This is a genomic window from Tenacibaculum sp. AHE14PA (assembly GCF_019278465.1).
Taxonomy (GTDB): Bacteria; Bacteroidota; Bacteroidia; order Flavobacteriales; family Flavobacteriaceae; genus Polaribacter; species Polaribacter bernardetii.
Genome location: NZ_CP058983.1, coordinates 2,388,604 through 2,446,274, shown reverse-complemented (window position 1 = coordinate 2,446,274; position 57,671 = coordinate 2,388,604). Strand labels below are relative to the sequence as shown.

At 31.5% G+C, this 57,671-nt stretch carries 62 protein-coding genes and 1 tRNA gene (2 of these 63 only partly in view); 24 read left to right on the top strand and 39 right to left on the bottom strand.

What is annotated here, in order from left to right:
• On the top strand, nucleotides 1-398 hold the 3' portion of the coding sequence (locus H0I30_RS11250; protein ID WP_218771956.1) for a hypothetical protein. It extends 298 nt beyond the left edge of the window; 398 of the gene's 696 nt are visible here — the last part of the coding sequence; its start codon lies off the left edge, out of view; the stop codon is at nucleotides 396-398.
• Nucleotides 399-1,097 (top strand): hypothetical protein, encoded by a 699-nt coding sequence (locus tag H0I30_RS11245; protein ID WP_218771955.1) that lies wholly within the window; start codon nucleotides 399-401, stop codon nucleotides 1,095-1,097.
• Nucleotides 1,098-1,221: 124 nt separating this feature from the next.
• Here H0I30_RS11245 and rsmI read toward each other — a convergent pair whose 3' ends face one another.
• Nucleotides 1,222-1,893 (bottom strand): 16S rRNA (cytidine(1402)-2'-O)-methyltransferase, encoded by a 672-nt coding sequence (gene rsmI, locus H0I30_RS11240; protein WP_218771954.1) that lies wholly within the window; start codon nucleotides 1,891-1,893, stop codon nucleotides 1,222-1,224.
• A 38-nt stretch (nucleotides 1,894-1,931) separates the two neighbouring features.
• Here rsmI and dxs point away from each other — a divergent pair, with 38 nt between their 5' ends.
• A complete protein-coding gene (dxs, locus tag H0I30_RS11235; RefSeq protein WP_218771953.1) occupies nucleotides 1,932-3,704 on the top strand; it encodes a 1-deoxy-D-xylulose-5-phosphate synthase in 1,773 nt (590 codons plus the stop codon).
• 94 nt (nucleotides 3,705-3,798) lie between these two features.
• Nucleotides 3,799-5,136 carry a cytochrome-c peroxidase gene (locus tag H0I30_RS11230; protein WP_218771952.1) on the top strand — a complete coding sequence of 446 codons (1,338 nt, stop codon included), beginning with the start codon at nucleotides 3,799-3,801 and terminating at the stop codon, nucleotides 5,134-5,136.
• A 63-nt stretch (nucleotides 5,137-5,199) separates the two neighbouring features.
• On the opposite strand, the gene atpG is transcribed toward H0I30_RS11230, so the two are convergent.
• The 10 genes from atpG to H0I30_RS13100 all read right to left on the bottom strand — a co-directional run bounded on the left by atpG (nucleotide 5,200) and on the right by H0I30_RS13100 (nucleotide 12,306).
• Entirely contained in the window at nucleotides 5,200-6,060 is an 861-nt protein-coding gene (gene atpG / locus H0I30_RS11225) for an ATP synthase F1 subunit gamma (protein ID WP_218771951.1), read from the bottom strand.
• Between the two features lie 72 nt (nucleotides 6,061-6,132).
• Nucleotides 6,133-7,713, bottom strand: a complete 1,581-nt coding sequence (atpA, locus tag H0I30_RS11220; RefSeq protein WP_218771950.1) for a F0F1 ATP synthase subunit alpha — start codon at nucleotides 7,711-7,713, stop codon at nucleotides 6,133-6,135.
• A gap of 19 nt (nucleotides 7,714-7,732) precedes the next feature.
• Complete coding sequence (gene atpH, locus H0I30_RS11215) at nucleotides 7,733-8,290, bottom strand: ATP synthase F1 subunit delta (RefSeq protein ID WP_218771949.1); 558 nt, start codon at nucleotides 8,288-8,290, stop codon at nucleotides 7,733-7,735.
• 7 nt (nucleotides 8,291-8,297) lie between these two features.
• The gene (locus H0I30_RS11210; RefSeq protein ID WP_218771948.1) at nucleotides 8,298-8,795 is read right to left on the bottom strand and encodes a F0F1 ATP synthase subunit B; all 498 of its coding nucleotides are present in this window, start codon (nucleotides 8,793-8,795) and stop codon (nucleotides 8,298-8,300) included.
• A gap of 87 nt (nucleotides 8,796-8,882) precedes the next feature.
• Nucleotides 8,883-9,071 (bottom strand): hypothetical protein, encoded by a 189-nt coding sequence (locus H0I30_RS11205; protein ID WP_218771947.1) that lies wholly within the window; start codon nucleotides 9,069-9,071, stop codon nucleotides 8,883-8,885.
• A 45-nt stretch (nucleotides 9,072-9,116) separates the two neighbouring features.
• On the bottom strand, nucleotides 9,117-10,238 hold the full coding sequence (atpB, locus tag H0I30_RS11200; protein WP_218771946.1) for a F0F1 ATP synthase subunit A: 1,122 nt from the start codon (nucleotides 10,236-10,238) through the stop codon (nucleotides 9,117-9,119).
• A 139-nt stretch (nucleotides 10,239-10,377) separates the two neighbouring features.
• Nucleotides 10,378-10,758: a DUF6168 family protein gene (locus H0I30_RS11195; RefSeq protein ID WP_218771945.1), complete on the bottom strand. Its 381-nt coding sequence runs from the start codon at nucleotides 10,756-10,758 to the stop codon at nucleotides 10,378-10,380.
• On the bottom strand, nucleotides 10,751-10,981 hold the full coding sequence (locus tag H0I30_RS11190; protein ID WP_218771944.1) for an AtpZ/AtpI family protein: 231 nt from the start codon (nucleotides 10,979-10,981) through the stop codon (nucleotides 10,751-10,753). The genes H0I30_RS11195 and H0I30_RS11190 overlap by 8 nt, the downstream gene beginning before the upstream one ends.
• Nucleotides 10,950-11,357: a polymer-forming cytoskeletal protein gene (locus H0I30_RS11185; RefSeq protein WP_218771943.1), complete on the bottom strand. Its 408-nt coding sequence runs from the start codon at nucleotides 11,355-11,357 to the stop codon at nucleotides 10,950-10,952. Before H0I30_RS11185 ends, H0I30_RS11190 begins: the two co-directional genes overlap by 32 nt.
• Nucleotides 11,358-11,376: 19 nt before the next feature.
• Nucleotides 11,377-12,306 carry a tol-pal system YbgF family protein gene (locus tag H0I30_RS13100; RefSeq protein WP_370624100.1) on the bottom strand — a complete coding sequence of 310 codons (930 nt, stop codon included), beginning with the start codon at nucleotides 12,304-12,306 and terminating at the stop codon, nucleotides 11,377-11,379.
• 640 nt (nucleotides 12,307-12,946) lie between these two features.
• On the opposite strand from H0I30_RS13100, the gene H0I30_RS13095 reads away from it, so the two are divergent.
• On the top strand, nucleotides 12,947-13,120 hold the full coding sequence (locus H0I30_RS13095) for a SipW-dependent-type signal peptide-containing protein (RefSeq protein WP_370624099.1): 174 nt from the start codon (nucleotides 12,947-12,949) through the stop codon (nucleotides 13,118-13,120).
• A 662-nt stretch (nucleotides 13,121-13,782) separates the two neighbouring features.
• Here the strand turns inward: H0I30_RS13095 and H0I30_RS11175 are convergent.
• The 22 genes from H0I30_RS11175 to H0I30_RS11070 form a co-directional block, all read right to left on the bottom strand.
• Nucleotides 13,783-14,478, bottom strand: a complete 696-nt coding sequence (locus H0I30_RS11175; protein WP_218771941.1) for an ABC transporter ATP-binding protein — start codon at nucleotides 14,476-14,478, stop codon at nucleotides 13,783-13,785.
• 26 nt (nucleotides 14,479-14,504) lie between these two features.
• Nucleotides 14,505-15,971, bottom strand: coding sequence for a DUF5687 family protein (locus H0I30_RS11170; protein ID WP_218771940.1), 1,467 nt, complete (start codon nucleotides 15,969-15,971; stop codon nucleotides 14,505-14,507).
• 115 nt (nucleotides 15,972-16,086) lie between these two features.
• Entirely contained in the window at nucleotides 16,087-16,584 is a 498-nt protein-coding gene (locus H0I30_RS11165; RefSeq protein ID WP_218771939.1) for a DUF1761 domain-containing protein, read from the bottom strand.
• 91 nt (nucleotides 16,585-16,675) lie between these two features.
• Complete coding sequence (locus H0I30_RS11160) at nucleotides 16,676-17,668, bottom strand: DUF4837 family protein (RefSeq protein ID WP_218771938.1); 993 nt, start codon at nucleotides 17,666-17,668, stop codon at nucleotides 16,676-16,678.
• Nucleotides 17,669-17,695: 27 nt separating this feature from the next.
• Nucleotides 17,696-19,222 carry a lytic transglycosylase domain-containing protein gene (locus H0I30_RS11155; protein WP_218771937.1) on the bottom strand — a complete coding sequence of 509 codons (1,527 nt, stop codon included), beginning with the start codon at nucleotides 19,220-19,222 and terminating at the stop codon, nucleotides 17,696-17,698.
• A gap of 9 nt (nucleotides 19,223-19,231) precedes the next feature.
• Complete coding sequence (locus tag H0I30_RS11150) at nucleotides 19,232-19,993, bottom strand: exodeoxyribonuclease III (RefSeq protein ID WP_218771936.1); 762 nt, start codon at nucleotides 19,991-19,993, stop codon at nucleotides 19,232-19,234.
• Nucleotides 19,993-20,223, bottom strand: a complete 231-nt coding sequence (locus H0I30_RS11145; RefSeq protein ID WP_218771935.1) for a hypothetical protein — start codon at nucleotides 20,221-20,223, stop codon at nucleotides 19,993-19,995. The genes H0I30_RS11150 and H0I30_RS11145 overlap by 1 nt, the downstream gene beginning before the upstream one ends.
• Entirely contained in the window at nucleotides 20,224-20,451 is a 228-nt protein-coding gene (locus tag H0I30_RS11140) for a hypothetical protein (protein WP_218771934.1), read from the bottom strand.
• Between the two features lie 15 nt (nucleotides 20,452-20,466).
• Nucleotides 20,467-21,123, bottom strand: coding sequence for a CoA transferase subunit B (locus H0I30_RS11135; RefSeq protein WP_218771933.1), 657 nt, complete (start codon nucleotides 21,121-21,123; stop codon nucleotides 20,467-20,469).
• Between the two features lie 4 nt (nucleotides 21,124-21,127).
• Complete coding sequence (locus H0I30_RS11130; protein ID WP_218771932.1) at nucleotides 21,128-21,829, bottom strand: CoA transferase subunit A; 702 nt, start codon at nucleotides 21,827-21,829, stop codon at nucleotides 21,128-21,130.
• A 60-nt stretch (nucleotides 21,830-21,889) separates the two neighbouring features.
• Nucleotides 21,890-24,187 (bottom strand): transglycosylase domain-containing protein, encoded by a 2,298-nt coding sequence (locus tag H0I30_RS11125; RefSeq protein ID WP_218771931.1) that lies wholly within the window; start codon nucleotides 24,185-24,187, stop codon nucleotides 21,890-21,892.
• Nucleotides 24,187-24,675 carry a gliding motility lipoprotein GldH gene (locus H0I30_RS11120; protein WP_218771930.1) on the bottom strand — a complete coding sequence of 163 codons (489 nt, stop codon included), beginning with the start codon at nucleotides 24,673-24,675 and terminating at the stop codon, nucleotides 24,187-24,189. The genes H0I30_RS11125 and H0I30_RS11120 overlap by 1 nt, the downstream gene beginning before the upstream one ends.
• Complete coding sequence (gene ricT / locus H0I30_RS11115) at nucleotides 24,662-26,227, bottom strand: regulatory iron-sulfur-containing complex subunit RicT (RefSeq protein ID WP_218771929.1); 1,566 nt, start codon at nucleotides 26,225-26,227, stop codon at nucleotides 24,662-24,664. The genes H0I30_RS11120 and ricT overlap by 14 nt, the downstream gene beginning before the upstream one ends.
• Nucleotides 26,228-26,451: 224 nt before the next feature.
• The gene (locus H0I30_RS11110; RefSeq protein ID WP_218771928.1) at nucleotides 26,452-28,140 is read right to left on the bottom strand and encodes a glutamine--tRNA ligase/YqeY domain fusion protein; all 1,689 of its coding nucleotides are present in this window, start codon (nucleotides 28,138-28,140) and stop codon (nucleotides 26,452-26,454) included.
• 325 nt (nucleotides 28,141-28,465) lie between these two features.
• Nucleotides 28,466-30,313, bottom strand: a complete 1,848-nt coding sequence (locus tag H0I30_RS11105; protein WP_218771927.1) for a M1 family metallopeptidase — start codon at nucleotides 30,311-30,313, stop codon at nucleotides 28,466-28,468.
• Nucleotide 30,314: 1 nt separating this feature from the next.
• Entirely contained in the window at nucleotides 30,315-30,719 is a 405-nt protein-coding gene (locus H0I30_RS11100; RefSeq protein ID WP_218771926.1) for a DUF2101 family protein, read from the bottom strand.
• Nucleotides 30,720-30,784: 65 nt separating this feature from the next.
• Nucleotides 30,785-32,428 (bottom strand): S8 family peptidase, encoded by a 1,644-nt coding sequence (locus tag H0I30_RS11095; protein ID WP_218771925.1) that lies wholly within the window; start codon nucleotides 32,426-32,428, stop codon nucleotides 30,785-30,787.
• Between the two features lie 10 nt (nucleotides 32,429-32,438).
• Entirely contained in the window at nucleotides 32,439-33,284 is an 846-nt protein-coding gene (locus H0I30_RS11090; protein WP_218771924.1) for an MBL fold metallo-hydrolase, read from the bottom strand.
• An 82-nt stretch (nucleotides 33,285-33,366) separates the two neighbouring features.
• Nucleotides 33,367-33,437: transfer RNA gene (locus tag H0I30_RS11085), tRNA-Cys, on the bottom strand.
• Between the two features lie 55 nt (nucleotides 33,438-33,492).
• Nucleotides 33,493-33,855, bottom strand: a complete 363-nt coding sequence (folB, locus tag H0I30_RS11080) for a dihydroneopterin aldolase (RefSeq protein WP_218771923.1) — start codon at nucleotides 33,853-33,855, stop codon at nucleotides 33,493-33,495.
• Between the two features lie 54 nt (nucleotides 33,856-33,909).
• Complete coding sequence (locus tag H0I30_RS11075; RefSeq protein ID WP_218771922.1) at nucleotides 33,910-34,122, bottom strand: zinc ribbon domain-containing protein; 213 nt, start codon at nucleotides 34,120-34,122, stop codon at nucleotides 33,910-33,912.
• A gap of 56 nt (nucleotides 34,123-34,178) precedes the next feature.
• On the bottom strand, nucleotides 34,179-36,995 hold the full coding sequence (locus tag H0I30_RS11070; RefSeq protein WP_218771921.1) for a glycosyl hydrolase: 2,817 nt from the start codon (nucleotides 36,993-36,995) through the stop codon (nucleotides 34,179-34,181).
• A 146-nt stretch (nucleotides 36,996-37,141) separates the two neighbouring features.
• Here H0I30_RS11070 and H0I30_RS11065 point away from each other — a divergent pair, with 146 nt between their 5' ends.
• The 10 genes from H0I30_RS11065 to H0I30_RS11020 all read left to right on the top strand — a co-directional run bounded on the left by H0I30_RS11065 (nucleotide 37,142) and on the right by H0I30_RS11020 (nucleotide 44,656).
• Nucleotides 37,142-38,053: a RimK family alpha-L-glutamate ligase gene (locus tag H0I30_RS11065; RefSeq protein WP_218771920.1), complete on the top strand. Its 912-nt coding sequence runs from the start codon at nucleotides 37,142-37,144 to the stop codon at nucleotides 38,051-38,053.
• A complete protein-coding gene (locus H0I30_RS11060) occupies nucleotides 38,034-38,315 on the top strand; it encodes a hypothetical protein (RefSeq protein WP_218771919.1) in 282 nt (93 codons plus the stop codon). Before H0I30_RS11065 ends, H0I30_RS11060 begins: the two co-directional genes overlap by 20 nt.
• Nucleotides 38,297-38,746, top strand: coding sequence for a succinylglutamate desuccinylase/aspartoacylase family protein (locus H0I30_RS11055; RefSeq protein ID WP_218771918.1), 450 nt, complete (start codon nucleotides 38,297-38,299; stop codon nucleotides 38,744-38,746). Before H0I30_RS11060 ends, H0I30_RS11055 begins: the two co-directional genes overlap by 19 nt.
• On the top strand, nucleotides 38,665-38,937 hold the full coding sequence (locus H0I30_RS11050; protein WP_218773522.1) for a succinylglutamate desuccinylase/aspartoacylase family protein: 273 nt from the start codon (nucleotides 38,665-38,667) through the stop codon (nucleotides 38,935-38,937). Before H0I30_RS11055 ends, H0I30_RS11050 begins: the two co-directional genes overlap by 82 nt.
• Before the next feature lie 265 nt (nucleotides 38,938-39,202).
• Nucleotides 39,203-39,910: a hypothetical protein gene (locus H0I30_RS11045; protein WP_218771917.1), complete on the top strand. Its 708-nt coding sequence runs from the start codon at nucleotides 39,203-39,205 to the stop codon at nucleotides 39,908-39,910.
• 28 nt (nucleotides 39,911-39,938) lie between these two features.
• Entirely contained in the window at nucleotides 39,939-40,529 is a 591-nt protein-coding gene (locus H0I30_RS11040; RefSeq protein ID WP_218771916.1) for a PorT family protein, read from the top strand.
• Nucleotides 40,489-41,133, top strand: coding sequence for a YiiX/YebB-like N1pC/P60 family cysteine hydrolase (locus H0I30_RS11035; RefSeq protein ID WP_218771915.1), 645 nt, complete (start codon nucleotides 40,489-40,491; stop codon nucleotides 41,131-41,133). The genes H0I30_RS11040 and H0I30_RS11035 overlap by 41 nt, the downstream gene beginning before the upstream one ends.
• 275 nt (nucleotides 41,134-41,408) lie before the next feature.
• Nucleotides 41,409-42,719, top strand: coding sequence for a DEAD/DEAH box helicase (locus tag H0I30_RS11030; RefSeq protein ID WP_218771914.1), 1,311 nt, complete (start codon nucleotides 41,409-41,411; stop codon nucleotides 42,717-42,719).
• Between the two features lie 7 nt (nucleotides 42,720-42,726).
• Nucleotides 42,727-43,296 (top strand): Crp/Fnr family transcriptional regulator, encoded by a 570-nt coding sequence (locus tag H0I30_RS11025; protein ID WP_218771913.1) that lies wholly within the window; start codon nucleotides 42,727-42,729, stop codon nucleotides 43,294-43,296.
• 67 nt (nucleotides 43,297-43,363) lie between these two features.
• A complete protein-coding gene (locus tag H0I30_RS11020) occupies nucleotides 43,364-44,656 on the top strand; it encodes an aminopeptidase P family protein (protein WP_218771912.1) in 1,293 nt (430 codons plus the stop codon).
• Nucleotides 44,657-44,730: 74 nt separating this feature from the next.
• Here the strand turns inward: H0I30_RS11020 and H0I30_RS11015 are convergent, their stop codons facing one another.
• From H0I30_RS11015 to H0I30_RS11005, 3 genes are all read right to left on the bottom strand, one after another.
• Nucleotides 44,731-45,093 (bottom strand): cupredoxin domain-containing protein, encoded by a 363-nt coding sequence (locus H0I30_RS11015; protein WP_218771911.1) that lies wholly within the window; start codon nucleotides 45,091-45,093, stop codon nucleotides 44,731-44,733.
• A gap of 38 nt (nucleotides 45,094-45,131) precedes the next feature.
• The gene (locus H0I30_RS11010) at nucleotides 45,132-45,689 is read right to left on the bottom strand and encodes a carboxymuconolactone decarboxylase family protein (RefSeq protein WP_218771910.1); all 558 of its coding nucleotides are present in this window, start codon (nucleotides 45,687-45,689) and stop codon (nucleotides 45,132-45,134) included.
• A 1,158-nt stretch (nucleotides 45,690-46,847) separates the two neighbouring features.
• Nucleotides 46,848-47,684 (bottom strand): helix-turn-helix domain-containing protein, encoded by an 837-nt coding sequence (locus H0I30_RS11005; RefSeq protein WP_218771909.1) that lies wholly within the window; start codon nucleotides 47,682-47,684, stop codon nucleotides 46,848-46,850.
• A 225-nt stretch (nucleotides 47,685-47,909) separates the two neighbouring features.
• Here H0I30_RS11005 and H0I30_RS11000 point away from each other — a divergent pair, with 225 nt between their 5' ends.
• The 7 genes from H0I30_RS11000 (at nucleotide 47,910) to H0I30_RS10970 (ending at nucleotide 54,294) form a co-directional block, all read left to right on the top strand.
• On the top strand, nucleotides 47,910-48,392 hold the full coding sequence (locus tag H0I30_RS11000) for a hypothetical protein (RefSeq protein ID WP_255554374.1): 483 nt from the start codon (nucleotides 47,910-47,912) through the stop codon (nucleotides 48,390-48,392).
• Nucleotides 48,392-49,078 carry an alpha/beta fold hydrolase gene (locus tag H0I30_RS10995; protein WP_218771907.1) on the top strand — a complete coding sequence of 229 codons (687 nt, stop codon included), beginning with the start codon at nucleotides 48,392-48,394 and terminating at the stop codon, nucleotides 49,076-49,078. The genes H0I30_RS11000 and H0I30_RS10995 overlap by 1 nt, the downstream gene beginning before the upstream one ends.
• A 105-nt stretch (nucleotides 49,079-49,183) precedes the next feature.
• Nucleotides 49,184-50,248 carry a magnesium/cobalt transporter CorA gene (corA, locus tag H0I30_RS10990; protein WP_218771906.1) on the top strand — a complete coding sequence of 355 codons (1,065 nt, stop codon included), beginning with the start codon at nucleotides 49,184-49,186 and terminating at the stop codon, nucleotides 50,246-50,248.
• A gap of 21 nt (nucleotides 50,249-50,269) precedes the next feature.
• On the top strand, nucleotides 50,270-50,677 hold the full coding sequence (locus H0I30_RS10985) for an NUDIX domain-containing protein (RefSeq protein WP_218771905.1): 408 nt from the start codon (nucleotides 50,270-50,272) through the stop codon (nucleotides 50,675-50,677).
• A gap of 143 nt (nucleotides 50,678-50,820) precedes the next feature.
• Nucleotides 50,821-51,513: a succinate dehydrogenase cytochrome b subunit gene (locus H0I30_RS10980; RefSeq protein WP_218773521.1), complete on the top strand. Its 693-nt coding sequence runs from the start codon at nucleotides 50,821-50,823 to the stop codon at nucleotides 51,511-51,513.
• A gap of 12 nt (nucleotides 51,514-51,525) precedes the next feature.
• Nucleotides 51,526-53,538, top strand: a complete 2,013-nt coding sequence (locus H0I30_RS10975; RefSeq protein ID WP_218771904.1) for a fumarate reductase/succinate dehydrogenase flavoprotein subunit — start codon at nucleotides 51,526-51,528, stop codon at nucleotides 53,536-53,538.
• Between the two features lie 9 nt (nucleotides 53,539-53,547).
• Nucleotides 53,548-54,294 carry a succinate dehydrogenase/fumarate reductase iron-sulfur subunit gene (locus tag H0I30_RS10970; protein WP_218771903.1) on the top strand — a complete coding sequence of 249 codons (747 nt, stop codon included), beginning with the start codon at nucleotides 53,548-53,550 and terminating at the stop codon, nucleotides 54,292-54,294.
• A gap of 146 nt (nucleotides 54,295-54,440) precedes the next feature.
• On the opposite strand, the gene H0I30_RS10965 is transcribed toward H0I30_RS10970, so the two are convergent.
• Complete coding sequence (locus H0I30_RS10965; protein ID WP_255554373.1) at nucleotides 54,441-54,725, bottom strand: DUF1573 domain-containing protein; 285 nt, start codon at nucleotides 54,723-54,725, stop codon at nucleotides 54,441-54,443.
• 110 nt (nucleotides 54,726-54,835) lie between these two features.
• Nucleotides 54,836-55,720 carry a thioredoxin domain-containing protein gene (locus H0I30_RS10960; protein WP_218771902.1) on the bottom strand — a complete coding sequence of 295 codons (885 nt, stop codon included), beginning with the start codon at nucleotides 55,718-55,720 and terminating at the stop codon, nucleotides 54,836-54,838.
• A 539-nt stretch (nucleotides 55,721-56,259) separates the two neighbouring features.
• Here H0I30_RS10960 and H0I30_RS13050 point away from each other — a divergent pair.
• A complete protein-coding gene (locus tag H0I30_RS13050; protein ID WP_255555833.1) occupies nucleotides 56,260-56,880 on the top strand; it encodes a sensor histidine kinase in 621 nt (206 codons plus the stop codon).
• Nucleotides 56,877-57,563, top strand: a complete 687-nt coding sequence (locus H0I30_RS10950) for a LytTR family DNA-binding domain-containing protein (protein ID WP_218771900.1) — start codon at nucleotides 56,877-56,879, stop codon at nucleotides 57,561-57,563. Before H0I30_RS13050 ends, H0I30_RS10950 begins: the two co-directional genes overlap by 4 nt.
• A 30-nt stretch (nucleotides 57,564-57,593) precedes the next feature.
• Here the strand turns inward: H0I30_RS10950 and H0I30_RS10945 are convergent, their stop codons facing one another.
• On the bottom strand, nucleotides 57,594-57,671 hold the final stretch of the coding sequence (locus H0I30_RS10945; RefSeq protein WP_218771899.1) for an endonuclease. The gene runs 1,281 nt beyond the window's last position; the window shows 78 of its 1,359 coding nt (coding positions 1,282-1,359); its start codon lies off the right edge, out of view; it ends in the stop codon at nucleotides 57,594-57,596.

The window sequence follows — 57,671 nt, the reverse complement described above, 5'->3', positions numbered from 1 at the left end:
CCGCAAGTATTTTTGCTTTCTATTTTTTCTGTTTACAATTTAAAGCTGGACTTTATTTATGTATTACTTCTGTAATTTGCCTTGCTATTATTGATTTATACATTGTACATAAACTACAAAAAGAAGTTAAAAATCGTTTTGCAAAAAATAATAAGAAATGGATGTTAGAAGACACTCTTTTTAATGTAGCTAGTTTTGGCGGTGTTATGGTTGGCTCGAACATACCGCACTTTATAAACCAAACAATAAATGATACACCTTCTAGTACAGCTGCATTTTTTATTGCGCTGTTTTTAACATCAACTATTATATACTCGTATGTAACGTTGATTGTTATTCCGCAAAAAGCAGAACAATTATTAGAAGAACATTATCCTGAATATAAAATCGCTCGATAAATGAAACTCACCGAACAAAACATAGATAATTTATACAAATTCACGCGTCAGCATTATGTTGAGCATTACGATGTGCAAACCGAATTGGTAGATCATTTAGCCAATGACATTGAAAAAATATTAGCAGAACAACCTACATTATCTTTTGAGCAAGCACGCGATGTTTCTTTTAAAAAGTTTGGAATTTTTGGGTTTATGGATGTTGTTGATCAAAAAATAGTGCAATTAAATAAAAAATACTTTAGGCTTATTTTAAGTTTTGTAAAACAATGGTTTCGATTGCCTAAAATTATACTTACTTTTTGTTTTATAGCACTGTTTTATGTACTGCAACAAGCACCCAGTGCCTATTATATTTATACTGGAGTTTTTTTTAGTGTTATCTTTTTAGAAACAATTAAAATGTTTCATTCAAAAAGAAAAATCAAAAAAAAAGGGGCATTAACGGGTAAAAAATGGCTATTAGAAGATATTTATTTAAGACAGAGTTTAGGAAACTTAGCTATAATTATGTTTTACACCTATGATTGGTTTTTACCACACGATACTGGTTTTATTGAAATGAATGAGTTTAGTCGTTGGTTTTCCGCAGCTTTAATCGTTTTAATAATTTTGATTGGTTATATCACCCTAATCGTGATTCCAAACAAATCAGAAGAATTACTAGCTAATCATTATCCAGAATATAAACTGACTTAATAAGTTCTCGATACAATTTTTCGTGCCTCAAAATCACTCGAACTGACATTTTTATTCATTCTTGTCAATTCGAGTGAATTTGAGGATTGAAATGAATAAAATTTGTATCGAGAATGAAGATTATTTACTTTTTACCATCCACAACAATAACAATCTCGCCTTTTGCAGGCTTCGCTGTATAATATGATAAAACTTCTACTACTGTTCCTCGCTTGGTTTCTTCAAACATTTTTGTCAATTCTCTAGAAACTGATACTTGTCTATCTGATCCAAAATATTCTGAAAAATGAGCTAAGGTTTTTAATAATTTATGCGGACTCTCATAAAAAATCATGGTACGGGTTTCTTCCGCTAACAAGTTTAAACGTGTTTGTCGTCCTTTTTTTACAGGTAAAAATCCTTCGAAAACAAATTTATCATTCGGTAAGCCCGAGTTTACCAATGCAGGTACAAAAGCGGTAGCACCAGGCAAACATTCCACTTCAATATTTTGTTGCACACAAGCTCTGGTTAATAAAAAACCAGGATCAGAAATTGCAGGCGTTCCAGCATCAGAAATTAAAGCACATGTTTCACCATTTTTTAATCGATTTAAAACACCATCTACCGATTTATGTTCGTTATGCATATGATGGCTGTACATTTGTGTAGCAATCTCAAAATGCTTTAATAACTTACCACTTGTACGCGTGTCTTCCGCTAAAATAAAATCAACTTCTTTTAAGATTCTAAGTGCTCTTAAGGTAATATCTTCTAAATTTCCAATAGGTGTTGGCACCAAATACAATTTGCTCATACGGCAAAGCTACAACAAAGTTTTAGTACATTTGTGCTATGCCAAAAAAGCTGTTAAAAAATATTTATTTTCCTTCGGATGTAAGGCGTTTGTCTGCTGATGATTTGCCGTTATTGGCAAAAGAATTGCGTGACTTTATTATTGATGTAATTGCAACTAAAGAAGGTCATTTAGGCGCAAGTTTAGGTGTAATAGAACTTACTATTGCCTTGCATTATTTGTTTGATACTCCAAACGATCAATTAGTTTGGGATGTTGGGCACCAGGCATACGGACATAAAATTTTAACAGGCCGAAAAGATATTTTTCATACCAACAGGCAGTTAGGTGGAATTTCAGGATTCCCAAAACGAAGCGAAAGTGAATACGACACTTTTGGTGTTGGGCATTCGTCTACATCAATTTCTGCAGCTTTGGGTATGGCAATTGCTTCTAAATTACAAGGAAGTAACAAACATCATATTGCTATTATCGGTGACGCTTCTATTGCTAGCGGAATGGCTTTTGAAGCCTTAAACCATGCTGGCGATACGAATGCCAATTTACTAGTCATTTTAAATGACAATGCTATTGGTATCGATCCTTCGGTAGGCGCTTTAAAAGATTATTTAACTCGGATAAAATCACCAAGGGCTGATATTGAGCAGCACAATATTTTTGAAGGATTAAATTTTAATTACTCCGGACCTATTGATGGCCATAATTTTGAAGAGCTCTTATCAGAATTAAATAGATTGAAGCAAATTGATGGTCCAAAATTATTACATGTAATTACCACCAAAGGAAAAGGACTGCGACAAGCAGAACTAGATCAAGTAAAATACCATGCGCCAGGTAAATTTGATAAAATATCGGGAGATGTTTTACCTAAAGAAGCAAGTAAATTTACAAAATTTCAGGATGTTTTCGGAAAAACAATTGTCGAGTTAGCACATAAAAATAAAAAAATAGTAGGTATTACACCTGCCATGTTAAGCGGAAGTTCTTTAAAACGAATGTTAGATGAATTTCCCGACCGTACTTTTGATGTTGGTATTGCCGAACAACATGCTATTACTTTGGCGGCTGGTATGACAACGCAAGGTATTATTCCGTTTTGTAATATTTATTCTACTTTTTTACAGCGCTCTTACGATCAAATAATTCACGATGTTGCCTTGCAAAACCTACCAGTAATATTTTGTTTAGACAGAGCTGGTTTGGTTGGTGAAGACGGTGCAACACATCACGGAGTATTCGATTTGGCCTATTTACGCTGTATCCCGAATTTAATCATATTTGCACCTCGAAACGAAATTGAACTGCGAAATATTTTATTTACAGCTCAATTGGGCTTAGAAAATCCGATTGCAATTCGGTATCCGAGAGGCTATGGAAAACTAGAAAAATGGCAACTTCCTTTTGAAAAAATTCTAACAGGAAAAAGCACCTGTTTAAAGCAAGGAAATAAAATAGCCATACTTTCTATCGGAACCATTGCTAACAATGTTTCAGACGCTATACATCAATTAGAAAACAGCAAAGAAGTGGCGCATTACGATATGCGATTTGTAAAACCTTTAGATAAAACGCTTTTAAATAGTATTTTTAATCAGTTTGATAAAATAATTACTGTAGAAGACGGAACTATAACTGGTGGATTTGGTACTGCTATTTTAGAATATGCTTCAGAACAAAACTACAAAGGCTTTATAAAACTTTTAGGTATTCCTGATAAATTTATAGATCATGGAACTGTTAATGAGCTGCAAAAAGCTTGTGGTATAGATTCAATTTCTATTCAAACCATGATAAAACAGTTATTAAACTAAGCTTTATCAGGGATTTTCCTTTTTTATTCTATTAGTTAGTAAGTAAATTTGAGCACACCTCATTACCCACTAACCTTTCCCCGTATATAAAATCATGAAAAAACTAATACAATTAGTTATATGCACATTCGTGATTGTGTCGTGTAACAACGAGGAAAATTATTTACCTGTTTCGAAAATTGATACTCAACTAAGTGAACTCCTCTTTAAGAGAGCTGGTAATTCTGAAAAATCCTATTTTATATTGCCATCAAGCAATGACTACTCCAAAATTCCGCAAGACCCTAAGAATCCAATTACAGAAGCGAAAGTTATTTTAGGTAAGTTATTGTTTCACGAAACTGCGTTGGCACAAAGCCCTAAACATACTGATGGTATTGGTACGTATTCATGCGCAAGCTGTCATCATGCTAAGGCAGGTTTTCAATCGTGTAAAAAACAAGCTATTGGTGATGGAGGTTTCGGATTTGGAGCTTCAGGTGAAATAAGAACAATGGCCGAAAATTATACCAATGAAATGGTAGATGTACAACCTATAAAATCGCCAACAATATTAAACAGTGCCTATCAAAAAGTAACTCTTTGGAATGGTCAGTTTGGTGCTACAGGGATGAATATAAACACTCAGGCACAATGGACAACAGGAACACCCAAAGAAACCAATAATTTAGGCTTTGAAGGCATAGAAACACAAGCCATTGCAGGTTTAACTGTTCATAGACTTGAAATAAATTCTTCTTTAATTGAAAATTTAGGTTATAAAACATTATTTGACGATGCTTTTGCTAATGTAAATGAAGAAAAGCGCTATACTTTTAAAAATGCCGGATTAGCAATTGCTGCTTATGAAAGAACAGTGATAGCAAATGAAGCTCCTTTTCAAGAATGGTTAAAAGGTGATCTAAATGCAATGACAAATACTGAAAAAAAAGGAGCTATTTTATTTTTTGACAAAGGAAAATGTTATCAATGTCATAGTGGACCGTCCTTAAACTCGATGGATTTTATCGCTTTAGGAATGAAAGATTTAGAAGGCGGAGACATTCTAGGAAGCCCTGTAGATGAAGCTACTAAAAAAGGACGTGGTGGCTTTACACAAAATACAAATGATAATTACAAATTTAAAGTGCCGCAGTTATATAGTGTTAGATACAACGGTTTTTATGGTCATGGATCATCATTTACATCAATAAAAGAAATTATAGCTTATAAAAACAACGGTATAAAAGAAAATCAAGATGTACCCGATACTAGTTTAGATATACGATTTAAACCTCTTAATTTATCTGAAGAAGAAGTAAATTTAATTACACTTTTTGTAGAAAAAAGCTTGGATGACAAAAACTTAAAAAGATATACACCAGAAAGGGTATTGTCGGACAATTGTATTCCTAATAACGATGTACAATCACAAGAAGATATTTGTAATTAAAAGAATATAATAAAAAAACCGAAACATAAATGTTTCGGTTTTTTTTAATAGAATACTATTTTCTTAATTATTTAAAGCTTCTGCACCACCAACAATCTCAAGGATTTCGTTAGTAATTGCTGCCTGACGCGCTTTGTTATATGTTAATAATAACTCATCACGTAATTCAGTTGCATTATCGGTTGCTTTATGCATTGCTGTCATACGAGCACCGTGCTCTGAAGCGAAAGAATCGCGAATTGCTTTATACAATTGTGTTTTTAATGATTTAGGAATCAACTCTAAAACAATTTCTTCTTTAGAAGGCTCAAAAAGATAATCTAAAGTTACGTTTTCATCACTTTCTACTGGTTCAATTGGTAAGAATTGCTCAACCTGTGGAATTTGTGTTGCTGCGTTTTTAAATTGATTATAAACAAGTTCTATTTTATCATAAGAACCAACTACATATAAATTCATCAACTTTTCAGCAATTTCAGCAACGTTATCAAAAGTTAAATCATCATAGATATCACTTCTGTTTTCAATAACATTGTGCTCTTTCGATAAAATATCGTTCCCTTTTTTACCAATCGTTAATAAATCAACAGTTACACCATTGTATTTATTATCGATAGTCTTAATTGTTTCTTTAACAATAGAAGAATTAAAACCACCACACAAACCTCTGTTTGAAGTAACTGCAACTAGTAATACATTCTGTACTTCTCTTTGTGTTGAATACTCTCCACTAGCATCACTATCTAAAGTAGCGCTTAAGCTTTGTAATAATTCAGTAAGCTTAGATGAATACGGGCGCATTGCTGTAATTGCATCTTGAGCTTTCTTTAACTTTGCAGCCGATACCATTTTCATGGCAGAGGTAATCTGCATTGTTGATTTAATCGAAGTAATTCTGTTACGTATTTCTTTTAAATTCGCCATACGAATAGTGTTGAGTATTAAATTTTAAGTATTGAGAAACAATTTCTCAATACTTAAAATTAAAGTCTTTTATTAAGCTGAAAATTTTGCTGAAACTTCTTTTGCAGCTGCTGTTAAAGTATCAATTACTTCATCAGTTAATTTACCTGCTTTTAAAGTATCTAAAGTATCTCTATGCTTTGCATTTAAATACTCGATATAATCTCTTTCAAATTCTTTTACCTTTTCTACTGGTACATCTCTTAACAAGTTCTTAGAACCTGCATAAATGATTGAAATTTGGTCTTCAACAGTATAAGGATCGTTTTGTGCTTGCTTTAAGATTTCAACATTACGTTGACCTTTAGAAATCACATTCATAGTAGCTGCATCTAAATCAGAACCAAACTTAGCGAATGCTTCTAATTCACGATATTGGGCTTGATCTAATTTTAACGTACCAGATACTTTTTTCATTGCTTTAATCTGAGCGTTACCACCAACACGAGATACAGAAATACCTACGTTAATTGCTGGACGAACACCAGAGTTAAATAAATCTCCATCTAAGAAAATTTGTCCATCAGTAATCGAAATTACGTTTGTTGGAATATATGCTGAAACGTCTCCTGCTTGTGTTTCAATAATTGGTAATGCCGTTAAAGAACCTCCACCTTTTACAATTCCTTTTAAAGAATCTGGTAAATCGTTCATTTCACTAGCAATCTTATCATCATTGATTAATTTTGCAGCACGCTCTAATAATCTTGAGTGTAAGTAAAATACATCTCCAGGATATGCCTCACGTCCCGGTGGTCTTCTTAATAATAAAGAAATCTCACGGTATGCTACTGCTTGTTTTGATAAATCATCAAATACAATTAAAGCTGGTCTACCTGTATCTCTAAAAAACTCTCCAATTGCAGCTCCAGCAAATGGTGCATATACTTGCATTGCTGCAGGATCTGATGCATTTGCTGCTACGATTGTAGTATAAGCCATTGCGCCTCTTTCTTCCAACATATTAGCAATAGCTGCTACTGTTGAAGCTTTCTGACCGATAGCTACGTATATACAATATACTGGTTGCCCAGCATCGTAAAATTCTTTTTGATTTAAAATGGTATCAATTGCAACTGTTGATTTACCAGTTTGACGGTCACCAATAATCAACTCACGTTGACCACGACCTACAGGAATCATTGCATCAATAGATTTAATACCAGTTTGCATTGGTTCAGTTACTGGCTCACGATAAATAACTCCAGGAGCTCTACGCTCTAAAGGCATTTCGTAAGTAGTACCTTCAATTGGTCCTTTACCATCAATAGGCTGACCTAATGTGTTAACAACACGACCAACAATACCTTCACCTGCTCTTAAAGAAGCAATACGTTTTGTACGCTTTACTGTAGAACCTTCTCTTACTGTTGTTGAAGTTCCTAATAATACAACACCTGCATTATCATCTTCTAAGTTTAATACGATACCTTCTAATCCGCCATCGAATTCTACTAATTCACCGTATTCTACATTAGATAAACCGTAAACACGAGCAATACCATCACCTACTTGTAATACTGTACCTACTTCGTTTAACGTTGCTTTCGCTTCGAAATTTGTTAATTGTTCCTTTAAAATTGCTGAAACTTCAGCTGGTTTAATTGCCGCCATCTTTTATAATTTGATGTAATTAAATTTGTGGAATATAATGACTATTGTCAAATTCTCTTCTTAACTCGTTGAATTGATTAGAAATACTTGCATCATACTGCACATCTCCAACACGTAAAATAAATCCTCCTATAATATTCGGATTTACTATATTTTCTATACCTGCGCTATTTCCTGTAATTTCTACAATCTTTGCTTGTATTTTATCTTCTAATTCTTTTGTTAAAACTACTGCTGTAGTAACTTTAGCTACTTGTATTTTATTATCCTGATCATAAATAAGAGCATATTGCTTTGCAATAGATTCTAACATGATCATACGTTTATTTTCTTCTAACAAGTTAAATAAACCCTTAACAATAGTATTTACTTTATCACCAAAAAGCGCTAGTAAAACCTTATGTTTCTCTGTAGCTTTAACCACAGGGCTTTTAAGCATTCTTTTTAAATCATTACTATCTGCAATAGTACCTGCGATAAACTTCATATTATCGTTTACTAAAGAATCACTATTAGTTTCTTTAGCAAGATTTAATATTGCTTTTGCGTAACGTAATGCTGGTCTTGCTCCTTTCATCGATTGCTTAGTTTAAAGTAACCTCTTTTAACATTCCTTCAACAAGCTTTAATTGCTCGTCATTAGAAGCTAATTCTTTTCTTACTAATTGCTGAGCGATATCTATAGACAAATTTGCTACATTTTTCTTTAATTCAGCGATTGCAGCTTGTTGTTCTTGTTTTATTGTTGCTTTAGCATTTTCTATCATGATAGAAGTTTGGCCTTCTGCTTCTTCTTTTGCTTCAGCAAGAATACTTTCTTTAATATCACGAGCATCTTTCATCATTGCATCTCTTTCTGCACGTGCTTCTTTGATCATTCTCTCATTATCTGCTTGCAAGTTTTGTATTTCCTTACGAGCATTGTCTGCTTGATCTAATGCAGTTTGAATACCTTCTTCTCTATCATTTAATGCAGATAGAATAGGTTTCCAAGCAAATTTCATCATCAAAAAAATCAAGATTAATAAGATAAAAGCTTGCATTGCAAACAACCCTATTGAAAAATCATTAAAAATTTCCATACTACTTAATTTTGTATTTTTTTATTGTTTAATAAAACACTTCTGCAACCAACCGTTGCAGAAAGTGTTTGTTTTTAATTTTTCGGATTATTTTCCTAAAAGTAAAGCACCAAATGCTAAACCTTCTAATAATGCTCCGATAATAATCATTGCAGTTTGAATTTTATTAGCTGCTTCAGGTTGACGAGCAATAGCTTCCATTGCGCTACCACCAATTTTTCCTAAACCTAAACCACCTCCAATTACGATTAAACCTGCTCCTATTAAATTGTACATACTAATTGATTTATATTAAATTAAACAAAATTTTTATTCTACTTCTTAATGGTGCTCATGCTCTTCTACAGCCATACCAATAAACAATGACGATAGCATTGTAAAAATATACGCTTGTAAGAACGCTACCAAAACTTCAATTAACGTTAAGAACAGTGTTAAGAATACAGAAACTCCTGTAGCTCCTGCTGTTCCAAACTGTGCTTTTAATGTAATCATTAAAGCTGCAATACCCATAACTACTGCATGCCCTGCGGTAATGTTCGCAAATAAACGAACAAATAACGAAAATGGTTTTGTTAACATACCTAATACTTCAATAGGTGCTAAAACAATTTTCATTAATACTGGTACACCTGGCATCCAAAAAATATGTTTCCAATAATCTTTATTTCCTGAAAACTGCACTATTATAAAGGTAAATAATGCTAAACATACTGTAACAGCTAATTGACCTGTAATATTAAAACCTAACGGAGTTAATCCTAATATGTTAGATACCCAGATAAAAAAGAAAACAGTAAGTAAAAAACTCATAAACTTACGATAATGCTTCTCACCTATATTTGGTCTTGCTATTTCATCTCTAACATATAAAACCAAAGGTTCTAAGACTCTAGAAAAACCAGTTGGTATTGCTCCTTTTTTATATCCTTTTGCTAATGACCTAAACCCGAAGATCATCAACAAACCTACTAGTAGCATTCCAAAAACACTTTTTGTTATAGAAAAATCTAATAACTTATGCGCTTTTACTGGATGATGCTCTTCATCAAAAGAAACTACGGTAGCTCCTTCTTCTAATTCGTAAATCTTACTATGTACTTTAGCTAATTTAACACCTCCTGCATCTACAACAACTTTTCCATCATCATTATGATGAAATGCTGAAGACATAAAAGTCTTTAACCCTTTACTTGTCCATACAATTACTGGCAAAGGAAAACCGATGTGTACTCTCTCATTTGCATCATTTGTATATGAAAACAATGAAAAATCATGCGAATCTGCTAAGTGATGCTTCTTATAAGCTTCTATCTCTTCCTTTGTATTTACACGACCACCATCTTGCGAAGGGTCATCTTTTTCATTACCAAAAATTGAAAAAGAAGTAAAAACTAAAACAAGTATTGTTAAAAAATTGATAGATTTTTTTGCTATCATCATATCTTTAATTTGAATATACGATTAAGGTCTGTAAATTTCCGTGCAAAGGTACATATTGTAATTAAAACTACAAACCGTTTTTTTATTTAGTTTTTCTATTCTTATTTCGTCTTGTTATTTCCATCAAAAAACGACGAAACTATTTACTAGTCAGCAGTTTCGAAACGGCAATAGCTTCTGAAATTAAAAATATAAACAACGGAATTACCAATGAAAACCTTTCTGGCTGTGTAAGTTCTTCGTTTGCAAAAACCGAAACCTTAAAAATCAAGACAAAAAATCCGATTTTTAAAAATACAGAGGCTAAATATGCATATCCTGCTTGATTAATTAATTTAGAGGCTACTAGCTCTACAATCGCATAAACAATCATTGTAGCTATAAGATGAAACAGGTATATTGAAAACAATGAATATGAGAGAGATATTTCTTTAGTCTGTAAAATATAATCGTGAGGAAAATAACTTACTGCGAATACTATAAAAATAGCAGTAAGGAAAAACAAAATTCTTTTAATCATTATCTTTTGAAATTTTTGTTACTTGACGTATTACCGAGAACATTGCTAAAAAGACTGCCGCAAGTGTGCATATTTTAGAATATAATTCTCCATTGTTAGGATATTGTACATCTAACCACTTACCTAGTAAATTACCTAAGTAAATCGTCAAACCCATTTGAAGAGCAATACTGGTAAACCGAATGTATTTATTAAGCGGTTTTACCTTTGGTTTTTTGCTCATCTTTATTTAGTTCTTTTACAGCTCCTTTCATAGCACATGTTGCATTAAATGAGGCACCTGGCTCTACAGAAAGCTTACCAATAACTACATCTCCATTAATATTTGCTGATGTTTTTACTGTTAATGTGTTCGAAACAACTAATTCTCCAGAAAACTTACCTTCTACATCAGCGTTTGCACATTCAATCTTTCCTTTTACAAAACCAGATTCACCAATAATAACTCTACCGTTGGTTTTAATTGTTCCTTCTAAAGTTCCATCAATTCTAAAATCTCCTTCAGAAATAATATCTCCTGTTATTTGCGTGTTTTTACCAACAATGTTTCTTTCTGAAACTTTATTGTCACTTGTTTTTTTATTTTCTTTACTAAACATGATTCGGGGAATTAGTGTATTATTTGTTTAATTGATCTAAAATTTCCTTTGCTTTTACACCTTCTTCTTTTGTTGCATAACTAATAGCTACAAATTCTAGTGCTTTCTTATAAACCTCCTTACTATTATACTTACCTATAGACAAGGCTTTTAAGAGCGCAAATTTAGGAATTAATTCTGAATTACTTATTGTTGGTAAAAAAGCGGTTACCTCTTTTACAACCTCTTCAAATTTATTCTCTTTAAAAATATAATAAATTTCTTTATACTTATCTAAAACAGCATCTTCTTTTTTACCTCCTTTTAATTTTTCCTCTGGATTTAATATTATTTGAGCAAATGTTGTTTCGGGATACTTATTTAAAATAACGTCTTTATATCGGTTTGATTTTTCTTGATCACCAATACTTTTATAAACTTGATATAAATGATAACTAATCGGCAACTCCAATTCTTTGTTTGTTTGCTCTTTTTGTACGCGTTCTAAATTTTTAATAGCAAGATCTGTGTTTTTAAATTGCTCTTTATAAATTAATCCTAATTTATACAAAGCATCATTACGATCTTCCGTTAAAGTGGTTATTACTTTTTTATCAGTAGGAATTTCGTTTAAATAAGTTGCTAATACATATCGCTTATTTACAATTGGTTCTGATGATGTTTCTTCAACATCATTCGTTGCAATGGTAGATTTATCAGACAAACGCCAGTTATCTTCTAAAGGACGCGTACCCCACACTCTCTGAAATTCTGATTCACCAAAGCCTAATGCCTGAGTATTATAAAAATACCATTTTCCTTTATTACTCGAATTGTTTACTGACGATCCTCCACCAAAAGAACTTCCGAAGTTTTGTGCATTTAACAGCTGTTGCTTGTTCTCTTCGTCTTCTTTTTTAATTTTTGCTATATAATTTTCAAAAAATACGGTTCTTTCATCTGTCGTCATTGCAACTAACTTAAGAATGCTATCGTTATTTTTTACAACCTCTTCATATTTTCTTAAAGTTGTTAGTCCTTTGTTTTTTCTTCGGATTCTTCTAATTCTCTTTTCTTGATCAAATTCTTTTGACGTTACCTGTAAAACACTATCGTAATACGAACCTGCTAATACATAGTTTTCTTTATCAAATGCAATATTTCCTAAACCTTCGTAGGCATATGTTTTTTGATAATTATTATTAGTCTTTGCTGCTATTGATTCTTTAAAATAGTCAATAGCATTTGCTGTTTTATTTCTTCCTACTTCTAAAACACCTGCCTGATAATACAGTGCATTTAAAAATTTACGGTTATCAGAATTTCTAATTAATTTTTTTAACCTCGCTAAAACAACTATCGATGCTGAATCGTTTTCAGTGTTTTTAGCCATTTCAATATTTGCGCGAATACGGTATTTGTAAGGTGCCTTTTTTGCTTCAGCTAGTTTATTAAACACCACTCGTGCTGAGTCTCTATGATTTAATTCGCTGTAAATTTGCCCTAAAACAAACATATTACGAGCAGATTGCTCTTTGTTTTTAAATATTTTAGAAGCTGCCGTTAAATGTTCTATAACTTTTTGAATCGTATCTGTTTTTTGATACGCCATTGCCATTGCAGTATGTGCTTGTTCTCTTATAGCATCAGGAAGTTCTTCTTCGTTTTCTTCAACTTCTAATAAGAACTTTAAAGATTCTATAGCTAGTTTTTCATTATCTAAACGAATATTTGTTTTTGCTCTCCAAATTTTCGTCTCGTTAATTAAATTAGCATTCGGATAATTTACTATGATGTAATTAAAAGATTCTATCGCAGGAATAAAACGCTGTGTGTAATATCTAGATTTTCCTAAAAGTAGATAAGCATCATCAATTTGACGGTTTTTTTCATAACCGTTTATATTCATTGTGTGCTTTTGAATAGCCTTTACAGCTTTTTCTTCTGCTTTATCAAAAGACGTTAAGTTTTCAACCTCTTCTTCTTCGTTTTCATTAAAACCAGTACCAGGCTGCAAAACAGGAACTACTATTTTATTCTCATCAAAACTAATTGGTTCTATTTGTAAACGTTTCCAAAAATTATCTTCGTGCTTGCTTTCAATCTCTTCTAGCCCTTTTAAATAAGCTTGCTCTCCGTTAAAAAGAATATTATACTTAGTGGTAAGTGCGTGAAAATTTCTATTTATAAAAGCATCTTTTTTTACACTACACGAATATATTAGTGCTAAAAAAAGGGTAAAAACTAAAAGTTTGGATAGTTTATTCATATAGTTATACTTTTACTGTACAACAACTATATTCGTTAGTTTATTGTATGTAAAAACGTAAAAATAACAATAATAAAATAATTTTAGTGCTCGTAATGCTATTTAAAATAAATCTTAGAGGTTAATTAAAATAGTATACATTTTAGTTAACCTCTTTTTATTGATATATTTTATTAATTATACAGAAAAATAGCTTTCTAATTCTTGCAACGTTTCTGGTGATGTATTTATGTCTTTTACCACATTTCCTTTATCTAAAACAACTATTCGCTCACATACCTCAGTAACGTGACTTAAGTCGTGACTAGATACTAACACGGTAACTTCTTCATTTTCTGTTAAACTCTTTAGTATTTTTTTAAGTCTGATTTGAGTAGTTGGATCTAAATTCGCAAAAGGCTCATCTAAAATTACTACTTGTGGATTTCCCATTAAAGCAGCTATAATTCCTGCTTTTTTCTGATTTCCTTTACTTAAATCGCGTAAATATTTTTTCTTGCCTAGAATTTCATCATTAAAAAACTCTTTAAAAGGCGCTAAAAATGCTATAACATCCGCTTTATTCATTCCTCGTAAATCTCCAATAAAGTCGAAATATTCTTCGGGAGTTAAATATCCTATTAAAAAAGATTCATCAATAAAAGATCCTGTAAAAGTTTTCCAATCTTCACTTTTATTTACAACTACATCGTTGTTTGTAATTTCTCCTGTTGTTGGTCTTATCAAATCTAGTAAAATATTGAATAACGTTGTTTTTCCTGCACCATTATTACCAACCAAACCAAAGCTTTGTCCGCTAGGAATTTCTATTTTATCAACATTTAAAACCTCTGCTTGTCCGTATTTTTTTGAAACTGTATCTATTGTAATCATACTATTTTCTTTAAATTTTGTTTTGTCTATGCCTCTTTTCCGAAAGCGTTAATCATAGCGTATTTGTCTTTGATATATTTTTTTTCTATCAAATTCATAAAGTAATTCTTAAAAACTAAGCCAAGTACTCCCAATAAAGCAACTAAAATATACCCTGAGTTATAACCAACAAAACTGTTGAATATCCAAAATATAGCCATTGGTAATAACATTAATGGTATAATAATAAGAAACTGCGTTGCGCTTGTTCCTTGTGTGTTTCCGAAACCTCCCTTTGTTAAATCGATTCGTTTTCTATTAAAAGATCCTGCATATAACAAAAACAGTGAATTAAAACCTATGTTAAAAATAGCCCCCACGGTAATCATTAAAAATATTTTTGTTCCGAAATATAAATAAGGAAAACTTAAACAGTATAAAACTGTAGTCATCGCAACCATTAAAAACCACTTAGAATCTAAGAATTTACGATATCTAAAACTCTGACTCATTAGCATTTTATAATGTGCACTATCCCAAGCCGGAATAAACTGACCGTAATTTAATGTAAAACCTCCTGTTACAAACAAGCCCGCAAACATTAACATTGCTGGCATTTTCTGATAAGTTTCTTGTGTAAAGAAAATCAACCCATAAAAAAGGAATAAGAACGACATTAAAAAAACTGTTTTTGTTCTTTTGTTTCGCCAAATTAATCGGATATCATTTTTTATAAATGGTGCGATATCTCCTAATTTTTCTGTCCACGATAAATCTGCTGTGTTCGCTTCTTCTGTTTTAACTGCAACTAAATCATCTAAATAAACTCTTGCTCTTAATAGTTTAAAATTTACATAATATAACACTACTGCAATAACAAAGGGAACTAATGCTAAAATTGGATTTACTACAATTGCATCAAATATTTGTTGACTATATAGTGAAACATTAAAGCTAGTAAACTTTTGCAATGCCAATAAAGCAACTAGTAATGTAGCAATAAATGCAAATACACTATTATTCTTATTGATTAAAAAGTTTAAAAAATTAGTTGCTTGAGTGATAAAAAACATAGCAGTTAACCAACCTAAGACTCCACCCACATTATAATCTTGACTAATTAAAACCACACTAAAAGGAATATAAAAAAACAAAGACATAAAATTGAATCCTGAAAATGCCGATTTACCTAAAACATAGTGTACTAATTTTTCTTTCTTTATAGGAAGTATTAATAGAGGTTTAATATTCATTACTGGTAATTTTTGCATTAAATAGCGGAAAATTAAATCTCCCAGTATAGCAAAAACTAACATTGAGTTTACAATTTGTAACGGATCTTGTTCTGGATACATTTTCTTTAAAAGAAAAAAACCTCCAATACCAATTCCTAAAAAAACAGCTAAAATATATAGGATAAAAAAGCCCATTATAATTTTTAACGCAATTCCTTTTTGCCAATATGAAGAACGAAAATATTGTTTCCATTCTAATTTTAAAAAATGTGCAATCATTTGGTTTGATTTTTAATTGATTGATAATAAGAGTCTATTATTTACTATTTGTTACATAAAAAAAGCATCAATTTTAAAAATTGATGCTTCTTGGTGTTTTTTACCTTTATAAAAATTAAACCCATTTACATAATACACCTCCCATAATAGCTAAACTTACTACCCAATAACCTACGTTAATTGCAATATATTTAAAACTTTTTCTTTCAAATAATCCGTTAATTGTAATTATAGATCCTGCTAATAATAAGCCAATCATGGTTCCGTGTAAAGCACCGTGACCAAAAGTTCTAAATCGATCACCAAAATTTGACATGAATTCTTGAAAATAGGTAGATGCTCCTCCTGATCCTTCTGTAAAACCTGGTTCTCCCATTAAAGTAGAAAAAGCTCCCCATTGGTGAATAACCAACGTTTGTAATACAAATGCTATTAAAAAACTGCACACATACGATAATCCGAAAATTTTAAGCATATTACCACCTTTTAAACTTTCTTCTGTGAAACCCATTTCTTTCATCCATGCTTTTCCAAAAAGTGGTCCATACCAAACAAATCCTATTATCATTGGTACTAATGCTGCTAGTGCGCATATTAAAAAATTAAATTTCATAAATATAAAGTTTTGGTTTATAGTCAAATATAACAAAAAAGCATCAAATATAAATTTGATGCTTTTTTGTTATTTATCGTTAAAATAAATTTTATTTTATTTTCATTGATTTAGCAATTGCTTCCAATTCAAACAAAAAATCACGTTTATTTACCGATGGCGCATACGTAAAGCCTTCAAAAACCACTAAGCGATTATTTTTCTTATCAATTATCGTGTAGTTTATAAATGGTCCTGCCATAAAATCGTTTTTAACTTCCCATTTACCACGAGTTTCATATGCTTTTTTACCATCTATAACAGCATCAAAAGTAAACGGAGTGTATGCTTGTTCGGTAATCATATACATACCCTCTTTACTACCTGGTATGTATTTTTTACCAATTGTATCTCGTACTGCTGTAATATTATCGGCAACAGTTGTTTCATCTTCTAAAGGAACCGTGTATATTAATACATTATTAGTCCCGTCTCCTCGTGCTATACCACTAGATAAATGCTGACGAAACCAAATAAAATTACCCGCATCTTCAACCAATTTATATCTCTTAGGAATATCTATTGTTAAGCCTATATTTTTAATTGTTTTAAACTTCGTTTCATCAATACGTTCTTTTTTAAAAATACGTTGTGAAAACTTAATATCTTCATCTTTAAACAACTTGATAATCTCTTTTCCTCGAGTATCTAGAAGGTTTATAATCCCAGCTTTATTCTTTGCAGTTGCATGTACAATAATTTGAGGTGCTGCATACTTGTTTTTTTCAACAGTAATACTTTCTTCTTTACCTTCTTTAATCATTAAAACCGCTTTTCCATGTCGCATGAAACTACCAAAACCCACAGGATCTATTTGGCTAACCGATAACAAGGTTTCTGGTTGAGGTAAACCTACTTGATGCTCACCAAAAACTTTACGTATTTGATCTCCAACTTTTCCTTCCCAATCTATTCCTTTAACAACCACCATTATTTTATTGGTGTTACCATTAGATGTTGGTAAAACATAACTGTCTTTTCCATTACCTGTATTGCATGATATTGCTAAGAATATCGAAAAAAGTAAGATTATTGTTTTTTTCATAGTTTGTAGTTTTTAGTAGTGTATTTTTTAACCTTTAAAAATTTTAAGCTTCATTCCTGGCTTTAGACTTTTAGCACTCCAAATATTGTTCCACTTTTTTATTTGCTCAATAGAAACTGATGGATATTTTTTAGAGATTGTCCATAATGAATCTCCATTTTGCACTACATAAATATCGTGCTTGCCGGTCGGAACCTTATACTTCTTTTTAGACACCTTCTTAGTAACACCTATTTTCTTCGGATAAATACTTAAACGTTGCCCTATTTTTAAACGATGATTACGCATACCGTTCCATCGTTTTATATCGCTAACTCTTACGCCAAACTTATTTGCTATTTTCCCTAAATAATCGCCGCTACGTACTTTATAACGAATGCGTTTATCCATTTCAAAATACTTAGGCAAAGGTTTTTCTCTTTTACCTTCATCTTCTTTTGCCAAAACATAAATCTCTTTCTCCTTATCAAGAAAATCTATCATGTTTTTTCGAGGCAAACGAACTGCGTAATTTTTGTTTTTTATATATGGAATAATATCTAATTTATACGCCGGATTTAAGAAAGACAGCAACTCAGTATCGATCTTCGTTTTCTCTGAAATTTGATCGAAAGTGATTGTTCTTTTTACGCGAACTGTATCGGTTTCGAAATGGAAGATATTTGGTGGCTCAGGGTAAATCCCGTGTTCTTCGGCATATTCAAAAATATACATCGTTGCATAAAATGCAGGAACATAACCCGCAGTTTCACGTGGTAAAAACGGACGAATATTCCAGTAATTACGATATCCTCCAGAGCGTTTTATTGCTTTCGAAACATTTCCTGGTCCCGAATTATAAGCGGCCAATGCCAAATCCCAATCTCCAAAAATTTTATATAACTGACTTAAATATTTACAAGCTGCAATAGTTGCTTTTACTGGGTCTTGACGTTCATCTACATACGAACTTACCTTTAAGTTAAACTGCACTCCTGTACCGTACATAAACTGCCACAAACCTGTTGCACCAACTCTAGAACGAGCTGCAGGGCGCAAAGCAGATTCTACAATAGCCAAATATTTCATTTCTAACGGAACATCGAACTGATCTAAATACTGCTCGAACATCGGAAAATAATATTGTGCCTTTGCCATTAACGCCGGATAATATTTTTTTCGGTATTTTAAATAACTATTAATCACCTTTTCTAATGCAGGGTTGTATGCTAAATGAAATGGTGTTTGTAAATCTAAATCTGTTAACCGTTTTTTTAATAAATCCGAAGAAAGTATGGTTGTTGTATTACCAATAATATCTTTATCATTAATTACATACTGAATACTATCAAATAATGATGAATTAAACTTTTCTTCAATCAATAAACTATCAATAATTTTTAAATCTGCATCAGAATATAAATCTTCTAACTGTTTTATTTTGATAGTGTCTATTGCTATTAAAGTAGAATCACTTATTATTTGTACACTTTTTTCGGGTATCAAAAGACTGTCAACAGGTTGTTGCGCAAAAATTGATGTTGTAAAAAAAAGTAGTATTAGTAGGTTTCGCATATTTTTATTTTAAATATCTAATTCAACCACAATCGGGCAGTGATCTGAATGTTTTGCTTCGGGTAAAATATAGGCTCTTGAAATTTTTTCTTTTAACGGTTCAGAAACCATCGCATAATCTAAACGCCAACCTTTGTTATTGGCTCTAGAATTTGCGCGATAACTCCACCAAGAATATTCTTGCCTTTCTGGATTTAAATAACGAAAACTATCTGTAAAACCGCTATCAATAAATTTAGTTAACCACTCACGTTCTTCTGGTAAAAATCCAGAAACTCCTTTCATTTTTGGGTTATGAATATCAATGGCTTCGTGACAAATGTTATAATCACCGCAAATCACTAAATTCGGAATCGTTTTTCTCAAATCAGCGGCATATGCTAAGATTTCATCCATATAATTGAATTTATAATCTAGTCTTGCAGCATTGGTTCCCGAAGGTAAATACATGCTCATTACCGAGACCTCTTCAAAGTCTACACGAAGGTTTCTACCTTCAAAATCCATAGATTCAATTCCCGTTCCGTATTCAATATGTTTAGGTTCTTCTTTACAAAAAACAGCTACTGATGAGTAGCCTTTTTTTTGTGCTGAAAACCAATAATGATATGGATAGCCAGCGTTCTCGAATTCTGTTACATCTAACTGTTCTTTATGCGCTTTGGTTTCTTGAATACAAATCACATCTGGATTTGCAGCTTGTAACCAATCGATGAATCCTTTTTTTAATGCGGCACGAATTCCGTTTACGTTGTATGAGATTATTTTCATTAATCTAAAAAAATTGGTTTTTTAAGAAAAATCCAGGTTAACTGTTTCTTTTCTCCTGTTTGCGTTTGTATTATTTTTTTTCTTGGTGATAAAAAATACCCTAAAGCAATTGCTACCGCAATTCGTAGCCAATCTGGCTCTACATGAAATACTTTATCTAAAATCAGTAAAAAAAAGATTGCTAAAAGAGGATAAATAATTCTGTGGATTTTCTTTATTAATTGTATCATTTAATCTAAAATAATAGGCTTTTTTAGAAAAAACCAAGTAATTTGAGTTTTCTCTCCAGACTGAGTTTGTATTTTCTTTTTTCTTGGCATAATGAAAAGTAATATTATAAAAACAATTCCTAACCGTATCCAAGAATTATCTATTCCAAGTCCTTTGTCTAAAACAAAGTGCAAAGCAACAACTAAAATTAAGGTGAGTATAAAACTATTTTTAGCTATAAATTTCATCTTTGTAATTATCTTTTAAATATTCATTTCAGGAACTTCTCCGTTTACAATTAAAGTTCCTGCTGTAGCTGTTTGAATTTCTTCAACAGATACTCCTGGAGCTCTTTCTAATAAATGAAAAGCACCTTCTTTAACTTCTAAAACCGCTAAATTGGTAACCACTTTAGTTACGCAACCAACACCTGTTAAAGGCAATGAACATTCTTTTAATATTTTAGATTCGCCACGCTTATTGGTATGCATCATCGCAACAATAATATTATCTGCTGATGCAACTAAATCCATCGCGCCACCCATTCCTTTTACCATTTTTCCTGGAATTTTCCAGTTAGCGATATCTCCGTTCTGAGCAACTTCCATCGCTCCTAAAACAGTTAACTGAACGTGTTTACCACGAATCATAGAAAAACTTGTTGCTGAATCGAAAATAGAACCACCATCTAAAACAGTAACCGTTTGTTTACCTGCGTTTATTAAATCGGCATCTTCTGTTCCTTCAACAGGAAAAGGTCCCATACCTAATAATCCGTTTTCAGATTGAAACTCAACCTCAATGCCTTCAGGAATATAATTAGCTACTAAAGTCGGAATTCCGATACCTAAATTAACGTACCATTTATCTTGTAATTCTTTCGCTATTCTCTGTGCTATTTGTTGTTTTGATAAAGCCATTTTCTTACAATTTTGGGGTTACAGTACGTTGCTCAATTCTCTTTTCATATTTTTCTCCTTGAAAAATACGTTGTACGAAAATTCCTGGAATATGAATTTGATTAGGATCTAATGTTCCTGCTGGCACTAATTCTTCTACCTCAGCAACTGTTATGGTTGCAGCACCACACATATTCGGGTTAAAATTACGTGCTGTTCCTTTAAAAATTAAATTCCCTGCAGTATCTCCTTTCCATGCTTTAACAAAAGCAAAATCTGCTTTAAAAGCTGGTTCTAAAACATACATTTTTCCGTCGAACTCACGTGTTTCTTTTCCTTCTGCAACTTCTGTTCCGTAACCTGCCGGCGTATAAAATGCAGGAAAACCTGCTTGTGCAGCTCTACACTTTTCTGCTAAAGTTCCTTGTGGAGTTAATTCTACATCCAACTCACCAGATAACATCTGGCGTTCAAACTCATCATTCTCTCCTACATAAGAAGAAATCATTTTTTTAATCTGTTTATTTTGAAGTAATAAACCTAATCCGAAATCATCTACACCTGCATTATTAGAAATACAGGTAACATCTCTTACATTTAATTTTACTAACTCTGCAATAGCGTTTTCTGGTATTCCGCACAAACCGAAACCTCCTAACATAAAAGTCATAGTGTCTTTTACACCAGCTACGGCTTCTTGTACGTTATTTACTTTTTTATTTATCATTGTAGTTGTTTGTTTTATATTAAAAAAGCTTCTTTGATTCTCATCATCAAAACAAATTCGTTAAAAATCAGTATCGCCTTCTTCTACCTTTATTTCCTCACCTTCTTTAACATCTTCCTCTTTTACCTCATCACAATTAACATTGATAGAAAGCGCTTCTGAAGGTTTTTCAAAATCTTCCTGACTTATATTTAAACTTTCATCAGCATAACATTTTTTCATAAATAATGCCCATGTTGGCAAAGACATTGCTGCTCCTTGTCCTTTTGCTATTCCTGCAAAATGTGTTGCTCTATCTTCACCTCCTGTCCAAACACCTGTAACTAAATTAGGCACGATTCCCATAAACCATCCATCAGACTGGTTTTGAGTTGTTCCTGTTTTTCCTGCAATTGGGTTTTTTAAGTTATATGGGTGACCAGTAATATAACCAGGCCTTTTTCCTGCTGACCACAAACGAATACCTGACCCGCCTGTTGTTACACCTTTCATTAAATCTAAAATTACATACGATGACTCTTCACTTAAAACTTCTTTTGTTTCTGGAATAAATTCTTCTAAAACTGTTCCGTTTTTATCTTCGATACGAGTAATCATCATCGGACTAACACGTAAGCCTTTGTTTGCAAAAGTAGAATACGCACTTACCATTTCTATTAACGATAAATCTATCGCTCCTAATGCTATTGATGGATTTGCCTCAATTTTTGTTGTTATACCTGCTGATTCGGCTAAACGCGCTACGTTAACAGGAGATACTTTGTCTATTAATTGTGCTGAAATAGTGTTTAAAGACCCTGCTAAACCTTGTTTTAACGTTACCATTTCTCCATAATCTGGACTTGTATTTTCTGGTGTCCAATCTTTAGGCATTCCATATTTTTCTTTCGGTATTGTATATAAAATGTTTGGTAATTGATCGCAAGGAGACATTTTTAACTGATTAATAGCAGTTGCATATACAAATGGTTTAAAAGTAGAACCTACTTGTCTTTTTTGTTGCTCTACAGCATCGTATTTAAAATATTTATTGCTAATACCGCCTACCCAAGCTTTAATATGACCTGTTTGAGGCTCGATAGATACTAAACCTGAACGTAAAAAGTGTTTATAATAACGTATAGAATCATATGGTGTCATTACCGTATCACGATCTCCTTTCCAAGAAAATACGCGCATATCAACATCTGTATTAAAAGATTTTTCAATTTCTTTTTCTGATTTTCCATTAATTTTCATGCGTTTATAACGAACAGATCTTCGCTTAGCACGTTTCATATTATTTAAAATCTCTTTTTTATCTAAATCATAAAAAGGTGCTGTTTTATTTCTTTTTTGCTCCTCAAAGAAATAAGATTGCAAATTAGACATATGCTCTCTACTTGCCTCTTCGGCATATTTCTGCATACGAGAATCTATAGTCACATATACTTTTAATCCGTCTTTATAAATATTATAAGCCTCGCCATTGTCTTTCGGGTTTTCTTTAGCCCATTTTTTTAAGCGTTGTTTTAGGTTTTCTCTAAAATAAGTAGCTAACCCGTCGCTATGACTTTCTGGAGTGAAATTTATTCTTAAAGGTGTTTTTTGTAGCGAATCTTTTTCTTCTTCGGTTATAACTCCATTTTTTTCCATTTGAGAAAATACCGTATTTCTTCGTCCTAATGATTTTTCTTTAGAGCGTTCTCTATGCGGATTGTATTGCCTCGGATTTTTTAACATTGCAACTAAAATAGCGGCCTCTTGCACATCTAACTCTCTAGGTTCTTTGCCAAAATAAATACGTGCCGCAGAACGAATACCTGTTGCATTAAAAAGAAAACCCTGTGTGTTTAAATACATGGTTGCTATTTCTTCTTTAGTGTATTGACGCTCTAATTTTACCGCAACTACCCATTCTTTTAATTTTTGAGTAAGTCTTACTAACTTATTACTTGTACCTCCTTGATTAAATAGGTTTTTAGCCAACTGTTGGGTAATTGTACTTGCTCCCCCTTCGGTTCCTAATTTAGATACTGCTCTTGCCAATCCTCTAAAATCAATACCTGAATGTTCATAAAAACGTTCATCTTCGGTAGCTATTAAAGCTTTCAATAAAATTGGAGGTAAATCTTTATATTTTATAGGTGTTCTGTTTGCTTTAACATAATACTTTCCTAATGTTTTTCCGTCAGCTGAAATAACTTCTGTTGCTAAATCACTTTTAGGGTTTTCTAATTCTGCAAAAGATGGTAAATCTCCAAAAACACCCCAAGAAGCTAATAAAAACAATAGACATATTAAAAGGAACCCTCCTAATATAATGCCCCAAAACCATTTGATATATGTACTAAAATTAATTGTTTTTTTCTTTGTCATTACTGTGTTTTTTCAATTCTAAATCCTACTTGAGATATTCCTTCAAGTTCTTCAATCCCTTCAATATTGCCATTTTTTCTCATGGCTTGTTTAACTTTAAATATATAATCTCCTGTATTAGGAAATATTATATTTTCTTTATAAAAAAGTTTATTTTCTTTAATTGTAGAAAATCCTTCCCCCAAAAACTTACCGGAAACATCTGCCATATCATACTCTAACGTATCTATAATTATTTGACCGTCTGGAAAGTTAATTTGAGCGATTAAAAACAAATTACTGTAATTATATTCATTATTATTTCTAAGGTTTATAAAAAGATTTTTCTTGTTTATAGAATCTTTTACCGAGAAATTAAAAGTAACAGCATTGCTCTTATTCCACGAACTTTCAGGCAACGTTATATACTCATCATATATTCTATCTGAATCACATGATACAATTGTAAAAACTGTTAAAAAAAGTATTAGTAAACTATTCTTTTTCATTTTTATTGTCCGTGTTTTCGTTAGGCTTCTTTCTTCTTTGATTATTGCTTCGTCTTTTCGGAGCGTTTGGCTTCTTATTTTCTGGCTTAATATTTTTATCGCCTTGTACTTTTTCTGTTTTTGACTTATTGCTTCTAGGATTATTTCTTGGTTTTGGTTTCCTATTATCAATCCCCTCTTTATCTGCACTCTTATTCGCTTCTTTATTTATCGGTCTCCTTTTTTGAGGTTTTCTATTTGGGCTAACTTCAGACGGTTTAGCTCCTTCAACTTTGTTTACTGGCTTCCTTTGAGGTTTTCTTCTAGGCCTAGGTGTAGCTGCAGAATTATCATCAGTTTTACTTACTGGTTTTCTCTGAGGTCTCCTTTTTGGTCCTGCATCAGCAGGTTTAACTGTCTCTTTTTTATTTAAAGGTTTTCTTGTTTTTCGTCTATTGTTACGCGATTTCTTTGGCGCATCAAAACGAGTTAAACTATCTTGTCCTACAACATTTTCAAAATCAACAACAGTTTCTGTAACTATTTCTAATTCATATTCATCTAACGGTAAAGCCAGTTCATTATTTTTATTCAATTCAATAATTTCTTGAACTTGCTCTAATGATAATTGAAACCACTTAAAACTTTCATGCTTATAGGTATACCAAAGTATTTTTTTAAAGATATCCATCTTAACAAAAACGGCATCTCCTTTTTCAGTTTTTAGTATTTTATCTTGTTTCGGAAAACTTTGTAAAGCATCCAAATACGTATCTAGCTCAAAATTTAAACAACACTTTAATTTACCACATTGCCCTGCTAACTTTAACGGATTTAGTGATAACTGCTGATAACGTGCTGCCGCGGTATTTACTTTTCTAAAATCAGTTAACCAAGTAGAGCAACAAAGCTCTCTACCACATGAACCAACACCTCCTAAACGTGCTGCTTCTTGGCGCATACCAACTTGTTTCATTTCTACACGAATAGAAAAAGTTCCTGCTAAATCTCTAATTAACTGACGAAAATCTACACGTTCATCGGCTGTATAATAAAAAGTTGCTTTGGTTCCGTCTCCTTGATACTCTACATCTGAAAGTTTCATTTTTAACCCTAAACGGCTAATAATCTCTCTTCCTTTTCGCTGAGTTTCTTGTTCTCTATCTCTGGCTGTATGCCAAATATCAATATCCTTTTGAGTAGCTTTTCTGTAAATCTTTTTAACATCTTCACTATTCTCAGAAACTTTTCGCTTCTTCATTTGAACTTTAACTAGCTCTCCTGCCAACGCAACAATACCAATATCGTGACCAGATGATCCTTCAACTGCCACAACATCACCCATCGAAACTGTTAATTTCTCGGTGTTTTTATAAAAATGCTTTCGTCCGTTTTTAAATCGAACTTCAAAAATATTAAATGGAGCTTCACCTGTAGGTAAAGTCATATTCGACAGCCAATCAAAAACGGCCAATTTATTTCCACTTCCACAGGTACCAGAGGCACAATTTCCATTGCTTTTGCATCCGTTTGGTACGCCGTCTTTACTGGTTGAACAACTGTTACAACTCATAATATAGTATATTTTTACAAGCGTTTTTTAAATCTGAATTATCCCAGTATCAAAAAACACTTTTTATTATTGATTTTCAGCTAGATAAACTTTTTTATTCTAACCTCCCTTAATCAGTAAAGATACATATTCTATCGAAAATTAAAAATGGATTTGACTTATAAAAAAACACCTCGAAGTTTTATGAAACTTTGAGGTGTTTTAATTAAAAATATTATTTCTATTTAGTTCTTTTTTGCCCAGTTATCTCGTAAACCAACTGTTTTATTAAATACTAAATTTTCGGTAGTAGAATCATCATCTACATTAAAATATCCTAAACGTTGAAACTGAAATTGTTGCCCTATTTTTGCTGTTTGTAAACTTGGTTCTACAAAAGCAGTAATTTTTTCTAATGAATTAGGATTCACAAATTCCATAAAATCTTTGTCTTTATGGTTATCTGGAGCTTCATCTAAAAACAAACGATCGTATGCTCTTACCTCAGCTTTTACAGCGTGTTTTACAGATACCCAATGTAAGGTTCCTTTTACTTTTCGCTTGCTTTCTTCTGTATCACTTCCCGATTTTGTTTTCGGGTCATATGTACAGTGAATTACCGTAATTTCTCCGTTTTCATCTTTTTCACAACTTGTTGCAGTAATAAAATAAGCATTTTTTAAACGAACTTCTTTTCCTAATTTTAATCTAAAAAACTTCTTATTTGCTTCCTCTCTAAAATCTTCTCTTTCGATATAAATTTCTCTTGCGAAAGGAATAATTCTTGTGCCAGAATTTTCATCCTCAGGATTGTTTTCTGCAATTAAAATCTCTTCTTTATCTTCAGGATAATTATCTATAATTACTTTTACAGGATCTAAAACTCCCATAACCCTGTTTGCTGTTTTGTTTAAATCTTCTCGAATCTTAAACTCTAACAGCGAAACATCAATAATATTTTCTCTTTTTGATACTCCAACAGTTTCTATAAAATTACGGATTGATGCTGGTGTGTAACCACGTCTTCTTAATCCAGAAATTGTTGGCATTCTTGGATCATCCCATCCATTTACAATTCCTTTTTCTACCAATGTTAACAACTTACGCTTACTCATAATAGTATAGCTTAAGTTTAAACGAGAAAACTCGCGTTGCTTTGGCGGATTTGGTAATTCGGTTTTACTGTATTCGTAAACATTGTCGCGAAACCAGTTGTATAATTCTCTATGAGGTTTAAATTCTAAAGAACATAAAGAATGTGAAATCTGCTCTAAATAATCACTCTCACCATGCGTCCAATCATACATTGGGTAAATAACCCAATCGTTTCCTGTTCTGTGGTGTGTTTTCTTTAAAATACGATACATTAACGGATCACGTAATAACATATTAGGCGATTCCATATCTATTTTAGCTCTTAAAACATGCGTTCCTTCTTCAAATTCACCAGCTTTCATTCGGCTAAATAAATCTAAATTTTCTTCAACAGATCTGCTTCTAAAAGGACTATTTGTTCCAACCTTTGTTGGTGTTCCTTTTTGAGCGCGCATTTCTTCAGAAGATTGACTATCGACATACGCTTTACCATCTTTTATTAATAAAACAGCCCAATCGTATAATTGCTGAAAGTAATCAGATGAGTACAATTCATTTGCCCATTTATACCCTAACCAAGTAACATCTTCTTTAATAGCATCTACATACTCTTGCTCTTCTTTAGCAGGGTTTGTATCATCAAAACGTAAGTTTACTGGCGCATTGTATTTTTCACCTAAACCAAAGCTAATTCCGATAGCTTTTGTGTGACCGATATGTAAATATCCGTTAGGTTCTGGCGGAAAACGAAAACGTAAATTCTCTTTTGGCAATCCGTTTGCAATATCCTCTTCAATAATTTGTTCTAAAAAATTCAATGATTTTTTTTCTTCTGACATCTTCTGTTGAAATTGAAGTGCAAAATTACGGAAAATTTTATCCAAAAAAAGAAAAGCGAAAACCCTTTATAGAGTTTTCGCTTTCAATCTAAATATCTTTCGTTAAATAACTATCAATCCGTATGATGTGATTCTGAAATAAATTTAGAATAACGTTAAAAATTACAATTCGTTAACCAGAATTTGTTATAGATTCTTATAACAAAACTGGTTCTCGATACAATTTTATTCCGTTAGCACTTCTTAAAATCACTCGAACTGACAGTTCGTAAATTTTAATACCTAAAAATAGGCAACAGGTTAAATTTACCTTTTGTACTACTTATTATTTTCCGAACGAGTTATTTTCTTGATTGATGTCTGCCATTAATTTTGACGGATCAATTTGTACAGATTTCACTTCTTTTGAAGTTGTAAATGTATATGTTGGGTGTGCAAACGTCCAATCTGCAATTTTAGTTGCCTTGGTTGGTTTTTCGCCACGCATCATACGTAAAGGAATATTAAACGCTTCTTTGCTTCCATCAACATAAGTAACCTCAACATCTATAGGCATTGGCATTTGACCAATTCTCTCTAAGGTAACATCTTTACCAGAAACAGCTTTTACACCATAATCAATCGTATGTATGGTTTGTGTCCATTCGTTTAAATACCAATCTAAATGAATTCCTGAAACTTTTTCAGCAGTTCTTTTAATATCGTTTGGCGTTGGATGCTTAAAAGAGAAATCGTTAAAATATTTTTTTAATGTTTTAGCTACATTCTCTTCTCCGATAATATATTCTAATTGTGATAAGAAAATATTTCCTTTAGAATAACTCGCTACTCCATATGCAGTATTTGTATGATATCTATCTGCATGTGTAGTTAATGGCTCTTCTATGTTGTTTTTTACCACATAATTATAACCTCTATAAGAACCTGCATGTGGATTTTCTACATTTTTACCAGAAATTTCATTTTCTGCTTTGTTAGAAATGTAAGATGTGAATCCTTCATCCATCCAAGGATGTTTACTTTCGTTTGTTGCTAATAAAAACTGAAACCAAGTATGTGCCATTTCATGAGAGGTAACACCAAATAAACTTCCCCAACTACGTTTTCCTGTAATTAAAGTACTCATAGCGTATTCCATTCCGCCATCACCTCCTTGAATAACTGAATATTGTTTATATGGATATTGCCCTATATTCTCACTGAAGTAAGTCATTAATTCAGCTGTTTTAGGCTGTAGCTTTTTCCAGCTTTCTAAATATTTAGCGTCTAATGTTTTCTTGTATAAGAAATGTAAATCGATACCGTTATCCATCGTTAACATATCGTGCTTATATTCTGGATCTGCAGCCCAAGTAAAATCGTGTACGTTTGGGGCTGTAAAATTCCAAGTTAACTTTTCTCCTGACGGAATATTTAAAGCTTCCTTTTTGTTTTCATAACCATGCCCAACTTCTTGTGCATTTTGTAAATATCCTGTACCACCAACTACGTAGTTTTTATCAATGTGTAAAGTAACTTCAAAATTACCCCAAACACCATGATATTCACGACCTAAGTAAGGTGGCGTATGCCATCCTTCAAAATCATATTCGGCCATTTTAGGATACCACTGCGCCATAGACAAAGCAACTCCTTCTGCATTATTACGCCCTGAACGACGAATTTGATTTGGTACCTGTGCATCAAAAATCATATCGAAAGTTACACTTTCTCCTGGTTGAATAGCTTTGCTTAAAGTAACTTCTAATATAGTACCAACAGTTTCATGCTTAACAACAGTTCCGTTTTGTTTTAATGAGTTTACCTTGATGTATCCTATTTCAGAAGGAGATAATTTTACAATTTTATCTGCAATTTTACTACTCGGATCTTTAATGTTTCTCGAACGAACATCCATTTGAGAATTTGGCTGAAATGCATTAAAATACAAGTGATAAAACACTTTATCTAAAACATCTGGTGAATTGTTTGTATACACCAATTTCTGTGTTCCTTTATATTGAAATGTCTTTACATCCATATCAATATCCATTGTATAATCAACATGTTGTTGCCAATAATTTTGATTTGTTGATTTATTTACTGACGACTTTACTGTACTGTTGTTTGTTGTGCTAGTAGAAGCACAAGAAACTATCGATAATAATGAAAGTCCTAAAATTATTTTTTTCATATTAAATTGATTTAATTCCTATTGTGGTTAGGGTGTTTTTTAAGTTATTTAATTCGTTTTCATTTTTAAGTATCGTAAAGCTGCGTTTTTTTCCGTTGTGTAATTTTAAAAACACACGTTCTCTTCCTAAAACTTTCTTAACCTCTAACCCTTCAATTTCTGAAAGATTGTAATTGGTTTTCCAAGATCTTTTAAAGAGATAAAAAAACACTGCAACTACTGATACTATTGCCAATAAAAGCATCAAAATAAAAAGAAATTCGTTTTTATAATAACGCATCGAAAACAACTGAACACCCATATTAAGCGCATTAACTAACATTAATACGATTACTAATTTCGAATGAGATGGCACCTCATCTTTAATTTTTAACCGCTCTTTTTGTTTATCAAACTCTAACTGCATAGGTTGTTATTATAACAAAAAAAGAGCATCAAAATAATGCTCTTTTTTTAAATAGTATTCTGTTTTTATTTTCTTCCGTTTACCATTCTGTCAGCCATTAAAACTGCATTGTATGCATTTACAATACGACCAGAAACTGATAAATCTGCAAAAGGAACTAAATCTCCTGCTGGATTTGCTCTAGATGTAGATCCTGGTTTTGTAACCATTAAATCGATCTTTGTACCAGAGTTCATAATAATATGCTTTACCTGGCTTGCAGATAACTGTGGATAGTAAGAACGTATTAATGCCGCTACACCTGCTGTTGCTGGAGAAGCCATTGATGTTCCACTAATTTTTTGATATTTGTTATCAGGAAAAGTTGAGTGTATTTGAACTCCAGGAGCAAAAATATCTACATTTACTTTACCATAGTTTGAAAAACCTGCAGGTAATTTTTCATTATAATTAGCACTCATTGCACCAATCGTTAAGAAATTATCAGAAACCTCTGTTAATTGATCTGGAGCATCGTTTGGAAATGTTTTATCTACATCGATGTTTTCTCCTGAATTTCCTGCTGCGTTTACAATTAACACATCTTTAGAAGCTGCATATTTAATTGCATCGTAAACCCATTCTTTATTTGGTGAAAAAGCTTTACCAAAACTAGTGTTAATTACTTTTGCACCATTATCAACCGCATAACGAATACCTATAGCAACATCTTTATCATATTCATCTCCGTCTGATACCGAACGTACAGCCATCATTTTTACATTAGTAGCAACACCGTTCATACCTTTATCATTGTTACGAGTTGCACCAATAATACCTGTTACGTGCGTACCGTGGATTTCTCCTTCTTCAGAGTGTCCAGTATTTGCATCTCCATAACCAGGTTTATCGTTAATATCGTATGCGTTATCGCCTACAACTGTACGGTAATCTGTTTTTAAATTAGCTCCACTAACTACATCTGAAGCCGTTTTAACTAATTTACTTAATTGCTCTTTTGCTTCACTTAAAGAGCCAATTCCGAAACCATACATTTGCTTAGCTCCTGTTACTGCTTGGTTTAAACCTGCATCTGTTGTTTTAATTGCTAAAACTTCTTCTTTTGTATAATCTGATTTTCCGAAGTGTTTTGCTAAAGCATCATCTGCCATTGTTACTCCAGCTAACATTTGTCCGTAACGCGCTTCATTCTTTTTTGCTGCCTCCACTTTTGTTTCTTGTAAAGCTTTTACCGCTTTTAAAGTTTCTGCATCTGCAATTGATGGATTCATTAAAATACGTTCATATTCTAAATGCTCTTTATACGATTTTCCTAAAAAGTTCCATCCGTTAATATCATCAACGTATCCGTTTTTGTCATCATCAATTCCGTTTCCTGCAATTTCTTTAGTGTTTATCCAAGCAACGTCTACTAAATCTTCATGTTTTAAATCACTACCAGAATCTACAACTCCAACAACAACTTCAACACCTTTTTTACCTTTTAAGAATTCGTATGCTTTATCAACACTCATTCCTGGAATAGAATCGGTTGCTAAATCTAAATGATGCCAGTTATCTTTTTCATACGCTGTTAATTCAGCTTTCTTCTCTGACATAGTAACTACTGTGTTACTTCCGGTTGGCACTACCTTTTTACTTACTGATGAACAACCTACTAAAGAGGTAATTGCAATTGCTGAGTAAAATACGGGTTTTAAAATTCTCATAATGTTTCTCTTAATTAAATATATCTGTAAAATTATAACTCTCATTTAAACGCACTCCTTTTTCGGTGTGCTTTACTGTTATTAACTCGTTGTAAGCATCGTGCTCTAAAAACAAGTAAAATTCTTTGTCTGCAGCCTCTTTTAAAAAGATTTCTTTTTCCTGTAAAGTTAATAACGGTCGTGTATCATAACCCATTACGTAAGGTAAAGGAATATGACCTGCGGTTGGTAATAAATCGGCCATAAAAACAACTGTTTTCCCTTGATATTGAATTTTAGGTAACATTTGTTTTTCGGTATGACCATCCATAAACAATACATCAAAACCTACTTGATTCTGGCTATTTTTATTGATGAAATTTAGCTGTCCGTTTTCTTTTATAGGCTGTATGTTTTCTTTTAAAAAAGATGCTTTTTCACGTGCGTTAGGCTCAATTGCCCATTGCCAATGATTTTCATTACTCCAAACTTTCGCATTTTTAAAGGCAGGCATAAAACCTGTTCTGTCGTTATTCCATTGAATAACACCTCCGCAATGATCAAAATGTAAGTGTGTTAAAAACACATCTGTAATATCATCTCTATGAAAACCATATTTAGCAAGTGATACATCTAGTGAAAAATCACCAAACATGTAATAATATCCAAAAAATTTATCTGATTGTTTGTTTCCTATTCCGGTATCTATCAACGTAAGTCTATCTCCATCTTCAATAAGCATACAGCGCATACCCATTGAAATCATGTTTTTATCGTCTGCCGGATTTGTTTTTTGCCAAATCGCTTTTGGTACCACGCCAAACATAGCGCCACCGTCTAATTTAAAGTTTCCTGTTTCTATTGGATAAATTCGCATAGCTACAAAGATGCAGATTTTTAACGAATTTTTTTGTTAAGAAAAACAAAAAAGCGCATCTTAAAAAGATACGCTTTTTTTGAGGTGTCTAGCGGATTCGAACCGCTGTACATGGTTTTGCAAACCATTGCCTAGCCACTCGGCCAAGACACCTTTTATTAATTAGGACTGCAAATTTACAGTTTTTATTTTTTAACGCAAGCTTTTTTTAACTTTTACGCACATCTTTTAATACAATTACTACTTCTGCAACATTACCACCAATTGGCGGATTGATTTTAGCTACGCTAACTTCCGCCTCTTCAACCAGTTGTATCTCATTAAAAATTCTATCAATAATTCTCTGAGCAACATGTTCTAATAATTTAGATCGGATTGCCATTTCTTCTTTTACAATATGATTTAAATGTACATAATCAACAGTATCAACCAATTCATCTGTTTTTGCCGATTTTTGCAAATCTGCTTTCACCTCTATATCTACTCTATATTCCGAGCCTATCTTAGCTTCTTCTTCTAAACATCCGTGGTTTGTAAATAATCGGATGTTGTTTACACGTATAATTCCCATAGCCACAAAAGTACCAATGTTTCTTAATTAATCAACTATCTTATGTCAGTTGCTTTAACTTGTAAAAAAGTCAAAAACATTACTTAACGCACTCGTACTAGCTTTATAAAACTCAGTATAACTACATCGTTGGCATGTTACGCTTGTAAATTTTTTATTCTGAATATCAAAAATTTTAGACAACGTACCTCCTGTTGCTCTCATTTCGCTTACTTCATAGGTGTGGTTACTGCATTTCGGGCAGGTATAATTTAATGGCTTACTCATCTGTTTTATTTTATGTTTATACTTATTAGAGTATTAAAACAAACAAATGTTACAATTTACTTTATTTCAAAAACTTGTTCTTTATCGTTTATTACCGCCTTATATTTTCCTTTAGGTAAATAATAAACACCGTTTTTAGCTTTTTTAATGACACTATCTTCATGTTTTTTAAGATATGTTTTTCTTCCTTTTTTAGAGAAGGAAGCATCATAAACCACTTCATTAAATCCTTTTTCTGCTTGCATTTTAATAGTGTTTACTAAAATAGTTTCTGAAAATATTTTTACTGAAACTTCTTTACTTTCTGATGAGTAAAACGGAATCGTAATTTCTGGAGTATTCGGTTTTAACCACTTACTCCATGAGCTTCCCCAAGAATTTCTTTTTCTAATATTTTTGATTGAAAACACCGTTGCTTCATTTTTAAAATCTTGCAACGAAGTAATATCAGCTTTATATAAACTACGACCATGCGTAGCTACAATTAAATGTTTTGCTGTTGGCTGAATTACTAAATCGTGTACAGCTACGTTTGGTAATCCGTTTTTAAAAGGTTGCCATTGTGCACCATTATCAAAAGAAACATACAAACCATTATCGGTTCCTAAGTATAAAATATTTTCTTTCTTCGGATCTTCTTTTATTACATTTACTGGTGATGTTGGCAAAGATTCTCCAATATTTTTCCAGGTTTTACCAAAATCATCAGACATATACACATAGCTTGTAAAATCATCAAATCGATATCCGTTTAAGGTTACATACACTCTTTCTTTTTTATGTTTTGATGCAATTACACGACTTACCCATAAATTTTGTGGTAATGTATTTGATGTTTTTTCCCAACTTCCGCCTCCGTTTTTGCTAACATGCACCAATCCGTCATCAGAACCAACATATAACAATCCGAATTGAAACGGACTTTCAGATATTGATGTTAATGTTCCGTATGCAACATTCCCTTTTTTTCCGCCCTGTGTTAAATCACCCGAAATTGCTTCCCAAGTATCTCCTTTATCTAATGATCTGTGTAATTTATTTCCTCCTAAATATAAAATATCTTGATTATGTTTTGATAACTGAATTGGGGTTTGCCAGTTAAAACGATACGGAGTTTCACCCAACGTATGTTTTGGTTGAATATATTTCCGACTTCCTGATGCTCTATCAATACGGTAATAATTTCCGAACTGATAACCCGTATAAACAATATTCGGATTGCGATCATCAACCGCAACTTGCATTCCGTCTCCACCCATTATACTTTCGTACGGATTTTTACCTGATTGCTTCCAACCTTTATCAATTTTTGCATTGTGGTTTGCTACCCAAACCCCATTATCTTGCAAACCACCATATACTTTATAGTTTTTTTGATTATCAGCATACACCGTATAAAACTGTCCTACTGCTGGCTGATTTGCTTTTATCCAACTTTCACCATCATCATAAGAAATATTTAAACCACCGTCATTTCCTTCTACTAAATGTCCTTGTTTATTAGGATTTACCCACAACGCCTGATGATCTGCATGTACGTTTTCTTTGCTGATTGAGGTAAATGTTTTTCCGCCATCTTTCGATTTTAAAATTGGTACTCCTAATACGTAAATTCCGTTTTCGTCCTGCGGATCTACTCTAATTTCACCAAAATAATATCCGTAAGAATAATATAAATCATCTAAATAACCATCGTGTGTTTTTTTCCATGATTTTCCGCCATTGGTCGTTTTAAAAACCTCAGCTCCAATAACAGGTGTGTCAAATAATAAGGTATTTGCATCTTCTAAATACTTGGCTAAATCGATTGGTTTTACAGAGCCTGCACGCACCATTTGTTTTACATTTTCGGCACGGTATTTTTCTTGAAAACCATTCATTTTTAAATAACTGTTCAGCTTTTTATCCTTCAACATTAAAAACGCATCCACAGTCATGGTTTTAAAATCTTCTTTAGTTAAAGCATTTGAACTTTGTTCTTTCTTGGCTGTTTTTTCTCTTCGAAATTGACTGTCATGAAACGCATACACCGTATTTTCATTAAAAACCGCTAAACCAATTCTTCCGACACCTTCTCCTTTCGGAAAACCATTATTATCAGAAATCTTGACCCAAGAATTTCCTAAATCGATAGATTTGTAGATTGCAGAGTTTTTTCCGTCTCCATCAAAATTCCACGCTTTACGTTCGCGTTCCCAAGCAGCGGCATATAAAATATTAAAATTATTTGGTGCCGGTTGCACGTCTATAATTCCTGTGTTTTCGTTGATGAATAAGGTTTTATTCCATGTTTTACCTCCATCGGTGGTTTTAAAAATTCCACGTTCATTATTTGATGAATATAAATGACCGATTACTCCAATTATTACCTCATCTGGATTTTTAGGGTTTATTACTATTCTACCGATATGATGTGAATCTGTCAACCCAACATTTTTCCAGGTTTTACCTTTATCCGTAGATTTTAAAATTCCGATTCCTGCATAACTAGAACGAGAAGAATTATTTTCTCCTGTTCCTACCCAAAGTGTTCCGTTTTTCCAATCAACAGCAATATCACCTATGTTTTGTGTTGGCGAACTATCTAAAACAGGTGTAAATGTTGTTCCGTTATTGTTCGTATACCACAATCCTCCAGAGGCGTAACCCACATAAAATTCAGTAGTATTTTCTGGATTTACATCAATATCAACCACACGACCACTCATTACCGTTGGTCCGATATTTTTAAAAGCAATATTTTTAACAATAGATGTTTTTGTTAAAGCTTCTTTTTTGATTAATGCTTGTTGTGTTTGTTGCGCCTTGGTAGGCTGTTGTGCTACTGTAGCCAATGTAAAAAGGACTACAAAAACGGTAAAAACGGTTTTCATTTATTGTTTGTTTAGATGTGATGAAATTACTGCAAGTAAATGCGAAATCAAAAAAATTAACAAAATATTGATTTTTAGCCTTTTTAAAATTCCCTTTTTTCACTCAAAAAAAAGAGTAGCTTTGTAATGTTAAGAACATCAATGCTATGACTATTTTTATTCTTTCTGTTAGCGATCAAATATATTCTACGCAAAGAATATATAAAGAAGCTAGTCGCCGTGGACATAATGTTAGGGTTATAAATCATTTAAAATGTGCTATAAAACTAACAAACGGGAAACCTGAAATAATTTATAACGGAGAAAACATTATTGACATTCCTGATGTAATAATTCCAAGAATTGGAGCTTCTTCTACACGTCATGGTGCAGCAGTTGTTAAGGAATTTGAACTAAACGGCGTATATAGTACAGCTACATCTTTAGGTATTTTACAATCTCAAAATAAGGTTCGCACATTACAGATCATGAACCGAAAAAACATTCCGATTCCTGACACGTTGTTTTCTGTAAACCCAGAAAATATAGCTGAACAAATAGATTTGTTAGGAGGTGCGCCAATAATCATAAAACTACAAGAAGGTACGCATGGCGCTGGTGTTATTTTAGCTGAAAGTAAAAAATCAGCAAAATCGATTATTGACACGATGTATAGTACTAATGCAAACATTTTGCTACAAGAATTTATACAAGAAAGTAATAGCGAAGATATTCGCGCATTTGTGGTTGGCAATAAAGTAGTTTCATCTATGAAGCGAAAAGGCTTAGAAGATGATTTTCGCTCGAATATTCACCAAGGCGGAAGCGGTTTTAAAGTAACTTTATCTGAAGAAGAAAAAGAAATAGCTGTAAAAGCTGCACAATATTTAAGCTTACCAGTTACGGGAGTTGATTTAATTCGTTCAAAAAGAGGTTCTTTACTAATTGAAGTAAATTCAACGCCAGGTTTGCAAGGAATTGAAGCATATACTAAAGATAATATCGCTAAAGCCATTATTAAATTTCTAGAAGAAAATTGTTCGGACAAGAGGTCAAAAAATGAGTTTAGGAAAATCTAAACTCATTAAAATACCAGTTGATAGACTACCTACGGAAACTCAGATTGAAATTCCTATTTATATATTAAATGGTAATGAAGCTGGACCTACTATTTTATCACAAGGAAGTTTACATAGTAATGAAATTAATAGTGCTGAATTGGTTAGTAGAATGCTAATTGATAAGTCTTATAAAACACATCGAGCTTCTGTTATTGTAACTCCTTTACTAAACGTTTTTGGTTTTTTTATTTATCACGTGATATGCATGGTAAAGGTGTAAACAGAAGCTTTCCTCGATCAAAAAAAGGTTCGCTGGCAAGCAGAATGGCGTATTACTTAATGAAAGAATTTCTTAATAATGTAGATTTAGCAATCGACTTTCATACTGGTGGTTCACAACGAAATAATTTCCCAAAAATTAGATATAAACCTGAAGATGCAAGAGGTTTTGAATTAATAAAAGTATTTAATACTCCTTTAATTTTTAACTCAAAATTGATACCGAAATCTTTTAAAAATCAATGTTATAAAAATAACATTCTTGTTATTGTTTATGAAGGTGGAGAATCTTTACGTTTAGAAGAAAATGTTACTCAACTAGGAATAAATGGTAAGCCTCGTGTTTTAAAATCATCAATAAGGATGTTAATACTCCTGAGAGCTCTAAATCAATTCATTTATATAAAAGAAAATGGATACGAGCTACAGTAGCTGGTCTTTTTAATTGTACAGTAAAAAATGGTTCTAATATTAAAAAAGGTCAAATTTTAGGGCATATTATGGGCACTTACGGAGAAATTAATTTTACTGTAAAAGCACCTACAAATGGATATATAATTGTAAAAAATAATTTTCCAATTATAAATATGGGAGATGCTTTACTTCATACAGGAAGAACTTAAGTAGCTGATTTAATTTTTGTTAAGAAATATTTGCATATATATATATTTACTGTATATTTATAAAAATTAATCAATTATATATATCACTAGCTAGTGAAAGAGAAGGAAATTTTGTAAAAATTGCTTACACTTTTTCTTAATTTTAATGACCATAACACTTATTGTTTAATAAGTGATGTTACTTTTTACTTAAAAAGTATATTTAAACCACAAAATTACTTTTGAGGTTGGTTATCAACACAAAAATTTAAATAAATTAAAAATTATGAAAACAAAAATTAGTTTAATACTTGCTTTATTCTTATTGAGTTTTTCAAACTGTACTTCTGAAAATGAAAAAGTTAGTAATGAAGAAATTAATTATGCGAAAAAATCTAAAATTAATGCCAATAAAATTCTATCCAGCTACCAATTTAACTCCTTTATAAATGGAAAAGATTTTTTATCAAAAAATGAAAATTCTGAATATATTATTACTCAAGACAAGTTAAAAGAGCTTCTTGATTTAACAAATTTTTCTGAAGAAGAAAAAGCTAAAGTGACAGTAGAATTTACTAATAACATTATAAAAACTATTGTAGAAGCAAAGAAAAACGGAGGGTTAACTAAAGATTTTATATCTTCTTTTCCTATCTCCGAGCCTTCAGAAAAAGCAATCATTCAAATGTTAGATGAAAATAAAATACAAAAAGTAGAAAGTCTTATTCCTTTTAATACAATTTCAGTAAAAGAACAGGGTATGTTAAGTGTTGTAAATGATTTTAGAAACGATTATTTAACTGAAAACAAGAATAGATTAGAGCATAGAGATTGTTTTATGTCTGGACCTACAGGTAGTGGATATATGAGTTGTGGTACTGCTGGTGGTATAATTGGCGGACTTATAGGGGGTAGTTGTTGTGGTGTAGTAGGTCTTGGAGTAGGTGCTGGAGTAGGCTATTTAGTTGGTAAATTAATAGGTGATGTAAGCTAAATATATCTTCCCATAAAAAAAATTAACAATGAAAAAATTATTTATTTTATCAATAGTATTATTTAATTCTTTTTTAATTTTTTCTCAAAAAACTAAAAAAGACATCAACCATATTTCTATTACATTTCAAAGCGGTATAGGGTATAGTAAAATACAACAAAATAATTCAATTCTTTATGGTTTTTCTAAACGTGATGCCGTTCATATAAATTATAATTTAAAGAATGGTTTAAAACTTATTACAGGTATTGGTTTTAACAACTATAATTCTAACACTTCTGTAAAAAAAATTTCTTATGTTGATATTCCTTTAAAAGTTGGTTTTAATTTAGGGTTTAATGGAGATTTAACATCAAAAGTTTACTTATTAGCTGCTTTGGGTTTTAATTATAATATTTTCTCTGATATAATCCTTGAGAATCAAACAATAAATTTTAACAAAAACAATTTTGGGTTAGTTGGAGATTTAGGTGTGAATTTTCCGCTTTCTAAAAAAATGTTTTTGAATTTATTTTTTAGTTTTTCAAATAATTTAACTAAAGCTAAACTAACCAATAACGATGATTTTAAAATAAAAGATGATAAGAAAGTTAATATTTCTATTGGTTATTCTTTTTAGTGGTTATTTTATTGTTATTCATTTTCATACAATATCCCTCAAACTATATTTAAATAAGGTTGAAGAGTATGAAAATGGTGTTTATCTCTTTATAACAGGAGTAAACAACAAAATTTCTAATAGGATTAAACAAAATTTTAATTATGCTAAAAAATCAAAATATAATCATATAGGTTTACTATTTGTCAAAAAAGAAGAACTGTTTTTAGTAGATGTACAACCCTCGAAAATTATAAAAAATTCGTTTCTAAAAAAGCAAAACATATATGACTATATAAGTTTTTTAAAAAAAGATTTAAACCATATAGCTATTTGGAAAGTAAAAAATGTTTCAGTAAAATCTGTTTTAAGCAAAATAAACTTTAGAGAAAAAATATACTATGATTATAATTTTGACAATTCTACTGATTCAGAATTATATTGCTCAGAGTTTGTTGTTAAAACTTTAAATAAAAGTATGAAAAATCAACACTTTATTTCTTTAGAAAAAGAACTTACTTTTGGTGAAAAGCTGTTTATAAATAAAGATATTATTAAATATTATCCAGTAGATTTTTTTATAGAAAACAAAAACTTTTCTCAAATAAGTGAATGGAGTAAGTAACTGATTTTATTTACTTTATTAATTAATTTTCACTTCCTTTAGAATCAATTAACTAATTAAAACTAAAAATTTATGGAATTACTTATTTAGTGGTGGTGTTTTAATGGTTATTATCGGACTTGTTAAAAGTGCTATGAAAAAATAAACGCATAAATTATTTAAAAAAACGTCTTTTAAAGGGCGTTTTTTTTATTTACAAAACTTCCTAATAAATTAGCAGTACCTTTGCGGGTTCAAAGAGATGCTTATTTTAGAGTGTTTCTAAAATAACATATATGACATTTAAATCTTTAGGATTATCTGATGCTTTATTAAAAGCCATCAGCGAAAAAGGATACGATACTCCATCACCAATTCAAGCAAAAGCAATACCACCTATTTTAGAAGGAAAAGACGTATTGGCTTCTGCACAAACAGGAACAGGAAAAACAGCAGGTTTTACACTACCTGTTTTACAGCGTTTAGCAGATTCAAAACACCCAAAATACCGTCCTGTAAGAGCGTTAGTATTAACACCAACAAGAGAACTTGCTGCTCAGGTACATGATAATGTAAGAGAATATAGTAAGTATTTAGATATTAGATCGGCCGTAGTTTTTGGAGGTGTAAAAGCTGCCAGTCAAATAAAAACGCTAAGACAAGGAGTTGATATATTAGTAGCCACTCCTGGTAGATTATTAGATTTACACGATCAAAAAGCAGTATCTTTTAACAGAATAGATGTACTTATTTTAGATGAAGCAGACCGTATGCTAGACATGGGTTTTGTTAGAGATATTAACAAAATTATTAGTTACATGCCTACAAAGCGTCAAAATTTACTATTTTCTGCTACATTTTCATCAGAAATTAAAAGATTAGCTTCAGGTATTTTAAGAAATCCTATTTCTGTAGAAGCTGCTCCGCAAAACTCAACGGCTGATAAGGTTTCTCAAAAAGTATATACTGTTGATAAAGGTAAAAAGACGGAGGTTGTTATTAACTTAATTAAAGATGGTAACTGGAGTCAGGTTTTAATTTTTACAAGAACCAAGCACGGAGCCAATAAATTAACTGAAAAACTAGTAAAATCCGGAGTTTCTGCTGCTGCAATTCACGGTAATAAAAGTCAGGGTGCACGTACAAAAGCATTGGCTAACTTTAAGAGTAATTCTATTCGTGTTTTAGTGGCAACTGATATTGCTGCTCGCGGTATTGATATTCCGTTATTACCACACGTTATAAACTTTGAGTTACCAAACGTACCAGAAGATTATGTACACAGAATTGGTAGAACCGGTAGAGCAGGTGCAAAAGGAGAAGCTATTTCTTTAGTTTGTAGTGAAGAAACTGAATACCAAAAAGAAATAGAAAAAATACTAAAGCAAAAATTAAAGACAGAAGTTATTGAAGGTTACGAACCTAAAGACACTGCTGGTCCTAAAAGAGCTGCAACACAAAAGAAAAAATCTGGAAACGGAAAGAAAAAAGGTGTAGGCGCAACGCACAGAGGTGCTGCAGAAGGAACTAGAAAACCAAAAAGAGAACGTCCTAGCGATCCTTCAAGAAGAAGCGATGGAGCTCCAAGGAAAAATAGAAGAAGATAATATTTAAATGAATTTTTCTTCTTACATAAAGAATATATTAAAATCTCAGGAACTTGATAGTCAAGTTTCTGAGATTTTGAATTTTTTTACACCACTAACATTAACTAAAAACAGTTTTTTGGTTGAAAAAGATACTATTTGCAAATACTTTTGTTTTATTGAAAGCGGAATTCTACAGCACGCTATTAATATATTAGAAGAAGAAAAAACAACGTATTTAGCGTTAAAAAACTCGTGTACATCTGCCTTAAAAAGCTTCTTACAAGAAACCCCTTCGCGTAAAAACATTAAGGCATTAAGTGATTGTAATTTACAAGTGATTTTAGTAAAAGATTTTAAATACCTGTTAGAAAACAACACTGCTTTTCATCGATTTTATTACACTTTAATTGAAAAACAAATTTTTTTAATTGATGATTATCGTATCGATTTACTTACGCTTAGTGCAGAAGAACGTTACACAAAACTACTTACAAACGAAGCTGAACTGCTACAAGAAGTTCCGCTACACTACCTGGCTTCTTTTTTAGGAATTTCTAATAGACATATGAGTAGAATTCGAAAAAACATAAAATAGTGCCAAATGGCTAGGCAATTAAATATTTCTTTTATTTATTTTTGAGAACATTTTAATTGTTAGCATTATGAAATACAACCCAATAAACCGTGACCTTTTTATAAAAAACCGCAAAAACTTTATGGCGCAAATGAAGCCAAATAGTTTAGCTGTTTTTAACTCTAACGATGTATATCCGGTAAGTGCAGATAGTACACTTCCGTTCGAGCAACATCGCGATATATTTTTCTTAAGTGGTGTTGATCAAGAAGAAAGTATTTTAATACTATTTCCTAATTGCCCGAAAGAAAATTTACGTGAAGTATTATTTTTACGTGAAACAAATGAACATATTGCTGTTTGGGAAGGTGAAAAATTAACCAAAGAAAAAGCATTAACAACAACAGGTATTAAATCTGTTTTTTGGTTACAAGATTTAGAAAAAGTAGTTGCAGAAATGATGGCGCTTGCCGAAACTGTTTATATAAATACCAATGAGCATTATCGTGCTGCTATAGAAACCGAAACTCGCGAAGCCCGCTTTACGAAATGGTTACTAGCAAAATACCCAGCACATTCTGTTGCTAAAAGTAATCCTATATTACAACGCTTACGTTCACTTAAAGATCCGATAGAACTAGATTTAATGCAGCAAGCCTGCGATATTACCGAAAAAGGTTTTAGACGTGTGTTAGACTTCGTAAAACCTGGTGTTTGGGAATATGAGATTGAAGCTGAGTTTATTCATGAATTCTTAAGAAATCGTTCTAAAAAATTCGCTTACACTCCAATTATCGCTTCAGGAAACAATGCAAACGTATTACATTATATCGAAAACAATCAACAGTGTAAGGCAGGTGATTTAATTTTGATGGATGTTGGTGCCGAATATGCAAATTATTCTGCAGATATGTCGAGAACTGTTCCTGTTTCAGGTCGTTTTTCTGATCGTCAAAAAGAAGTATATAATGCTGTAAATCGTGTAAAAAATGATGCAACAAAATTATTAGTTCCTGGTACTATTTGGGCAGATTACCATGTTGAAGTTGGTAAATTAATGACTTCTGAATTATTAGGTTTAGGTTTATTAGATAAAGCCGATGTGCAAAATGAAGATAAAAACTGGCCAGCATATAAAAAATACTTTATGCACGGTACTTCTCACCATATAGGACTAGACACCCATGATTACGGATTATTACACCAACCTATGGAAGCTAATATGGTATTTACCGTAGAGCCTGGTATATACATACCTAACGAAGGTTTTGGTATTCGTTTAGAAGATGACTTAGTAATTCAAGAAAAAGGAGAGCCTTTTAACTTAATGGGCAACATACCTATTGAAGCTGACGAAATTGAAGATATTATGAATTCTTAATTCGTTTCAAATAAACATAAAAAAAGCCTCTGAAGTTTTCAGAGGCTTTTCTTTTACTAACAATTAAATAAAAATTATTCAACCGTTAAAGTATATTGTGGTGTAGGGTTTAAAGGGCAAAAATATACATATTCTCCTTTTTTTAAGACCACTTCTTTAGTTGTAGATTTTGTATTGTTTTTTACTAAAGAGGTTACATAAGCTTCTTTAATATGATGTTCTGCCTCTATCTTTCCTTTTTCAGTTAAAACAAAACCAACATCATGACCTACATTTTTATTTGCTATTTCAAAAATATAAGTACCTTCTTTTAAGGTTATTTTCTTTTGAGTAAATTCACCTTTAGTTTGTTCTAAAGACACTGTTTTAACTTCTTGTGCATTTGCATTTAATGCGAAACTTAATAAAATTGCTACTACTGCTATTACTTTTTTCATGATTTGCTTTTTAAAATTTGTCAATTATCTTTTTATGTTTATGAATTTGTTGTGAATTCCCCTGCTTTTACACTCGGAAAATCAACCTCTGTTTGTGCAATATGATTTACATAATTTGTTAATGTATTAGAAACAACATTTAAAACAATTTCTAAAATATCACCGTCGTTGTATCCTGCTACTTTTGCTGCAGCTATCTCATCCGAACTTACTTTTCCTTTATTTTTAGTAACACTTTGTGCAAAATTTAAACCTGCCTGTATTTTTTCATCAGCTGCTAAACCTTGTCTATTTTGTTCTGTTTCAGCATCTGTTAATCCATTCAGTTTACCGATTGCTGTATGTGCAGATAAACAATAGTCACACTCGTTTTCTTCGGCAATTGCCAATGCTAACTGTTCTCTAAATTTATTAGAGAAATTTCCACTTGCAGTTAATTCACCTAAACTTAAATAGGTTTGTAAGGTTGCTGGTGAATTACCAAATACCTTAATTAGATTGGGAATAAAGCCCAACTTTTTTTGTACTGCATCAAATAATTCTTTTGATTTTCCTTTAGTAGTTTCCGGGTTTAAAGTTTTAATTCTTGTACTCATTTTTATTATTTTTAAAATTACTTATTTTCATTATTACAATTACAGTTTTCTCTTTCTGAAAATTGTTCATTATACTCTTGATACCCCCAGCAGTTAGGGCATTGATATGCTTCGTTTGTTTTCATTACATTGATATTTGTAAACTAAAAAGTGTTAGTTTTAATTATACTACAAAGATGCGGAGGAAGTACTCTTTTAAAAATGGACAAAAGTTCCTTAAACTTGGACTTTAATTATTTTCTTAACCTATGTTAAGAAAATAATTAATAAATGTTTTATATATTTGCATTGTTATTATATGTAAGATATCCCCAATATATTACAGCCCCCTAAGTAATAACAATCCCTTAAAAAAACACCCCAACTCGTGGCCCTTGTGTGTTACGAGTTTTTTTATGCACTTTTTTATATAAAAAATCAATATTGTTATTTTTGAAATTGTTTTAGAGATTGACCTGTTGCTTTGATAAAAAACAGTTTAATTCACTTATTAACATAGGTTAATTAACTATTAATAAATGTGTTATATATTTGTAGTGTTATTATGTATAGCGTATCCCCAATATGTTATAATCCCCTAAGTAATAACATCCCCTTAAAAAACAACCCCCCAACTCGTGGCCCTTGTGTGTTACGAGTTTTTTTGTGCCTTTTTTTATATAAAAAAATAACGATTGTTCTTTTTGAAATTGTTTTAGAGATTGACCTGTTGCTTTGATAAAAAACAGTTTAATTCACTTATTAACATAGGTTAATTAACTATTAATAAATGTGTTATATATTTGTAGTGTTATTATCAATAGCGTATCCCCAATATGTTATAGTCCCCTTAAAAAACACCCCCCCAACTCGTGGCCCTTGTGTGTTACGAGTTTTTTTGTGCCCTTTTTTATATAAAAAAATAACGATTGTTCTTTTTGAAATTATTTTGGAGATTGACCTGTTGCCTTGATAAAAAACAGTTTAATTCACTTATTAACATAGGTTAATTAACTATTAATAAATGTGTTATATATTTGTAGTGTTATTATGTATAGCGTATCCCCAATATGTTATAATCCCCTAAGTAATAGCATCCCCTTAAAAAACAACCCCCAACTCGTGGCCCTTGTGTGTTACGAGTTTTTTTATGCACTTTTTTATACAACAAAGTCACTATTATTCTTTTTGAAATTGTTTTGGAGATTGACCTGTTGCTTTGGTAAAAAAACGAGAAAAATAAGCAGGATCGTTAAATCCTAAATCAAAAGCTATATGTTTTACAGCCTTTGTTGAGTATAGTAACTGACGCTTTGCTTCGATTATTATCCTATTCTTAATAAAATCACTTGGAGTTTTATTGTTTGTTTTTTTTAAATGCTTTGTTAGTGATTTAGAAGAAATACCCAAACGATTGGCATAATCACTTACACTGTGTAATTTCTTAAAATTTAATTCTACTAATAAACTAAAGTCTTTAAACAACTTTGTTTCTGCATCTTCTTTAATTATAAAATCTTCTTTTTTAATACGAACTGAATGAATGATAAATTGTTTTAAATAGGCCTGTAACATATCATATTGTGCTGTCTGATTATTTTCAAATTCATCTATTAAGCTCTCAATAATAAAACTCAACTTTTTAACATCTTTCTCTTTAGGCTTAACAAAGGGTGTTTCATATATATTGTTAAATAAAACGCCGTTACAAGCAACTTCAGTGTCATGAGTTTGTATACAGTAAAAATCTTGAATGAAATTTAATTGATAAGCTACTTTTATTTCTTCTGAATCTACAGAAAAAACTTGTCCTGGTGATAAAAAAAACAAAACACCGTCGTTAAAAGAATAACTTTCAAAATCGATATGATAAGTACCGCTACCTTCTTTTATCCAAAAAATCTTATAGGTATTTATTTGTTCTGGTTTATTAACTACACAAGTTTTTTCGAATTTTACTTCTTCTAATTTAAAAACATCTTTATACTTATAGGTTTTTATTTCTTGAATAGCCATTGTTTTATTTCATTTTATTCTTGGTCGAAAAAATATGATTAGCTAACAAAACAAGGCTATCTTTGGTATAAAATTAAAGTTATATTGTGTAAGAATTATTTATATATCGTTTTACTGTTTTTCAGCTTTTCATTATTCTCACAATCTAACTGGAAAAAATTCAAGGAACTTTCTCCTCCAAAGAAAACCTGGGTTATATTACATCCTTTAAAAGCTAAAAAAGCTTTGCTAATCTCTGAAAAAGCTTACCAAATAGCCGATTCAATTAAAAAAACGCCCTTGCTAGATGGTGATGCCTCAGGAGGACAAGTAGATGCCTTTCGCCATGCTTTTTGGATGGCAATTTTACGCCAAGAAATAGGGAAAACTGCGGCGCGTTCTTTAGGTAAATCACACGAAAAAGAAAACTATAGAACTTATAAAAAAAGTAAACTAGAAGACGGCGTTGTTCCTGATAAAATAGCAACTACCATGGATTTATTCAACAATGAAGTAGGTCTTTCTCTTACCCGAAAAGGAGGTGAAATCCCTGAGAAAAGTTTAATATATCGTGTTATAAATGAAATTTATTTTGGCAGACTAAAAGTCATAAAAAAAGATAGTGTTGGTAATTTTTTAACATGTAATAACAAACCTATTTCACTAAAGTCTTTAAAAGGTAAATGGGAGAATAATAAATGTTTGGTAAATTCTAATTATAAAAAATAATGCAAAAAGTATATTTTATTTCTGGTACTATGTGTACAATTGATTTATGGCAATTTGTGTTTCCTAAATTAGAAAACATAGTACCTATTTATATAGATATTACTTCGGCAACTTGTTTTGATGAAATTAATAAAATAATAGTAGCTAAAATTGAAGCTCCTGCCTTAATTGTTGGGTTTTCTTTAGGTGGGTTTTCAGCTTTAAACTTTGCTGTTCATTATCCACAAAAAGTAAAAAAATTAGTAATAATTGCAGCAAATACAAACGGATTAAATGAAAAAGAAATAGCGCTAAGAAAAAGTACTATTTCTTTTTTAGAAGAACATAAATATAACGGAATTTCAAAAGCAAGGATTCAACAATTTTTACATTCTGATAATCATCAAAATAAAGAAATCACTGCTATAATTAAAAAAATGGATGCCGATTTAGGTAAAGATGTTTTAATTCGCCAGTTAAAAGCTACGTCTGTTAGATTAGATATCTCAAAACAAGTTTTAAAACTAAATATCCCGATAGTTTTTATTGCTGCTGAAAATGATAATTTAATTCCTGTTAAAAACATAAAGCTTCTTGTAAGTAAATTAAAAAAAGGCAGGTTTATTAGCATTAAAAACTGCGGACACATGATTACCTTAGAAAAACCAAAAGAATTATCTGGGGTAATAAATAGTGTTGTTTTTTAACTTATTTTCTAATAACTTCGCTATCACTTTACTCATAATCTTTAATCAGGTAATTATAAAAACTTTAAAAGATTGAAAAATCACTTAAGTTAAGTGCATAAGAATATGACAAGATTTATTAAAAAACATAAAAAAGAAATTGGTCTTGCTCCTGATGATTTAATCTTTAGAGGAGAAAAAAAAACAGATTCAATTTCACTTAGAATTATTGATTTCGATTCTAAAAATTTAACTGAAAATACTGCCAAAACGGTAAAAGAAATCAGTGAATTTCAGCATAAAGAAACTGTTACTTGGATAAATGTAGATGGGCTTCATAACACTTCTATTATGCAAGAAATAACAACTGCTTTTAAGCTAGATACTTTAGTTTTACCCGAAGTTTTAAATACAGAAGCGAGACCCAGAGTTATTGAGTATGACAATTGTACATTAATATCAATTAAGATGTTAATGTTAGATGAAAAACAAGGCAAAACAGTTGTTGAAAACTTAAGTTTAATTCTTACTAAAACGGTGTTAATGTCTTTTCAGGAGCAAAAAGGAGATGTGTTTGAACCTGTAAGAGAAAGAATACGAAAACAGAAAAAAAGAATACGAACCGGAGGAACCGATTATTTAACCTTTGCCTTATTAGATATTGTAGTTGATAACTACCTATATGTAATTAGTGTTTTAGGTGAAAAAATAGAAACTTTAGAAGAAAACCTACTATTAAACCCTAGCAAGGATACTATTAGAGAAATAAATAATTATAAACGTGAACTAAACTTCTTAAGAAAAAACATAAAACCAGCGAAAGAAATGATTTTTTCTTTGGCAAAAACTGATTCTGATTTTATTACCGAAAGCACTTATGTTCACTTTAAAGAGCTTGAAGATAATATTAGCCAAGCAAATGATGCTACAGACAGTTACCGTGAAATTTTATCTGACCAATTAAATGTATATCACACCACAATTAGTAGTAAGCTAAACGATATCATGAAATTTTTAACGGTGTTTTCTGTAATTTTTATTCCGTTAACTTTTATCGCAGGTATTTATGGTACAAATTTCGAATATGTACCAGAACTTACTTACAAATACAGTTATTTTATCATGTGGTTTGTCATGATAATAATTGCTGTTGCTATGCTTATATTTTTCAAGAAAAAGAAATGGTTTTAATCCATTTATAGTTTTTTTACGATGAAAAACAACAAAGAAATAGATAAAATAGCCTTTATTGAAATTAAAGACGGGAAGATTTTAAGCACACTATCTAAAGGTAAAACTAAATATTACATACCTGGCGGCAAACGTGAAAGTGCTGAAAGTGATAAACAAACTCTTGTTAGAGAAGTATTTGAAAAATTAAGTGTTAAAATATTACCAGATACTGCAGAATACATAGGTACTTTTTCGGCACAATCAGACGGAGAAAAAGAAGGAATAAGTGTAATAATGACGTGTTATAGAGCTAAATATTCTGGAGAATTAAAAGCGAGTAGTGAAATTGAGGAAATAAGGTGGTTAAATTTAAAAGATCTTCAAATTATTTCTGCCGTTGATAAAAAGATATTCACTTTTCTTAATCAAAAAGGAGAGTTGATGTAAAATGAAAACAACTTAATTATAGATCAAAAAAAGATACATTTTATTTAAACACATTCTAAATGTGCCACAAAAAAAATAAGATAGTTTGTTCGGCTAAGAGTTATAGCTTAAATTTGTGTTATATTTTTTAATCAATAAATAAAATAATGGGATTATTAAAATCTTCTATTGGAAGAAAATTTGCCATGGCACTTTCGGCGTTCTTCTTGATGTTCTTTTTATTACAACATTTTGCAATAAACATCACTTCAATTTTTCCGGACGACGGAGCAACATTTAACAAGTTATCTCATTTTATGGGAACCAACCCGTTAATTCAATATGTAATGCAACCTGTCTTAATTTTTGGTGTAGTTTTTCACTTTGTAATGGGGTTCGTCTTAGAATTAAAGAACAACAGTGCTCGTAAAGTAAGTTATGCGAAAAATAACGGAGGTGCAAATTCTACTTGGATGAGTAGAAACATGATTTGGTCTGGTATTGCAATTTTAGCATTTGTAGTATTACACTTTATCGATTTCTGGTTTCCTGAATTGAATACAAAATTCATTAAAGGAGACATGTCTGGTCTTATCAACCCTGATGTTGCTGATAGCGGACTTAGATACTTTGAGGAATTACAGCACAAATTTGTAAACCCTATTAGAGTAGGAGCTTACGTATTAGCGTTTGTATTTTTAGCAATGCACTTATTACATGGTTTTACTTCGGCTTTCCAATCGGTTGGAGCAAACAACAAATACACTAAAGGATTGAAAACATTCTGTAAAATTTATGCAATTGGTTTACCTGTAGGATTTATCATTATTGCATTATTTCACCATTTCAATCATTAATACGAAACAAGTATGGCTTTAGATTCAAAAATACCAAAAGGTCCATTAAAAGATAAATGGACAGATTATAAAAATCATATCGATTTAGTAAATCCAGCTAACAAACGTAACATTGATGTTATTGTAGTTGGTACAGGATTAGCAGGTGGTTCTGCTTCAGCAACTTTAGCTGAATTAGGCTACAACGTAAAAGCATTTGCTTATCAAGATTCACCTCGTAGAGCGCATTCAATTGCGGCACAAGGTGGAATTAATGCAGCAAAAAACTACCAAGGTGATGGTGATTCTTTTTACAGATTATTTTATGATACTGTAAAAGGTGGGGATTACCGTTCTCGTGAAGCAAACGTGCACCGTTTAGCAGAGGTTTCGGCAAATATTATTGATCAATGTGTAGCTCAAGGAGTTCCTTTTGCACGTGATTATGGTGGTTTGTTAGATAACCGTTCGTTTGGTGGAGTATTAGTTTCTCGTACTTTTTATGCAAAAGGACAAACGGGGCAACAATTATTATTAGGTGCTTATTCTGCAATGAACCGTCAAATTGCTCGTGGTAAGATTGAAATGTTCAATCGTCATGAAATGTTAGATGTTGTTTTAGTTGATGGAAAAGCTCGTGGAATTATCGCCCGTAACTTAGTTACTGGTGAAATAGAACGTCACTCGGCACATGCAGTTGTTATTGCTTCTGGTGGATACGGAAATGTATATTTCTTATCAACTAACGCAATGGGATCTAACGCAACTGCAGCTTGGAAAATACATAAAAAAGGAGCGTATTTCGCAAATCCTTGTTATACACAAATTCACCCAACATGTATTCCTCGTTCGGGAGATTACCAATCGAAACTGACCTTAATGTCAGAATCATTACGTAATGATGGTCGAATTTGGGTTCCTAAAAATATGGAAGATGTATTGGCTATTAGAGAAGGTCGTAAAAAACCAACTCAATTAACCGAAGACGAAAGAGATTATTATTTAGAAAGACGTTATCCTGCGTTTGGTAACTTAGTACCACGTGATGTTGCCTCTAGAGCAGCTAAAGAACGTTGTGATGCTGGTTACGGAGTAAATGCAACAGGTGAAGCAGTTTATTTAGATTTTGCTTCTGCTATACAGCGTTATGGTGCTGAACAAGCAAAAATTCAAAATATTGTAAACCCATCTGATGCAAAAGTATATGAATTAGGGAAAGCAATTGTTGAAGCTAAATATGGTAACTTATTTCAGATGTACAATAAAATTGTAGATCAAGACCCATATAAAACCCCAATGATGATTTACCCTGCAGTGCACTACACAATGGGTGGTGTTTGGGTTGATTATAACTTAATGACTACTGTTGACGGATTATACTGTTTAGGAGAGGCCAACTTCTCTGATCATGGTGCAAATCGTTTAGGAGCTTCTGCTTTAATGCAAGGTTTATCAGATGGTTATTTTGTATTACCTTATACTATTGGAGATTATTTATCTGGAGATATTAGAACAGGTAAAATACCAACAGATACAAAAGAATTTGATGAGGCTGTAAACGAAGTTACAGACCGTATTAATACATTTATTAACAATAAAGGAGAACATTCAGTAGATTATTACCACAAAAAATTAGGTAAAATTATGTGGGAAAAATGCGGAATGTCTCGTAACGAAAAAGGGTTAAAAGAAGCTATGGCAGAAATTAAAGCTTTACGTGAAGATTTTTGGAAAAATGTAAATGTACCAGGTAATGCTAATGAAATGAATCCTGAATTAGAAAAAGCAGGTCGTGTAGCAGATTTCTTAGAGTTAGGTGAATTATTTGCTAAAGATGCATTAGATAGAAATGAATCATGTGGTGGTCACTTTAGAGAAGAGTCTGTTGAGTTAGATGGTTTACAAAAAGGAGAAGCTAAACGTAACGATAAAGATTACGCTTATGTTGCTGCTTGGGAGTACAGAGGAGAACCTGCAGATGCAGTTTTACATAAAGAAGAATTAGAGTTTAACGATATTGAATTAAAACAACGTTCATACAAATAAGAGGATATTATGAATTTAACACTTAAAATTTGGCGTCAAAAAAACGCAAGTGATAAAGGGAAAATGGTCGATTATAAAGTAACCGATATCTCTGAACACATGTCTTTCTTAGAAATGATGGATGTTTTAAACGAGCAGATTATTAATAAAGGTGAAGAACCTGTTGCTTTTGATCATGATTGTCGTGAAGGAATTTGCGGTATGTGTTCTATGTATATTAATGGTGAGGCACATGGTCCTGATCGTGGTGTTACTACTTGTCAGTTACATATGCGTATGTTTAAAGATGGAGATACTATAACTATAGAGCCATTTAGAGCTGCTGCATTTCCAGTAATTAAAGATTTAACGGTAGACAGATCAGCATTTGATAGAATTCAACATGCGGGTGGTTATATCTCAGTAAACACTTCTGGTAATACACAAGATGCAAACTCAATTCCTATCTCTAAAGAAGCTGCAGATAAAGCAATGGATGCAGCAACTTGTATTGGTTGTGGTGCGTGTGTTGCAACTTGTAAAAATTCTTCTGCAATGTTATTTGTTGGAGCTAAAGTATCGCAATATGCTTTATTACCACAAGGGCAAGTAGAAGCTACAGATCGTGTTTTAAACATGGTAGCACAAATGGATGCTGAAGGTTTTGGTAACTGTACAAATACAGGAGCTTGTGAGGTTGAATGCCCGAAAGGAATTTCATTAGAAAACATTGCTCGTATGAATACTGAGTTTATGAAAGCTAGCTTAAAAGGATAAAACCTTTTTTATATATAAAATTAAAATCCCGAGTTTACACTCGGGATTTTTTTTATTTAGAAGCAATTACATTTTTTTCTGTAACAAACCCTTTAATTTTTATTCGTGTTCGTTTTATTTTTGCATTTGATATGATGGTAAACATTTTAGAAAAAACCACCTATTCTATTCGTATCACAAGTAACCTCTATACTTCCATTTTTACCTGGCATAATTGGCTTTTCTGGTTTCTTTGGCACAGCACAACCACAAGTGGATGCAACTTGTTTTATGATTAAAGGAGCGTTACCAATATTAGTAAACTCAAAAACTCGTTTCTTTTCTGAACCTTGTGTTATTTTGCCATAATTTATGGTAGTATTTACAAATTTAAACTCTTGGGCATTGGCAGCCATTGTTACTAAACAAACGGCGATTAAAATTGATTTCATCTATTTTAGTTTTTAGTATTATATTCTTTTTTAAAAATTCTATTTTTATATGGGATTATTCTTGAGTGTCATTCCGAATTTATTTCGGAATCTCATTTGATAGAACACGATTAAATTACTTTATTAATTCTCTCAATCATTGATAGCGCATTGGCATCATTTGGTTTTAATTGTAAAACCTTATTATAATTCTTTAATGACTCCTTATAATTTTTAATAGTAAAATAAGCTTCTCCCATACTATCATAAACAGGATATTTGTATGGATACATTTTAGTATTTAGTTGAAAAACAAACAATGCTTTTTCTGTGTTTTTAGATCTAAGTAATTTATAACCATATGTATTTAATTCTCTACTTCCTTTAGTAAATTCAGCAAACGAAATCACTAAGTTATTTTCATCTTTTTCTAGCTCCTTTATGGTTTTTACTTTCATTAAAGCATGTAATCGCTCAACAATAATATAATTAGGTGTGTAATTTTTACCGTTAATAATAGTAAGTATATCACGTTCGAAATCTTGTTTTGGTGATTCAATAATTCTACCAATTTCTTTATCATTTTTATAAAAAATAAAAGTAGGAACTCGGTGAATATTCAGCCCTTTTTCTTCTCCGTTTGGTGATACTTTATAAGCTTCTGGTTTTTTATCAACAGCAATCATAAACAATTTCTTGGTGTCAAAACCAACTTCATCTATCACTTTATAAAATTTCGGAATTTCTCTTTTACTATCACCACACCACGTACCGTAAAAAGCTTTAATTGTATAATTTGTAAGAGGTTTTTTTAATCGACTAACTACTTTATCATTCGTTAAATATTGATTGTAATTTTCTTGAAACCAAGAAAAATCATCAGTATTAAAAGCTTTTTTATCAGTTCTACCTAATAACATCAGTGTGCCTTTACTGTCTTTTGTTGTATTATTAATCTGTTGTCCGAAAGCAATACTGTTAATTAACAAGCATAGTAATATGGTTGATTTTTTCATTTATTTATGTTTTACTCGAAAGTCCATATTTCTTACATTAAAAAAAAATCAGAAGTATATACATCAAAAAAAAAGGTATCAACTGCAATAGCGCATTAAAAAGCGGCAGTATGTACTTTGTAAATAACCTTTGGTACCTATTATTTTGCCGAATGGCTTAATTTTAGTTACTTACAATCACTATGATTAAACTAAGTAGAAAGCACAGCGCAGAACTCTTAATACACGTACTTTTTTGGGTGTTATTTGTATTTGTATCACTATTTGTTTTTACGCCTTATTATTGGGCTGAAAATCCGTTTTTACAGTATTTTTTTATCCTAGTTGTTATTGTTTATGTGAACAATCAAGTTTTACTACCTTTTTTCGTGAAAAAGAAATGGTATCTATTCTATGCCCTCATTTTTACATTCATATCGTTTTTAGCCACACAATTGTATTGTTATGTTTTTGCACGCTGCGGATGCACAATCATGAAATGCTTAAGTGATTATTTGTGGCAGACTTTAACTCCACTTTTATTTTTCTCTTTTATATGGATGTTATTTCGATACATCGATCAATCAGAAAAAGTATTGAAAATAGAACAGGAAAGAACTGAAATGGAATTAAAGTTCCTAAAATCACAAATTAATCCACATGTATTGTTTAACAATTTAAACACCATTTATTCGTATGCGATTGAGAAACCAGACAAAGCACCCGATTTGATTTTAAGATTATCAGACAATTTAAAACATGTGTTGTACGAGAGCAATACCGAAAAAGTAAATCTTGATAAGGAAATTCAGTTTATAGATAATTACATAGCATTTCATAAAATCAGAACTGAAGGAGTTAAACAAATTAATTACCAAACCTCAACAGACAATAATCTTTATGAGATTGCACCATTGTTATTAATAACAATTATAGAAAACGCCTTTAAACACAGTGTTTTTAATAGTGTTATTGATATAAATATTAAGGCAGAACAAAATAAATTAACCTGTATTTGTGAAAACCATTACAATGAAAAATTAATAAAAAGTACAGACGCAATTGGCTTAGATAATCTTAAAAAACGTTTAGATTTATTATACAAAAACAAGTATGAATTAAATATTAATAATACTAGCACTTTTAGAGTATCGTTAGTGGTAAATATTAATTATATATGAATTGTATTATTATAGAAGACGAGCTTCCGGCACAAAATATTGTGAAGAATTATATACGTAAAATTCCCGATTTAGAATTAATAGCTGCTTTTCAAACAGCAACTAGTGCGAATGAGTTTTTAAAAAGCAATACAGTAGATATTATTTTTTTAGATATTAATTTACCTGATATACCTGGATTAGATTTTATAAAAACAATTAGAAATCCGCCGAAAATAATTATTACAACTGCCTATCCTGATTATGCAGTTTCTAGTTTCGAATTGGATACAATTGTAGATTATTTAGTAAAACCTTTTTCTTTTGATCGCTTTTTAAAAGCAGTAACAAAAGCAGAAAATCAAGTAAATAATATAAAAATTAAAAATAAGGAAGTAATTTACTTAAATATAGATAAAACCATCCATAAAGTATATTTAGAAGAAATATTGTATTTAGAATCTGATAGAAATTATGTCACTTTTTTTACTATTGATAGAAAACTAACAATTATAGATTCTTTAAAAAATTGGAAAGATACTTTAGACACCCGTTTATTTGTACAAATTCACAAGTCGTATGTTGTAAATGTAAAAAGAGTTGAGAAGTTTACAGGAACTAACTTATGTATTAAAAACAAAATTCTGCCTATTGGCAGAACTTATAAAAAAGAACTATTGGTTAGCTTAAAAACTAACCAATAGTTCTTTTTTTTCATTATAAGAATTAAAAACTTATTCCCAAGTATTAATTGCTGCATCTCCTCCCCAAGTTATAGTAACTAAGTAAGGATTATCTATAAAAGGGTTTCT

Excerpts from the sequence above, each read along its gene's own strand:
- H0I30_RS11245 (WP_218771955.1), top strand. The coding sequence starts at position 399 with ATGAAACTCACCGAACAAAACATAGATAATTTATACAAATTCACGCGT.
- rsmI (WP_218771954.1), bottom strand. The coding sequence starts at position 1,893 with ATGAGCAAATTGTATTTGGTGCCAACACCTATTGGAAATTTAGAAGAT.
- dxs (WP_218771953.1), top strand. The coding sequence starts at position 1,932 with ATGCCAAAAAAGCTGTTAAAAAATATTTATTTTCCTTCGGATGTAAGG.
- H0I30_RS11230 (WP_218771952.1), top strand. The coding sequence starts at position 3,799 with ATGAAAAAACTAATACAATTAGTTATATGCACATTCGTGATTGTGTCG.
- atpG (WP_218771951.1), bottom strand. The coding sequence starts at position 6,060 with ATGGCGAATTTAAAAGAAATACGTAACAGAATTACTTCGATTAAATCA.
- atpA (WP_218771950.1), bottom strand. The coding sequence starts at position 7,713 with ATGGCGGCAATTAAACCAGCTGAAGTTTCAGCAATTTTAAAGGAACAA.
- atpH (WP_218771949.1), bottom strand. The coding sequence starts at position 8,290 with ATGAAAGGAGCAAGACCAGCATTACGTTACGCAAAAGCAATATTAAAT.
- H0I30_RS11210 (WP_218771948.1), bottom strand. The coding sequence starts at position 8,795 with ATGGAAATTTTTAATGATTTTTCAATAGGGTTGTTTGCAATGCAAGCT.
- H0I30_RS11205 (WP_218771947.1), bottom strand. The coding sequence starts at position 9,071 with ATGTACAATTTAATAGGAGCAGGTTTAATCGTAATTGGAGGTGGTTTA.
- atpB (WP_218771946.1), bottom strand. The coding sequence starts at position 10,238 with ATGATGATAGCAAAAAAATCTATCAATTTTTTAACAATACTTGTTTTA.
- H0I30_RS11195 (WP_218771945.1), bottom strand. The coding sequence starts at position 10,758 with ATGATTAAAAGAATTTTGTTTTTCCTTACTGCTATTTTTATAGTATTC.
- H0I30_RS11190 (WP_218771944.1), bottom strand. The coding sequence starts at position 10,981 with ATGAGCAAAAAACCAAAGGTAAAACCGCTTAATAAATACATTCGGTTT.
- H0I30_RS11185 (WP_218771943.1), bottom strand. The coding sequence starts at position 11,357 with ATGTTTAGTAAAGAAAATAAAAAAACAAGTGACAATAAAGTTTCAGAA.
- H0I30_RS13100 (WP_370624100.1), bottom strand. The coding sequence starts at position 12,306 with ATGACGACAGATGAAAGAACCGTATTTTTTGAAAATTATATAGCAAAA.
- H0I30_RS11175 (WP_218771941.1), bottom strand. The coding sequence starts at position 14,478 with ATGATTACAATAGATACAGTTTCAAAAAAATACGGACAAGCAGAGGTT.
- H0I30_RS11170 (WP_218771940.1), bottom strand. The coding sequence starts at position 15,971 with ATGATTGCACATTTTTTAAAATTAGAATGGAAACAATATTTTCGTTCT.
- H0I30_RS11165 (WP_218771939.1), bottom strand. The coding sequence starts at position 16,584 with ATGAAATTTAATTTTTTAATATGCGCACTAGCAGCATTAGTACCAATG.
- H0I30_RS11160 (WP_218771938.1), bottom strand. The coding sequence starts at position 17,668 with ATGAAAAAAACAATAATCTTACTTTTTTCGATATTCTTAGCAATATCA.
- H0I30_RS11155 (WP_218771937.1), bottom strand. The coding sequence starts at position 19,222 with ATGCGAAACCTACTAATACTACTTTTTTTTACAACATCAATTTTTGCG.
- H0I30_RS11150 (WP_218771936.1), bottom strand. The coding sequence starts at position 19,993 with ATGAAAATAATCTCATACAACGTAAACGGAATTCGTGCCGCATTAAAA.
- H0I30_RS11145 (WP_218771935.1), bottom strand. The coding sequence starts at position 20,223 with ATGATACAATTAATAAAGAAAATCCACAGAATTATTTATCCTCTTTTA.
- H0I30_RS11140 (WP_218771934.1), bottom strand. The coding sequence starts at position 20,451 with ATGAAATTTATAGCTAAAAATAGTTTTATACTCACCTTAATTTTAGTT.
- H0I30_RS11135 (WP_218771933.1), bottom strand. The coding sequence starts at position 21,123 with ATGGCTTTATCAAAACAACAAATAGCACAGAGAATAGCGAAAGAATTA.
- H0I30_RS11130 (WP_218771932.1), bottom strand. The coding sequence starts at position 21,829 with ATGATAAATAAAAAAGTAAATAACGTACAAGAAGCCGTAGCTGGTGTA.
- H0I30_RS11125 (WP_218771931.1), bottom strand. The coding sequence starts at position 24,187 with ATGACAAAGAAAAAAACAATTAATTTTAGTACATATATCAAATGGTTT.
- H0I30_RS11120 (WP_218771930.1), bottom strand. The coding sequence starts at position 24,675 with ATGAAAAAGAATAGTTTACTAATACTTTTTTTAACAGTTTTTACAATT.
- ricT (WP_218771929.1), bottom strand. The coding sequence starts at position 26,227 with ATGAGTTGTAACAGTTGTTCAACCAGTAAAGACGGCGTACCAAACGGA.
- H0I30_RS11110 (WP_218771928.1), bottom strand. The coding sequence starts at position 28,140 with ATGTCAGAAGAAAAAAAATCATTGAATTTTTTAGAACAAATTATTGAA.
- H0I30_RS11105 (WP_218771927.1), bottom strand. The coding sequence starts at position 30,313 with ATGAAAAAAATAATTTTAGGACTTTCATTATTATCGATAGTTTCTTGT.
- H0I30_RS11100 (WP_218771926.1), bottom strand. The coding sequence starts at position 30,719 with ATGCAGTTAGAGTTTGATAAACAAAAAGAGCGGTTAAAAATTAAAGAT.
- H0I30_RS11095 (WP_218771925.1), bottom strand. The coding sequence starts at position 32,428 with ATGAGAATTTTAAAACCCGTATTTTACTCAGCAATTGCAATTACCTCT.
- H0I30_RS11090 (WP_218771924.1), bottom strand. The coding sequence starts at position 33,284 with ATGCGAATTTATCCAATAGAAACAGGAAACTTTAAATTAGACGGTGGC.
- folB (WP_218771923.1), bottom strand. The coding sequence starts at position 33,855 with ATGGGAATTATACGTGTAAACAACATCCGATTATTTACAAACCACGGA.
- H0I30_RS11075 (WP_218771922.1), bottom strand. The coding sequence starts at position 34,122 with ATGAGTAAGCCATTAAATTATACCTGCCCGAAATGCAGTAACCACACC.
- H0I30_RS11070 (WP_218771921.1), bottom strand. The coding sequence starts at position 36,995 with ATGAAAACCGTTTTTACCGTTTTTGTAGTCCTTTTTACATTGGCTACA.
- H0I30_RS11065 (WP_218771920.1), top strand. The coding sequence starts at position 37,142 with ATGACTATTTTTATTCTTTCTGTTAGCGATCAAATATATTCTACGCAA.
- H0I30_RS11060 (WP_218771919.1), top strand. The coding sequence starts at position 38,034 with ATGAGTTTAGGAAAATCTAAACTCATTAAAATACCAGTTGATAGACTA.
- H0I30_RS11055 (WP_218771918.1), top strand. The coding sequence starts at position 38,297 with ATGCATGGTAAAGGTGTAAACAGAAGCTTTCCTCGATCAAAAAAAGGT.
- H0I30_RS11045 (WP_218771917.1), top strand. The coding sequence starts at position 39,203 with ATGAAAACAAAAATTAGTTTAATACTTGCTTTATTCTTATTGAGTTTT.
- H0I30_RS11040 (WP_218771916.1), top strand. The coding sequence starts at position 39,939 with ATGAAAAAATTATTTATTTTATCAATAGTATTATTTAATTCTTTTTTA.
- H0I30_RS11035 (WP_218771915.1), top strand. The coding sequence starts at position 40,489 with ATGATAAGAAAGTTAATATTTCTATTGGTTATTCTTTTTAGTGGTTAT.
- H0I30_RS11030 (WP_218771914.1), top strand. The coding sequence starts at position 41,409 with ATGACATTTAAATCTTTAGGATTATCTGATGCTTTATTAAAAGCCATC.
- H0I30_RS11025 (WP_218771913.1), top strand. The coding sequence starts at position 42,727 with ATGAATTTTTCTTCTTACATAAAGAATATATTAAAATCTCAGGAACTT.
- H0I30_RS11020 (WP_218771912.1), top strand. The coding sequence starts at position 43,364 with ATGAAATACAACCCAATAAACCGTGACCTTTTTATAAAAAACCGCAAA.
- H0I30_RS11015 (WP_218771911.1), bottom strand. The coding sequence starts at position 45,093 with ATGAAAAAAGTAATAGCAGTAGTAGCAATTTTATTAAGTTTCGCATTA.
- H0I30_RS11010 (WP_218771910.1), bottom strand. The coding sequence starts at position 45,689 with ATGAGTACAAGAATTAAAACTTTAAACCCGGAAACTACTAAAGGAAAA.
- H0I30_RS11005 (WP_218771909.1), bottom strand. The coding sequence starts at position 47,684 with ATGGCTATTCAAGAAATAAAAACCTATAAGTATAAAGATGTTTTTAAA.
- H0I30_RS10995 (WP_218771907.1), top strand. The coding sequence starts at position 48,392 with ATGCAAAAAGTATATTTTATTTCTGGTACTATGTGTACAATTGATTTA.
- corA (WP_218771906.1), top strand. The coding sequence starts at position 49,184 with ATGACAAGATTTATTAAAAAACATAAAAAAGAAATTGGTCTTGCTCCT.
- H0I30_RS10985 (WP_218771905.1), top strand. The coding sequence starts at position 50,270 with ATGAAAAACAACAAAGAAATAGATAAAATAGCCTTTATTGAAATTAAA.
- H0I30_RS10975 (WP_218771904.1), top strand. The coding sequence starts at position 51,526 with ATGGCTTTAGATTCAAAAATACCAAAAGGTCCATTAAAAGATAAATGG.
- H0I30_RS10970 (WP_218771903.1), top strand. The coding sequence starts at position 53,548 with ATGAATTTAACACTTAAAATTTGGCGTCAAAAAAACGCAAGTGATAAA.
- H0I30_RS10965 (WP_255554373.1), bottom strand. The coding sequence starts at position 54,725 with ATGAAATCAATTTTAATCGCCGTTTGTTTAGTAACAATGGCTGCCAAT.
- H0I30_RS10960 (WP_218771902.1), bottom strand. The coding sequence starts at position 55,720 with ATGAAAAAATCAACCATATTACTATGCTTGTTAATTAACAGTATTGCT.
- H0I30_RS13050 (WP_255555833.1), top strand. The coding sequence starts at position 56,260 with ATGTTATTTCGATACATCGATCAATCAGAAAAAGTATTGAAAATAGAA.
- H0I30_RS10950 (WP_218771900.1), top strand. The coding sequence starts at position 56,877 with ATGAATTGTATTATTATAGAAGACGAGCTTCCGGCACAAAATATTGTG.